Origin of the sequence: Microcoleus sp. w1-18aA5, assembly GCF_036701705.1 — a bacterium.
GTDB lineage: Bacteria > Cyanobacteriota > Cyanobacteriia > Cyanobacteriales > Microcoleaceae > Microcoleus.
Genome location: NZ_JAUPTE010000010.1, coordinates 1 through 57,671, shown reverse-complemented (window position 1 = coordinate 57,671; position 57,671 = coordinate 1). Strand labels below are relative to the sequence as shown.

The following is a 57,671-nucleotide window of genomic DNA, read 5'->3' as shown; positions in this document are numbered from 1 at the left end:
CACGCAAAATTTACTAAAGTTGATTCAGCTTTACCAGCAAACCTATCCAACTAATACCGAAATTCAGGAAAAAATTGAAGAGTTCGACCTGGACTACATTAGTGAAGATTTACCCAAAATGCTGAGTTCAATGAAAGTAGGAGCCGATCGCATTCGTCAAATTGTCCTGTCTCTAAGAAACTTCTCACGGCTGGATGAGGCAGACATGAAGCCTGTTGATATCCACGAGGGAATTGACAGCACATTGATGATTTTGCAAAATCGACTGAAGGCAAAACCGAATCATCCTGCTATTGAAATTGTCAAGGAGTACGGCGACTTACCGCTAGTAGAGTGCTATGCCGGACAGTTGAACCAAGTCTTTATGAATATTCTGGCAAATGCGATCGATGCTTTAGAAAACTACGACAATCAGCGTTCTCTAAAAGACATTCAAAAGAATCCCAGTTGCATCACTATTCGGACTAAGCTCATCACAAAGGAAGCTCAGCGCGGTTATTCTAAAAACGTGGTGATTCAAGTTCAAGACAATGGACCGGGGATGACGGAAACTGTTAGACAACAGGTGTTCAATCCCTTCTTCACCACCCAACCAATTGGTAAAGGAACTGGATTAGGGCTATCCATTAGCTATCAAATTGTAGTTGATAAGCACGGTGGCTTGCTCCAGTGCTTCTCTCAACCCCATCAAGGAGCAGAGTTCGTAATTGAAATTCCTGTGTTGCAAAGCGGTGCTGTAGCACTCGTGGGTAAATAATTGCGATCGCATTTATATATAGCGTTTCTGATGATAGACGCCTATGAAGCTAGCTACAAATCGCACTGGGATAGTTTATCGAACAGGTTTCGTGAAGGTTTTATGAACGGTCTTGTGGGTTTTAAGAGGGCTGTTATATCATTCCGGTGCAACGGGAATTGATATGAGTAACAATGGAGACGATCGCCGGAAAGTGGTTCAAGACCAGCCGATCGCCCCCAACCGCCTCAACACAGGCTTAATATCACCCGCTAATCAAACGATTTGCTCGCTAGAAGGTTCGCCACTAGCAGGAGGCTCTACCGTATCCCCAAAGGCAACCCGCAGAAAAGGCGGAGCCAAAAATGTTGTTAGAATCACCATGATAATAATCGAGACTTCTAAGGGTTTATCCAAAACCCCACTCGCGGAACCGATGCCGGCAAACACTAACCCGACTTCGCCCCGAGGAATCATCCCCACTCCGATCGCCAATCGATTGATTCCAGGCAGACCAAACACCACCCAACCAGTCACCAGCTTGCCCAAAATCGCAACCACAATCAAAAATACGGCAATCAAAAGACCAGCCCGATTATCCGGCACTGTTGGGTTCAAAACCCCCAAATCCGCCCGAGCTCCCACGGTTACAAAAAAGATGGGAACCAGGAAATCCGCGATGGGTTTCACCAGTTCATCCAACTCGTTGCGGGCATCGCTTTCATCCAACACCAAACCAGCCGCAAACGCACCCAAAATCGCTTCGAGATGAATTGCGTTGCCCAGAAAAGCCATGAAGAAAGCAAAGATAAATGCCGGGATGACTATATTGCCGCGAGTTTTGAGTTTTTCCACGACCGCAGTGAAGCTTTTGTTGAAGATGCCGCCCAATAGAATCGAACCGAGCAGAAAGGCAGTTGCACTGACAATCAAATAGATGACATTAACAACATCAATCTCACCAGTTTTGGCTAAACTGGCGACAACAGCTAGGACAATAATTCCTAGCACATCATCAATCACCGCTGCACCAACAATGATTTGACCTTCTTTAGATTTGAGTTGTCCTAATTCCGACAAAACTTTGGAGGTAATTCCGATGCTGGTTGCTGTCAAAGCAGCCCCCGCAAAAATCGCCGGAATCGCCGCCGTGTGGAAAATGATCATCAAACCCGCAGTACCGGCAGCAAAGGGAACTGCCACGCCCACACAAGCGACAACGACAGCTTGAGCCCCCACCTCCTTGAGTTGTCTGATATCCGACTCTAAGCCAATTTCAAACAGCAGAATAATTACGCCCAATTCAGCTAGCACTGAAATGACTTCACTCTGCGATTCAAACACACTGGTGAGGGCGGCAGGAGACAGATGATTAATCGATTGCACAACTGTCATAATCCCTGAGTCTGATGCTGACAGCCCTGCTTCGGGAAAAATGACCAGGTGTAAAGCAGATACGCCAACAATTACCCCTGCTACAAGTTCACCCAAAACCGGCGGCAAATCGAACTTTTTAGCCACTTCCGCGCCTAATTTACTGGCGACATAAATCACTACTAAAGTGAGCAAAACTCCGCTGAGGACGATCGGCGAATTTTCTGCCTCGACTGTTGCTAACAAAGGTATGGGAGCAACTAGGGATGCCATCCCAGAACTTAAAGCTGTAATTGTATGGTTCAAAAACATGGTTACGATGATGGTAAGAAATACGATTCTACGGTGACTGTTGATTGTTGACTGTTGACTGTTGACTAATGACTAATGACTAATGACTGTTGAGTGTGAGTCGGAAAATTGATAACTGTTACATATTGGGTAGCCAGTTAACTCGACATGATTATCAAGCAAAACTCGAAGAACCCAAATCTGGCGGTACATCCTGCCACCGCCCTTGTCCGACTGCTTGAATTGCTTCTTTTAGCAAGATATCGCCGGTATAAATTGCCCTACCGACGATCGCACTTTTGACACCAATTGGTTCCAAAGCCAGCAAACTCAACAAATCGGCGATCGAACTAACGCCACCGGAAGCAATCACCGGAATCGAAATAGCGTTAGCAATTTCGCGCAAAGATTCCAAATTCGGCCCTTCCATAGTACCGTCGCGGTGAATGTCGGTGTATATAATTTCAGCCGCCCCTAACTCGGCCATTTTTTGCGCCAATTCAGTTGCTAAAACTTCCGAAGTTTCTAGCCAGCCTCTAGTGGCAACTTTACCATTTCTGGCATCGATGCCAACCAGAATTTGATCGGGAAATTCGGTGCACAATTCGCCGACTAATTGCGGTTGTTCGACGGCGACAGTGCCGAGAATGACGCGGCGGACGCCTAAATTGAGGATAGCAGCAACAGAAGTGCGATCGCGCATTCCGCCACCTACTTGACAGGGAACGTCTACTGATCGGACGATCGCTTCAATGGCGGCTTGGTTGACTGGATGACCGGCTTTAGCGCCATCGAGGTCTACTAAATGCAGCATTGTCGCGCCTTCATTTACCCACTGTCTGGCGACTTCGACAGGGTTGTCGTTAAAAGTTTGAGACTTCGCGTAGTCTCCCTGATACAATCTGACGCATTTTCCATCCAATAAGTCGATCGCTGGAATTACGTTCATAATTTTTCCTCAAATTGCTAATTATACCAGCTAAAAAAAAGAATGCAACTTTAGGCAATATTCCCACCCATACATAATCATTCATTATAAATTTAACAACCTAAAGTAAAGAGAGTCTTACGATTGCCTACTACCATTTATTTGTGACATTCGCAACCGCTATTAAGATGAAACATAATCGCCGAAGAAAGCGTTGACCATAAAGGAGTATTGACCTCGGCTTTTTGCAAAGCTTCGGCCGTCCAGTCGTTGCAAGTTCTCAAAATATAGTAACTGCCTTTTGCTTCATAAAAACTGTCACTGTTACCGTAGCCGTAGCTAATTTTCATTTTCTTACCTGCTGCGTCTAATGGGAATGAATTTTTAATAAAATTTACCAGCATCAGATAATTTTTTCCACTGAGTTTAACACATTTGGTTTCTATATTTTGGGGGAGAACCCGATAACTTTGAACGTGTAGGGTAGACGGAGTAAGGAGAAATAGGGCTTTGAAAGCTGTAACTGGGTTGATACTTCCTGATGTGGGAGTTTCGAGCATAAAAGCTCGATCTCCCCAGCCCAAAGACAAATATTTATAATCATAATTGGCATCCCGCCCTATTTCTCTTAGCGGTAAAAATTGATTCCAGTCAAAATATTCATTTTTAACTGGAACGATGATTTCGGTGTGAATGCCTTGGTTGGAAATGTATAGAGAAATTGTGCAATCTGCTTGCGAGTAATTTCCCCACTTTCTGGGAGTGAAATAGCCAATTGTTAGGAAAGCGGTCAAAAATAAGATGACAATTCCTAAGCGCTGTATGCTTTTTCTCATTTTAACCCTGGGTTTCAAATTCTGGCTTCGGAGGGCGGGCGCTGCATCTTTGTGGGAAAGAATTCTTGCAAGGCATAATTGCGCTGTTCGGGGGTTTCGCTAGCCCAATTCGACAAACTTTCGTAGAAAAAGAACGACACGCCAGCGAAATCTCTTTTTCGCACTTCTTGCACTTGTTCTTGAATTTGTTTGAGGGGAACGGAATTATTTTTAAGGCCTGTCAAAATGCCGATCGCAGTTGGAATATTAAGTTTAGCCAATTTGACTTCTTCCCGTTCCAGTTCGGCACTAAAACGCTTGATATCGCTGCGATAAACCTGCAACACAATTTCTTGGATGTAGCCACGTCTTTCCCAGGTAAACCAGTCCTGCAAGTGGGCAGGTAAAGAAAAGTGAAAAGGGTTCGGAGATAAGCTGACAATACATTTTTCTTTGCGGGATTTGATGGCGCGGGAAACTCGCCCCACGAACTCGTTAATTTTGTCAGCCCGCCAGCGCACCCAGAAGGTTTCGCGGGGGTCGTCGGAGGGAGGGCTTTTGATTTGTTCCTGATACATTGACACTGTTAACGGCTCGTAGCCAAATTCTACTGGCAAGCCGAAATGATCGTCAAATTGAATGCCATCTATATCATAATTATCGACAATTTCTAGGATTAAATCTGAGATAAATTGCTGTACTTCGGGATGAAAGGGATTCAGCCAAACTCGATCATGTTTGCCTTCTTTCCAAATAGTTGAACCGTCGCGCCGCTGCGCCAGCCAGTCTGGGTGAAGTGTGGCTAATTCCGATTCGGCGGGAGCCATGAAACCAAACTCAAACCAGGGGATTACTGCTATACCTTTTTGGTGGGATTGTGCTATGATTTCTTTGAGGATGTCTCGGTCTTTCAATCCAGGCGAGGGGTCGATCGACTGTCCGAATACTCGTTCGGCTGCAGCGCTGGGATAAAGCGTATAGCCTCCTTGCCAAACCGTGGGATAGATGGTATTAAAATTGAGTTTATCGAGTCGATTTACAGCGTCAATGATGTTGTTGCGAGAGAAGATAACGTCGCTGTCAATGTTCGTCAGCCAGACGCCGCGCACTTCGGTTGTTGGGGTGGTGGGCGGGGTTTGAGCCAAGAGACGGGGGGATAAAATCGCGGAGGAGGTAAGGGCGATCGTAAAAACAACTATTAAAGCCAGTATCCGCTGCCATTTGTGCAATTTAATCATCAATTTGTCGCAAATAGGATTATTTTTAGATTGATATTTTACCGTATAATTAGCTTGCTAGGGTGCGCCAGCTAGGGTTATTTTATTAAAAGTCACTCAAACACTTCCTGATGCACCTACTATTTTTGATATTATTGGGGGTCAACGATGATACCCATAAATAATATTGTTCCTGTAGTATTGTCTCGAATAGCACAAAAGAATGGACGGTTTACATTCATTTGAAAAACCGGCATAGATCTCGTCATCTCAATTACAGTCACGGCTGCTGCTTCTGTACCTTCTTCGTTAACTTCGACAAATGTTTTGTGTTTTACCGATTCTACTGCTACTTGGCTATCAGTCATCGGGGAAAAGTCTGTTTTCAATCCACCGAAAAATGCTGCCATTCCCAAAGCTATAAGTGTGTCTTTCAGTTGAACCTCATACTCCATTTTGAAGCGCGGTATTTCAATCATTCCACTTTTAACTCTAAATTCTTGCATCCATTTATTCCAGTTTTCGGGTGTTAATTGCTGCGAGAAAGTTGCCAAATTGGTATTGGAGTTTGGCAAGAAAATATACATACTCAGAGCGCCTTTTTTGCCGTAAGGTAAACTGACTGCTTGAAAAGTTTCTGTTTCGTAGCACCGATAAGAGCCCATTTGGGACATCATTGGATGCTCTTTGGAACTGCTGTCTGTTAAATAAAAAGTTTTGTTGGCAGTTTGAGATTTATCAAAGGGCGTTTCCCAGTTTCCTTTGAAATAGATGGCGTTAATCAAAAATAAAAGGGTATTAGGGTTGATTTTAGTGACTATTTTATCAATTTTTCCGTGAGTTTTTTCGCTCACCCAGTTGTTAATGATGCTGAGAGCTTCTTGCGGACTTTCAAAGTCTATTTCGGTAATAATGGCTTGGTAGTATTGTTGATTTATTTGCAAAAATTCGGGTTTTAATGAGAAGCCTTGTCTGACAAAAAGCGCGTTGGCAATTGATACTTGAACCTTGGGGTCATCTTTTTGTAAACTCTTTTGCAAATTGTGATTGGCTGCGTTGATTGCTTTTGGACTCATTTTCGTTAATTCGAGAGCTTTTGTCATTTCTTCTTTGGTTTCTCCGCTGACTCCGTTGTATGTCATTGACAGTGCGAGGGCGACAGAAGTAGGGGAAATAAAGATATTTTGATTCGGCTGTTGTTTGGTGAGGGTGTTGAACAAGTTAAAACCAAATTTGGTATTAGCTGCAACAAGTCTGGCGTCTACATTTATCTGGTTGTTAGGGGGTGTCATGGCTATAGCTTCTGAGTGATTGGGATGTGGGAGGTAGATGGAGTTAATTTTTAGTGGCGGCGCTAATTATGTGATTCAACCGGACATGATATCCTATTCTCTTGGTTAATTTTTTAAGAATAACCTTGCAGGTTCATGACTTTTCGATAGTGGGCTTCTATTTCACTGACTGTTTGCGATTGACGCTTGCTCGTCCACTCGCTGCGATCGAATAATTCCCGCCTCAAAGCATCAACATCGATCGTTTTCACCTTACCTTCGGCGACAATTTGCTTGCCGTTTACCCAAACGCTATCTACCGCATTAGTCGGGCGCCCCAAAATCAGCAAGCCGATCGGATCGGTGCGCGGTAGCAATGATAAACTGGTTAAATCATACAGCACAAAATCTGCTTTTTTCCCGACTGTCAGCGAACCCATTTCATCGGCGACATTCAAGCCTTTTGCTCCTCCCAGGGATGCCATTTCTACAGACTGGCGCGGTGTAATCCATTGGCGGTAATCCAAATCCGTGATATTGTGCAAAATTGAACCAATTTTAATCGCTTCCAGCAAATCTTGAGAGTCATTGCTAGCAGCGCCGTCGCAGCCTAAAGATACGTTAACTCCAGCTTGGCGGTATTTCAAAATCGGTGCAATCCCGCTTCCCAAGCGCAAGTTGCTGAGGGGATTGTGTACGACTGTTGCTCCCGTTTCTGCCATAATCGCAATGTCGGAATCGTCCAGCCAAACGCAGTGCGCTAAAGAAGTTCTGGGACTCAAATAACCAATTTTTTGCAGGTGCTCGACAGCACTACAGCCGTATTTTTCGTGAGCTAACTGTTTTTGAGCGGCGGTTTCCAAGAGGTGGGCATGCCGACAAAGGTTGTAGCGATCGCTCAAATCGATGCAGCCTTCAAATAAAGCATCGGAACACAGTTGAATTCCCGTCGGCGCTAATAATATATTAACACCTTTTTCTGGATTGTGAAACTGTTTTATGGCTGTTTCCATTAATTCCAAAGTAGCCTTGGTCGATCGAATGTAAGCCGCGTGTTCGATGCCGCTATCGCCAGAAGGCATTCCCGCTGTCAGGGATTCATCTTGAATTAACGATCCGATAAAAGCGCGGATGCCGATTTCTTGATAAGCGCGAACTGCTGCGGCGATTGTTTCTAATTCTTGCCCCGGAATCAAAACTAAATGATCGACTACGCTTGTACCGCCCGACAGCAATGTTTCTACCGCAGTTCCCAGGGCGCTTAAATAAACTTGTTCGGGTTCCAGAGGCGTAAAATCGTATAATTCGGCAATCCACAACTCCAGCGGCAAAGGGGGAATAATGCCCCGTTGCCACATTTCTGAAGAGTGAGTGTGGGCGTTGACAAAACCGGGCAGCAGCAGCTTATTTTTGCCATCGATAACTGTTCCCGCAGGCTCTAAATTGAGGGCGATCGCACTTATGCAATTATGCACCACTTGCACATCTGCAGTTTCATAACCACTATCAACCGGAATTAAAGCATTTTCAATTGTAAAGCTCATAGATTTACCATTTTTGTAAATTTATATTAATTTTTATTGTATGATTCCACGGGGCTAACATTGGCGGTCGCCTGTAATAAAGTTAATAAATCATAAAAACTCTCAAATAGTTGCCGCTGATACTTAATTATAACCAAGATTTAAGATATGACAAGTTAGTGACAATCAAATAGTTATAAGATTGAAATTGTTTTTGAGTCAAAATCAATATGAATCCTGATTCTCTTCGCACCTTGGGCGTACCGCCGAATGCTTGGAAAGTTGATGCCAAAATTGCCGATATCACCCGATCGCCGATCGCGCCTCAACCTGTTACCCTGGAAACAGAAACTAAAACTCTGCGTTTGGACTTAGCAAAAGCAGCAATGTTGGTGATAGATATGCAAAACGATTTCTGTCATCCCGACGGTTGGCTAGCACATATTGGCGTAGATGTAACGCCCGCCAGAACTCCAATTAATCCTTTAACAAATTTACTGCCAAAATTGCGATCGCACGCAGTACCCATTATTTGGATCAACTGGGGAAACCGCCCCGATTTGCTCAATATTAGTGCAGCTTCCCGTCACGTTTACAATCCCACAGGCGACGGCGTAGGTTTGGGAGATCCGCTGCCAAAAAACAACGCACCTGTACTGATGGCAGGGAGTTGGGCGGCGCAGGTGGTCGATGAATTAAAACCCAAATCGGAGGATATTTGCGTTGATAAATATCGCATGAGCGGCTTTTGGGATACTCCTTTAGATAGTATCTTGCGGAACCTCGGCAGAACTACACTTTTCTTTGGAGGAGTAAACGCCGATCAGTGCGTCATGGCTACGCTGCAAGATGCTAATTTCCTCGGTTACGACTGTATTTTAGTCAAAGATTGTACAGCTACGACATCTCCCGATTATTGCTGGCAAGCTACTCTTTATAACGTTAAACAATGTTTTGGTTTTTTGTCGGATTCTCAGGCTATGTTAGAAGCAATTAAATAGCAGCCATCAGGGGAGTATCCCTCTGGAGTATAAAAGCGTTTTTTAGGAGTGCGAGAATCCCGCACAGCCAAGCCTATATCTCGCTTCCTGCTCTGACAGCGAACTCTCCTGTGAAATTAATAAACTTTGGAGGTTGAGCGGCGGACTAATGACTCTGGATTCTCACTAATGACAACAGAAACATAACCACTGACAACTAACAATAAAAAAAATGACAAACCAGTGCGTGATTCCTATTATAAAGTCTCCGAAAGACTACCAAGCATTTCGCATCAGTCCGGGCGATACTAATAGATTAGCGATCGTCTTCGATCCGGTAATAGCTAATGTTTCATTAACAGTTTGCGTGGAGATTTTTGATGTGGGGGGCAAAACTCCTCCCAACCGCCATCAATTCGCAGTAGAAATGTTTTTTGTACTCAAAGGAAAAGGGCAAGCAACCTGCGACGGCAAAACAGTTAGTATTCAACCGGGAGATAGTGTGTTAGTGCCTCCAACGGGTACTCACGTAATTGAAAATACGGGCAATGAACGTTTGTACGCTTTGTGCATCATGGTGCCGAATGAGGATTTTGTGGAACTAATTCGCAGCGGTACACCAGTCGAACTCGATGAGGAAGATATGAGAGTTCTTGGGCGATCGGATGTACTCGTACCATGTTAGGTTTGTAGTAAGGACTTGATTCCTAGGTTTGTAGTAAGGACTTGAGTCCTTAGAGAAAAAGCTCACGCCCTTACTACTGAGATGTTGCACCATTCTCACGGACAGGCAAGATGCCTGTTCCACAAGAGATGAATTTTATTGATGAACAGGCATCTTGCCTGTTCATCAAATGCTTATCGAGAATGGTGCAAGATGTCAGTTACTACAAACTTTTTTAGGTGATATTTTTTAGGATTTATGCTGAAACTTTGTCCGAAAGAAACAGCGTCAATGCTAACTAAAGATGGCGTGCGTTTAGATGCTGACATCTACCGCCCCGATGCGGAAGGCGAATTTCCAGTATTGTTAATGCGGCAACCTTACGGAAGGGCGATCGCCTCTACATTAGTATATTCCCATCCCGCATGGTACGCCAAACACGGCTACATTGTTGTCATCCAAGACGTGCGGGGACGCGGCACTTCCGAAGGCGAATTTAACCTATTTGTTAGCGAAACACAAGACGGTTTTGATAGCGTCAATTGGGCTGCTAATTTGCCGGGGGGTAACGGCCAAGTCGGAATGTACGGTTTTTCTTACCAAGGCATGACTCAACTCTACGCGGCGGGTGCTAAACCGAGCGCTTTAATCACAATTTGTCCGGCAATGGTAGGCGGCAATTTATACACAGATTGGGCCTATGAAGGCGGCGCGTTTTGTCTGCAATCAAATCTCGGCTGGGCAATTCAGCTAGCCGCAGAAACCGCTCGCTTAAAAGGCGATATTTCTGCCTATCAAGCCTTGTATGCAGCTTCGAGAAATCTCCCGCTATACGATACCGTGCCGGCGCGTCCTGAAATTATTAAAAAGCTTGCACTAGACTCATATTATCACGATTGGTTGGATAATTATCGAGCAAGCGAGTATTGGGAAAAGTTATCGCCAAACATCAAAGATGTAGACTTGCCAATGCTGCACGTTGGCGGTTGGTTTGATACTTATTTGCGGGGGACAATCCATCTTTACAAGGAAATGGCAAGCCGGAGTTCCTATCCGCAGCATTTGATAATTGGCCCTTGGGCGCATTTACCTTGGGGTCGAAAAGTGGGAGCGTTGGATTATGCTTTTGCAGCTTCAAATCCGGTGGATGAGTTGCAAATTCGCTGGTTCGATCAAATCCTGAAAGGAGTTGATACAGGAATATTAGACGAGCTGCCGATTTCGCTATTTGAGATGGGGAGGAATGATTGGCGGAAATTTGATAAATGGCCTAATAATAATCATAAATCTTATTTTTTAGCAAGTACCGGACTTGCCGCGATGAGAGAAGATGCGGGTATTTTAACAGATTTTTGCCCGGATGTTTGCACTGATGATATATTCGTACATGACCCTTGGCGGCCGGTGCCATCCTTGGGGGGTCACGCTGCATTTCCTGCAGGTGCGATCGAGCGATCGACTATTGACTGCCGCACCGATGTTTTAACATACACTTCGGCACCGCTAACAGCAGATTTGCACTTAGCTGGAGATATAATTCTCAAAGTATTTTGTACAGCAGATGCGCCGAGTTTTGATTTGTGTGCGATACTTTCTGAGGTCAAAGATAGCGGCAGCGTTTACAATTTCACTCAAGGTTACGTGCGGGTGAATTCAGGTGAAACACCTGTAAGAATTGTCCTGCAAGCAACTTGTATGCAAATTGCCAAAGGTAATGCGTTGCGTCTGAGTTTGAGTGCGGCTTGTTTTCCCGCTTACGACGTGAATCCGGGAACTGTTGCACCTCCAGGTGAAGCGCGGACGATCGATGCTAAGATTATCACGCTGACAGTAAGTTGTGGCGGGAATTGTCCCTCTCAAATTTTGCTGCCAATTGTCAATTAAACCTAAAACCTATCTAACTATGAGCGTTATTTTTCACATCACCCGCAGCCAACAGTGGGAAGAAGCAAAACAAGTTCAATCCTATCGCGGCGATACGCTAGATACTGAAGGATTTATCCATTGTTCGACTCTGCCACAAGTTCTTAGATCTGCTAATAAATTTTTTGTGGGACAAACAGGATTGCTGCTGCTTTGGATTGACTCGGACAAAGTAGAAGCTGAACTTAAGTATGAATTGGCGGCGGGTCAGAATTACCCGCACATTTACGGGCCGCTCAATGTTGATGCTGTGTTGAAAGTTGTTGAATTTGAACCGGGTGCCGATGGCAAGTTTGAATTACCGGAAGAACTAAAAAATGTTGTTTAATATTCTGATTTTTTAGCATTGTAAACTAACTTTTTAGGGCAGGCTAAAAACCCACCCCACGGGAAACTAGAATTTTGTGGAACGGGCATCTTGCCCGTTCTAATTTCTGAAATTTATCAATTTAAACTGACTGATTAACCAACTCTGCCGCCAATTTTAGCGCCTCTTCGCGAGTCGCAATTCTCCCCTCAACCCGCGCTAATTGAATCTCCATTAAAAATTGACCGATGCGCGGACTTCTGGGCAATTTAAAATATTCCATTAAATCATTGCCGCTAACTAATTGGGTAGGATGAGCAATAATATCATCAGCATCCAGATAGCGATTAATTAACAGTGAAATCTCATCAACCGCAACTCCCGCCGCCACCGCCAAAACCGCTAAAACTGGAAATACTATTCCCACATCCCGAAACAAAAAATACTGTTCTCGCAAAGACATTTCCGCGATAGGTTTTGCTTGCAACTTCGGCAAGTATTTCAAAAGCCCGATCGCACTTTTAATCTCTGCATTGCTGTACTTCAACCGCAGCAACTGGGTTTCAGCAATTGTCGGGTCGGAATCGGCCAAAATAGCCAACTTCGCAACCGCCAACAACGGCGTTTTAATCGTATCTCGAATCGATCGCGAAAATTCTCTCCCCAAATCTGGATAAATTGCCGCTAACTTGGCAGCAGACGCATCAATTTTTGTCAAAATATCAAAACGGTCGATCGCACTTTCAAACCAAATCGAAAACAAACCGTCTTCGCAACCGCGACAAATCCAAGGAACACCCTCTGGATTACTCAACAAATAACCTAATTCCGTCCGCACCCGTTCCACCGCTACCCGATTCAACAGCGGCGCCAATTCCCGAATCGCCGATTGAGTTTCAGTTTCGATCGCAAAACCCAACTGCGCCGCTTGGCGGTAAGCTCTTAATAACCTCAGCGGATCGTCCTCCAAATTTGACCGCGAAATCATCCGCAGCACACCCAACCGCAAATCAGTTTGACCATCCAAAGGATCGATGATTTCTCCTGTAAAAGGATTGCAGGCAATCGCATTTATCCGAAAATCTCGGCGCAGCAAATCCCCCTCCAGACTCCCCCCTTCCGCCTGCGCCAAATCCACCGTACCGCCCGCAAACACCACCCGCGCAATTTGCCGTTCCGCATCCAACAAAACAAATCCACCTTTCGTGCGATCGGCAATTTTTCGAGCAGTCTTCACGGCCCGTGTTAGCATAACGAAATCCAAATCAAAATAGTGCGATCGGCGGCCCAGCAACGCATCCCGCACCGCACCGCCCACCAAATAAGCAGGCGGTGTCAGCAGTTCCAAATCAAACGGCCAAGAATCAGGAGATAATGAAGAGGGCAAATTAATCGGCATCGCAACAAAAATCTACTTTCCTTACAAACAATTAAACTCTTGCTACGCTAGATTAACAGAAAGCTCAAATTTCACCAATCTTTTTGAAATGCACAGAGGATATCAAGAATGTGTATTTGTATTAACTGCCACTATGTAGACCGCTGCTTCACCTACCACGCCGTAGAAGAACAGCACGAACAGCTTCACCTCACCGACACACCCGATTTCGACCCCGTAGAACCCACCATCAACGTCAACATCCGTCCCCGCCAAGACGAAATTGAAATGGAATGGGATGTAGTCGGGTGTCAGAGTTTCAAGCAAGAGACCGGCAAATGGGCAAAATTGCGGCCAGGCGAACTCGTCCCGACTTAAGTCATTAGTCATTAGTCATTAGTCATTAGTCATTAGTTATTTGTTGGTTGTTGGTTGCTATTTGTTGTTTTTTATAGGTTTTTTGTGAGTGGTTGGCGATAACAACCAATAACCAATAACCAATAACCAATTCCCCATTCCCCATTCCCAATTCCCAATTACAAATCTAAAATCTAAAATCTAAAATCTAAAATCCAATGTGCTATTGCTTAAACCCAACTTGTCAGAATCCGCAAAACCCAGGGGATGCAGAATCGTGCCAAAGTTGCGGCTCCAATTTGTTGTTAACTATTGACGCAGAAACACCATCAGCATCTCGCTACCGAACCATAAAGCCGATCGGGCAAGGAGGCTTTGGCAGAACATTTTTAGCAGTTGATGAAACCAAACCCATAATTTTTTCGCAGTGCGTAATCAAGCAATTTTTGCAGCAAAATACCGCAGCCGAAAAAGCCGCTCAACTATTTCACCAAGAAGCAGCCCAGCTACAAACCTTGGGAAAACATCCCCAGATTCCCGAATTAATCGCGCATTTTGAACAAGACGGGAGACAGTATTTAGTACAAGAATTTATAGACGGCAAAAACCTAGCCAGAGAATTAGAACAAAAAGGAGCATTCACCGAAACTCAAATTCGGCAAATCCTCAACGATTTATTGCCCGTGCTCCACTTCGTCCACAAATCCAAAGTTATTCACCGCGATATCAAACCCGAAAATATCATTCGCCGCCGCCTATCTCCAACTCCTTTACCCGCCTTAGAAAGTTCATATCAACCCTCTCCTTTCCAAAAAGATATTGTTTTAGTAGACTTTGGTGCAGCTAAGAAAGTAACAGCAGCCGGGTTGCCGCAAACAGGTACAATCATCGGCAGTGCCGCTTATACAGCCCCAGAACAATTGATGGGTAAAGCAGTTTTTGCCAGCGATATCTACAGTTTGGGCGTTACTTGCATTCACTTGCTGACTGAAATTCCTCCCTTCGATTTGTTCGACAGTACAGAGGATTCTTGGGCTTGGCGAAATTATTTGAAGACTGCGGTTAGCGATGATTTCGGCCGCATCCTCGACACCATGCTTCAAAGTGCCACCAATCGGCGCTACAGTTCAGCATCAGCAGTCATCCGGCACTTGAACCCCAAACCTGTATATTTAGACACACCGCCTGTGCTAGACGCGCCGGAAACGCCCGCAGAACGGGTGCTTACACCTGCGCCCGGTGTGTCGCTTTTCACTCGCCAACAGCAAGCCGAAATTCAGCAAGCTTTGCAAGAGGATCTCGCCCCGTACAATGTTACAATCCAAGTCAGTCAAGCCAAGCAACAGCTCAATATCGTCATCAACAGAACCGAAGACAACCCCGTTTACTATCCGCACTTATCTCAAATAATTGCCACCAGACTCACCGATTTGCAGTTAAATAAAGTCGCAGCCGTGAAGCTGTTGGGAAGAGTCAACAATTCTCGCCGCCCGGAGTGGAAGCAAATATTGCAAATCGATCCCAAGATTCAATTGAGAAACAAACTCGTGCGGCTGCAGCACCATCAATTACTCAAGAAAATCGCCTCTGTTACTACCCAAGAATTTTGGCTGCCGAAGTTGAAAACTCAGGATTTTTGGATAGATGCGCTAATGTTTGCCTTAGTTTGGTTTATCTTTGGCTCTCAAATAGTCATTTTTAATTCTTGGTTTGCGCTAATAGTTACGTCGGGTTTTATGACGGTGAAGCATCAAGTTTCTCAGCACAAAGAATTTGCAAATAAAAATTTATTTGGAAGTTTAGTAGTGCTGTTTTTGGTGAGTGGGGGCATGGGTAATTCCAGGATTTTAAACACGGGAATATTTGGCATTCTTTTGGGTTGCTTAGTTGTGGCTTTGCCTCTGTTTTTTGTTAAGGAAAATTACCACTAATCGTGAATAGCAATCCCCAAGACGGAACATCTGTTAAAAAATACGGCTTAGCCCTGCACACAGCTAGTCGCGAACTCGGTTTAGCCATCAGCAATTTTGCCGGGGATTCTCGCTGCCAAACTTGGAATTTGGATCGCGATTTAGCCACTCATTTGCATCAGTATTTAGTGGAGTTTATTCAGCCGCAAAATTGGGGGGATTTGGCTTTTATTGCAGTGGCGAAGGGGCCCGGAGGTTTCACGGGGACTCGGATGGGTATGGTGACGGCGCGGACTTTGGCTCAACAGTTGGATATTCCGGTTTTTGCGGTTTCAACTTTGGCGGCTGTGGCTTGGGCGGAACCCCCCCTTACTAAGGGGCTTTTGGAATTAGAACCCCCCCAACCCCCCCTTGCTAAGGGGGGGCTTTTGAGAGAGGATATTGCGCTGCAAATGCCTGCACAGCGGGGACAATTGTTTGGGGCGGTTTATTCAGTTAACAAAGATTCTGGTTTAACTGAGTTGTTTCCTGAGACGGTGATGACTCCTGAATCTTGGCAAGAAAAGTTGGATAATTGGGGGAATTCTTATCAGTTAATTGAAGTTGGCAGCGAGTTGGGTTGGTCGGTTTCTAGCGTGTTGGAATTGGCTTATTTGGAGTGGAAAATGGGAAGTCGTCCTGATTGGTCGGAGGCTTTGCCTTTTTACGGGCAACATCCAGTTAAGGGACACTGAATATTGGGAATAGGGCATTGGTAATTGGGAATTGAGCATTATTTCGTTTCTGTTAAACTCACATCTTGCACCATTCTCAAGAACAGGCATCTTGCCTGTTCCACAAAGAGTAGATTTTCTTGTGGAACAGGCAAGATGCCTGTTCCTAAAAGGCTAATTGAGAATGGTGCAAGATATAAGTTAAATCAACTTGTAGATTGCGTTTTTTTCCGACCATGCCCGATGCCCGTAAATGATTTATAAGCAATTAAGCAGACTTGATATCCTTGTTTATTTCAGGGCGATACAAACTTCGAGGCAAAAAGTTAATGTTAGGGGGTCTGGGCTTTCGGTTCGCAATCGATCGATCTCAGCTCGATCGCAGCCGCGAGATTCCATAAAATCAAGCATCCAGTTCGTTATTGTAGCGAGATCGATGTATTTTGCTCCGAGACAAACAGGGCAAATTTCTGGGCTGAGGGTACCGGTGCCGCCGCATTCGGGGCAATCCCAGTGGGTTGTTACAGGATCGGGGGTAGTTAGGATGTTGTTCATGCTGGGAAAAAGTACGCGCGGCGTAGCGATCCCGTAGGGAATCGCACCTACTCGTTAACTCTAGCAAAAATGCCGATCGCCCTGACTTCTTCCAGTCTTTACACTAAGCGAGCTAGTGATTAAGATTGACAAAAATACAAAAGGGGTGGCTATGTTCGATCGCACTCAATGGTTTTTGGCTGGTATGTCGATCGCACTTTCGGTTCAGTTAAGTCAGCCAGTGGCAGCAGCCGTGTCAGTTGGTAAAACCGTACAAATAGCACAAACTAACAGTAGCGAGGCTGCTCAAAAAGTGCATTTTGAAGCAGAGGAACTCTACAAACAAGGAACGGCGGAAGCCAAAAGAAGTGCGATCGTCAAGTTTGAACAAGCATTAAAGCTGTATCGAGAAGCGGGCAATCGCTCTCGGGAAGCTGTCACCCTCAACAACATTGGTCAAGCCTACTCAGAATTGGGAGAAAAACAGAGAGCGCTAGAGTATTACCACCAATCCTTACCTCTGGGTCGAGCTATCGGTGAGCGCTTATTAGAAGCTAACACCCTCACTGGTATGGGCCTAGTCTATTCAGATTTGGGAGAAAAACAGAAAGCACTAGAGCATTACAACCAGGCGCTTTCCCTGTATCGAGCTCTCGGTGATCGCTCTGGGGAAGCTGGCACATTCAACAACATTGGTCTTGTCTACAATGCTTCGGGAGAAAAACAGAAAGCACTAGAGTATTACAGCCAATCGCTTCCCCTGTTTCGAGCAATAGGCAATCGCTTTGGAGAAGCTGCCACCCTCAACAATATAGGTCAAGTTTATGCAGATTTAGGAGAAAAACAGAAAGCACTAGAGTATTACAACCAGTCGCTTCCTCTTATTAGGGCTCTGGGCAATCGGTTTGTGGAAGCTATGATCATCGGCAACATCGGCGAGGCCTACTCACAATTGGGAGAAAAACAGAAAGCACTAGAGTATTACAGCCAGTCGCTTTCTCTGAGTAGGGTTCTGGGTAATCGGTTTGTGGAAGCTATGACCCTCAACAACAGCGGCAGGATCTATGCAGAATTGGGAGAAAAACAGAAAGCACTAGAGTATTACAGCCAGTCGCTTCCTCTGTTTCGAGCAGTAAGCCATCGCGGCGGGGAAGTTACTACCCTCAACAACATCGGCAATGTCTACTCCGAGTTAGGAGAAAAACAGAAAGCGCTAGATTATTACAGCCAAGCGCTTCCTCTAAGTCGCGCGGTAGGTGATCGCGTTCGAGAAGCTTCTACCCTTTACAACATAGCTGAGGTCAAACGCCACCAAAACAATCTTACCGAAGCCGTCAATGACATTGAATCCTCACTCAAAATCATCGAAAACCTCCGCGCCCAAATTACTAGCCCAGAACTTCGCACCTCATACTTGTCCCAACTACAAAATTATTACAAGTTCTACATAGACCTGTTAATGCAACTGCACCAAGCTAATCCTAACTCGGGTTATGATATCAAAGCATCAGAAGCCAGGAAACGCGCTATAAACCCCTAAAAAGCAACGCATCGCCGTAGAAAAATGATCGTTCGAGCATCTCGGTAACATCCCCTTCTTGCGTTGTGAGCGACACTCCGCCACTTGGCGGAATGTCAAAACATCCGATCGAGCAGTTCAGTGACCTCGAACTGCTCGCGTCCCCGGTTGTCGGCCCTGACTTCTTCCTGCCTTTACACTAAGCGAGCTAGTGAGTAAAATCGACAAAAATACAAAAAGGGTGGTTATGCTCGATCGCACTCAATGGTTTTTGGCTGGTATGTCGATCGCGCTTTCGGTTCAGCTAAGTCAGCCAGTTGCAGCAGCCGTGCCCGTTGGTAAAGTCGTACAAACAGCACAAACTAACAGTAGCGACGCTGCTGAAAAAGCTTTCAAAGAAGGAGTACAACTCTACAATCAAGGAACGGCCCAAGCAAAAAGAAGTGCGATCGTCAAATTTGAAATAGCATTAAAATTGTATCGGGAAGCGGGCGATCGCCGAGGGGAAGCTACCACCCTCACCGGCATCGGCAGAGTCTACTCAGAATTGGGAGAAAAACAAAAAGCGCTAGAGTATTACAGCCAGTCGCTTCCCCTGACACGGGCAACCGGCGATCACCGTGAGGAAGCTGTCACCCTCACCAACATTGGCAATGTCTACTCAGAATTGGGAGAAAAACAGAAAGCGCTAGAGTATTACAGTCAGTCACTTCCTTTATTTCGGGCTGTAGGCAATCGCCGTGGGGAAGCTCTCACCCTCAACAACATAGGCACTGTCTACTCAAATTTAGGAGAAAAACAGAAAGCGCTAGAGTATTACACCCAGTCACTTCCCCTATTTCGGGCAGTAGGGAATCGCGGGGAGGAAGCTCTCACCCTCAACAACATCGGCACTGTCTACGATGATTTGGGAGAAAAACAGAAAGCGCTAGAGTATTACACCCAGTCCCTGACACTGAGACGGGCAACAGGCGATCGCGATGGGGAAGCTGGCAGCCTCAACAACATCGGCGGTATTTACTCAGAATTGGGAGAAAAACAGAAAGCGCTAGAGTATTACAGCCAGTCGCTTCCCCTGACGCGGGCAGTAGGGAATCGCGGGGGGGAAGCTACCACCCTCAACAACATCGGCAATGTCTACGATGATTTGGGAGAAAAACAGAAAGCGCTAGAGTATTACACCCAGTCCCTGACACTGAGACGGGCAATAGGCGATCGCCGTGGGGAAGCTATCACCCTCAACAACATCGGCAGTGTCTACGCAGATTTGGGAGAGAAACAGAAAACGCTAGAGTATTTGGGTCAGTCGCTTCCCCTAATTCGGGCAGTAGGTGATCGCAGTGGGGAAGCTCGCACCCTCGGCAATATCGGCTTAGTCTACTCAGAATTGGGAGAAAAACAGAAAGCGCTAGAGTATTACAGCCAGTCGCTTCCCCTGAGTCGGGCAGTAGGCGATCGCAGTGGGGAAGCTCGCACCCTAAACAACATTGGCAATGTCTACTCAGAATTGGGAGAACAACAGAAAGCGCTAGAGTATTACAGCCAGTCGCTTCCCCTATTTCGGGCAGTAGGCGATCGCGGTGGGGAAGCTAACACCCTCGGCAATATCGGCGGTGTCTACTCAGATTTGGGAGAAAAACAGAAAGCGCTAGAGTATTACAGCCAGTCGCTTCCCCTGAGACGGGCCGTAGGTGATCGCGGTGGGGAAGCTCTCACCCTTTACAACATAGCTTCTGTCAAACGCGACCAAAATAATCTTACCGAAGGCCTCAATCACATTGAATCCTCTCTCAAAATTATCGAAAACCTCCGCACCAAAATAGCCAGCCCTGAACTCCGCAGCTCATACTTTGCCACAGTACAAAACTACTACGAACTCTACATCGATTTGTTAATGCAACTGCATAAAACTAATCCTAAATCCGGTTATGATACAAAAGCCTTAGAAGCCAGCGAACGTTCGAGGGCCCGCAGCCTCCTCGAACTTCTCCAAGAAAGTAACGCCAACATTCGGGAAGGCATTGACCCCAATTTACTGCAACAAGAAAAGAGCTTGCAACAGCAACTCGAAGCCATTGAAAAGCAGCGCATTGAAACAATCAGCCTCCCCAACCCCAATCAAACTAAAATCGCTGAAATCGACAAACAGCGCCTCGCACTTTTGGAACAATATCAACAAATTCAAACAAAGATTCGTAGCGCCAGCCCCCGCTACGCTGCCCTCACCCAACCCCAACCTTTAACACTCCCAGAAATTCAGCAACAGGTTCTCGATGAAAACACGATTTTATTGCAGTATTCCCTCGGCAAAAACCGCAGTTATTTGTGGGTTGTGACCTCAACAGGACTAACCAGCTATGAATTGCCAAAACAGGTTGACATTGAAACAGCAGCTAAAGACTTCCTAGAGACAATAACTAGCCCAATCCAGAGAGAAATTCCCCAACAAGTTGCCCAATCGAGTGCCAATCTGGGTCAAGTAATTTTACAGCCCGCAGCAGCCCAATTAGGAAACAAACGCTTATTAATTGTTCCCGACGGCGTTCTGCACTATACCCCTTTTCAAGCTTTAACCCTTGCCCAAACCGCCGGACAAAATACCAATGTTCCCTTAATAGTCGAACATGAAATTATCACTCTGCCTTCTGCCTCAAGTCTCGCTATTCTCAGGCAAAATTACGGAGATAGAAAACCGCCTGGCCGAACTTTAGCAATTTTAGCAGATCCTGTTTTCAGTCCAGATGATGAAAGAGTCAAAGGAAAAATCACCCAAGCAACAACAGAAAAATTAGAAGCAAATAACCTCGGTTTAAATCAATCGCTTCGTGCTTCTAATCGGCAATGGCCGCCCGAACGCCTCGCATTTACCCGCCAAGAAGCCCAAACAATATCCAGCTTATTCCCCTCAGCTTCTAGCAGTCAAATACTTGATTTTGATGCCAGTCGCACTACGGCTACCGACGGCAGTTTAGCTAATTATCAAATCGTTCACTTTGCCACCCACGGCCTTGCCAACAGCAAAAATCCCGAACTGTCAGGAATTGTGATGTCGATGGTAGATGACAAGGGCAATCTTGTCAATGGTTTTTTGCGCCTCACCGATATTTTTAACTTGAAACTGGCAGCAAATTTAGTGGTTTTAAGTGCTTGTCAATCGGGAATGGGACAGAATGTTAAAGGCGAAGGAATGGTGGGATTAACAAGGGGTTTTATGTATGCAGGGGCGCAGCGGGTGGCGGTGAGTTTGTGGAATGTGGATGATGAGGGAACTTCTGTGTTAATGCAAAAGTTTTATCAGAAAATGGTGCAACAAAAGTTAGCACCGGCGGCAGCTTTGAGGGCGGCGCAGATTGAAATGATGCAGCAGGAAAAATGGAAATCTCCCTACTATTGGGCGGCTTTTACCTTGCAAGGGGAGTGGAAATGATATAATAGTTAAAGGTTCTCAGAGGTAAACCCCATGAAAATTACTCTCAAGCCTGAGCAGCAAAAATTCATAGAAGCACAAGTTACAAGTGGCAGATATCCTTCGGCGGAGGAGGTAATCGCAGCGGCATTAGAACTTTTAGCGGACAACAGCGAGCCCAAAGAGAGCAACAGCTATCACAAATGGGTAGAAAAAACGCGACCAAAAGTATCAACAGGAATAGCTCAACTCGATCGCGGTGAAGGGATTGATGGAGAAATAGTCATAGCCAGATTACAGGAAAAATTTCGGAAAATGCGGGAGAACTAAAGATGAGTCGCTACATTGTTTCTCCAGAAGCGAGGATCGATTTAGATGAAATTTCGGATTAGTTGGCAGCTAGAAATATTGAATCTGGAGAACAGTTTGTCGAGGAGTTCAATCGAAAGTGTCGCAATTTAATTAACTTTCCTAATATGGGTCGTAGTTACGAGGAACTAGCTGCTTCTGTGCGGGGGCTTCCTCTCATGGATTACATTATTCTTTATCGGGCGATAGACAGTGGAATTGAAATTATCAGGGTGGTGAGGGGAGAACGGGATTTACCGTCGCTATTTTCTGATGAGGATGAGTGATCTCATTGGTGTCAACTTAACGTAAAACCTAGTCACAGACTGCTTTTGACTATTAAACTTAGATCCCCCCTAGCCCCCCTTAAAAAGGGGGGGACAAGATTCTTCTCAAAGTCCCCCTTCTTAAGGGGGATTTATACCAATTTTTTATGAGGTTGCATAGAATCCGATCCCCCCTAGCCCCCCTTAATAAGGGGGGGACAAGATTCTTCTCAAAGTCCCCCTTCTTAAGGGGGATTTAGGGGGATCTAGACTAAGCTAAAAGCGAGATTGATCAAGGGTTTGAGTCTTAAGTTGACACCTATGGGCACTGCCGTGTCCTCTATATCATTCCGATGCAACCGGAAACGATATGACTAACGGTTAAAGTGTTTGCCAAATGTAAGGTGCGCTTAGGAACGGGCATCTTGCCCGTTCCACAAAGAATGAGTTTTTTTGTGGGGTGGGCCGGAGAGCCCGCCCATAAAAGGGTTTATCGCCCGCTAGCTAAAGCCTCCCGCAATTTCCGGCCCCGCGATTTGTCCCGAAGTTCGGGAGTCGCCATCCGCAACACAAAATCCAGCAACCAAGGCGCAATTCGGTGACACCAAACTGCTAGATGACTTTGCCATCCTACCAAGATTTCCGGCGCATCTTTGTGCAATCCCGCGACAAGCGCTAGGGCAACTTTTTCGGGAGTTGTGGGCACTACCCACCGGAATTGCTCCAAGTCTCGCACCATGTCGGTATCTGTTAGAGATGGCAGCAAAGCTGTGACTCGAACATTGTACTGAGTTAACTCGCTGCGTAAAGCTTGCGTGAATCCCAAAATGGCAAATTTGGTAGCAGAATAAGTCGCCATTGTGGGAGCCGCTATTTTGCCCATTAAGCTGGAAACATTGACGATTGTTCCCTCTTTTTGAGTCGCCATTCGCCGAGCTATCAAGCGGGTAATTGTGTAGGTTCCGAGCAAGTTTAAGGCGATTTCTTCCTCGATTAATGGCAGCGGGGAACGCAAGAAAGATGCTTGGTGCGCGACGCCTGCACAGTTGACTAGCAGGTGAATCGGGCCGCAATCTCGCCAAGCTTGGGCGATCGCAATATTCACCGCAACTGACTGAGTTAAATCCAAAGCTAACGGCACTACTTCTGTGCCAAAAACATCGATTTCCTCTGCCAGTTCAATTAATTGCCTGCGGTTGCGCGCCACAATCAACAAACGTTTGACTCCTTGTCTCGCTAATTCCAGGGCGATCGATCGCCCAATTCCGCGCGAAGCTCCTGTAACAAGAGCTGTTTTTCCTTGAAGTTGCATAGATTAAACCTTTTGGTAGATGCTCACCGCGGCACGGAGTTATGAGTTGTGAGTTGTGAATTATTAGTTATGAGTTGAATGTTTTGGCGGTAACAACTCATAATTCATAATTGTTGAAAAGCCTATCTTGTTTCGATAGACCTCATTTACTTGTGGGGTTAACTCAAAACTAAAAACTTTTGAATCGCTAACGTGCGCGTGAGCTGAACTAAACTTTTGGTTTGCCAGAAATCAGTTAATTATCTGGTCTTTTAACCTCATGCCAGCAGACAAAGCTGAGATGGGCAAACCTAGTCAGAAATCCTTGCCAAGCGGGCTTTATTACCGCTTTTATTCAGTTCGCGGAGGCGGACTTAGCCTGTGTAGCCGCGAATAAACTGGCCGGGGATTGGTGATCCGCGAATTTGTCATTTACCGGGGTTGGAGAACCCCTCTTTCTTCAGTCCGTGAAGGCGGATTTTGCCTGTGTAGCGGCGAGTAAAGTGGCCGGGAATATTCGCCGGGATTGGTTATTCGCCAGGGCTTAATTACCCCTCTTTTTTTAGTCCGCAGAGGCAGACGATATCCTGTGCAACCGCGACTTACAATCGCCGGGGATTCGTGCGAATTGGCACAGGATAATTGAGCAATGCAGATTATCAATTCCACACCTCCTAGATATGAGAATTTCCTATCTACACACACCTTAACAACTTGACAGAGAAGCGGCAACAATTTTTAATAAATCTTCCGCAACACTTCTTTACAATTTTCTCAGACTGCCGATTTCCAAGTGCCGTGAAAGCCCAAAGGTATGACACCGGGCAATTCTAGCTTGCAAACAGGTTCGCGATCAAGCCCTTCGCTGTCAAATATCCAGACTTCGCTGCTGTCAGAATTGCCGTCATAAATAACTGTTACTATCCAACCTCTTTCCGAGGAAATATCTGGAACGTAGATGGGCTCAGCAGGATAGCGATTTTCGCCACAGTCGGCAATTGTGAGATTGCGGCTTTGCGTGTCGAAACTGGCGATCGCACCGTAACGTTCCGGTACAATATCAACGTCAGGCCGATACATTGCCAGATAGATATATCGTGAGTCTTGCCCTACTTCGGCAGCAGGTACGATCGGAAACTCACAAGGTTTATCCAACAATTCTTCTATTCCTGTCACTTTCGCCGTCAGAGGATTGAGATGCACTCGGCAAAGAGTACCCTCCGCATCGGTGCTAGTTTCACCAGTCGGTACTTCTTTCAGTCGCTGATTAGTTTGAAAGTCAGCGAAGCGCACAAAATCTACCGCCACCGAACCATCTTCCTTGACAAAACCGTTAGCAAAATGCCACTGGAACCAAGGTTCGGTTTCGCCGCGACTAACTAAAGAGAGAGTTTCAGAGTCAAAAACTAATATCTGAGTACCTAACTCCGGTTTCCACTTAAAGGACTCGCTATAACTGCTAATTCCCGTTAACAATGGCAAAAAATTGACTTGCACCGGCGGGATAAAAAATATCAGATACTTTTCCGCAAAAACAAAATCGTGGAGCGCGTAAATTCCATCTAAAGCAACTGTTGATTGTTGCACGATTTTTCCAGTAAAATCGCTTTTATACAGATTCAACTTTGTAGTCGCACCGTTGGTAATTCCAAAGTTGAAAATATTGCCAGTAATCGGGTCGCGCTTGCAGTGAGCAGAATAAACAAATTTACTATCTAAACTGCCTAAATCGTCCGTTCCCTGAGTTTCCAGAGTTTGCAAATCGAGGCGGTGAGGCGGGCCGCCTTCCCACAATGCCAAAAGGCGATCGGGCAAAGCTAAAACAGAAGTATTGGCAGCATTTTTAACAGTTTTAGTCCACCGCAACCACACAGGGCCCGGTGCTGTCATGCCATAATTACTGTAGAGAAATTTATCAGCTTTTTCTTCAGCTAGATATCCCGCTGTTTGCACGTAGCGATAAACAGCCGTAGCACCGGCCTCGGTAAAATGTACTGCCAAAATTGCACCGTCGCCATCAAACCAATGTCCCGCAGCAACACCGCCGCGTTCCAAACGTCCGGGCCCGTTGCGATAGAGAGTGCCGCGCAATCCTGCGGGAATTTTACCGCTTTTAACCAATAGCTGAGTCAGCGGAAACTCTGCAGCCGGACGCGCTAAAGCTTTGGCCCAAGATTTTTTAGCTGAGATTTTAGTGTCTATTTTCATTTTAAACTCGCAACTTTAAACTGATATGACAGAAATTTTGCTATACAATTATAGCAAAAATTACCTGACAGCTATGACTCTCCGCCGCCGCGCTCTGCTCACAACTTTTGGGCTGACTGCTATTGGTACTCAGCTTTTGCCGATCGCCCAAACCAATCTATCTCCCCAAAGTGCGATCGTTAAGCCGCGCCGCCTGCAAGTCGGCGATACAGTAGCTTTAATCAATCCTGCTGCTTTCAACTACAAAAAAGAAATCGAGGATTTTTTTAAAGTTATCGAAAAGCTGGGGTTAAAAGTTAAATTGGGAGAGCATTTTTACGACCGCTACGGCTATTTAGCAGGCAAGGATGCCGATCGCGCCGCCGATGTCAACGCAGCCTTTGCCGATGACTCAGTGCGAGCTATTTTTACCGGGATGGGCGGCTGGGGCTGCGGTCGGATATTGCCACTCCTGGATTACAATATTATCCGCAACAATCCCAAAATTATTATGGGATTCAGCGATATTACTGCGCTGTTATTGGCGATTTATGCTAAAACTAATAGAGTTACTTTTCACGGCCCTTTAGGTGCATCAACTTGGAGTCCCTTTACAGTAAATTACGTCAAAAAAGTTTTGTTTGACGGAGGTTCGGTGACGATGCAAAACTCCCAAAGCGTGCAAGTTCAAACAATCGGGCGGGGCACAGCTAGGGGAAAACTAATCGGTGGAAATTTATCAGTAATCGCAGCAATGGTGGGTTCTACATATTTACCGACCTGGGAAAACAGTATTTTGTTTGTTGAGGAAGTTGGTGAAGAAGTTTATCGCATCGATAGAATGTTGACGCAGCTCAAATTAGCGGGCATTCTCGATAAAATATCCGGTTTTATTTTCGGACAGTGTACCAAGTGCGAAGCTGAAAAACCCCAAGAGTCCCTAACCTTGCCTCAAGTCTTATCCGACCACATTCGCCCTTTAAATATTCCCGCGTGGTATGGTTCAATGGTGGGACACATCCGGGAACAGTTCACTTTGCCGATCGGCCAAGAAGTCGAAATCGACGCTGACTCTGGTACAATTAAATTGTTAGAATCCGCTGTCAGCTAAATCTTAAACTATTCTCGATATTCCCTCGGCTCTTCCTCTGCTCCTGCAAGACCGCGCAGAGCCTGGTAATGAAAAAATCAAACCTACAATTAGGACGATCGTGAAAAACCGACAATTCATCAAACCGCTAGCAGCAATTATCTTAGCAATAATTTGCCTGTTGCCGCTTAATGCCTGTGCAGCAGCAGAAGCAAGTAAAACCGCCAACAGCGACACCATTTATCAGCAGCGAACAGTCCACAATCCCGACGGAATTGGCAAATTTTACATGGATCGAGAAATTGCCCAAGTCATGGGATATCAAGGCGCTAGTTGGCTAGAAAGACCGTCTCGCGGCATGGAAGAAAAATCAGCTCGATTAGTCAACAATCTCGATTTAAAACCAACCGATATTGTAGCCGACATTGGAGCGGGAACGGGATATTTTAGCTTTCGCCTCGCTCCCTTAGTTCCAGAAGGAAAGGTTTTGGCAGTTGACGTGCAGCCGGAAATGATTAATTTTATTGAGTTGAATAAACAAGAAAAAAATATCGCTAACGTTGAGCCAGTTTTGGGCAGTATCGACAATCCGAATTTACCGGAAAACAGCGTAGATTTAGTTGTGATGGTGGATGCTTATCACGAGTTTGCATACCCCAGAGAAATGATGCAAGGAATTGTGAAAGCGCTCAAACCGGGAGGCCGCACGGTATCGATCGAGTATCGCGGCGAAAACCCGTTGATTCCCATTAAAGGTTTGCACAAAATGACGCAGAAGCAGGTGAAAAAAGAAATGGCCGCCGTCGGTTTAGTATGGAAAGAGACAAAAGATATGTTGCCCCAGCAGCATTTGATGGTGTTTGAGAAAAAATCTCAAATTTAGCAGCCAAATAGAGCGATTATCTACCATTTTTACTGAGTTTTGTCAAGGTACAAAAGACGTATTTTTGAGGCGCGCAGGCGCTTGGTCAAAAATTCTAAGCCTTAAGTAACCATTAAGAGAGACATTTTACTAAAAATACCATTTACAATTAAAAATTGATAACCCAGAGGCGCTTCCTTCATTTTTCAAGCGAAGAAGTGTCGCTATTAAGAAGTACCAGCGTGAACATTCCAAGTTCCATCCTCACCATGCTCGCCGGCATCGGAGTGACTCTGATCAGTCTCTGGTACGGGCAGAATCACGGTTTGATGCCGATCGCCGCCTCTGACGAAGCATCCGACATAGACGCACTTTTCAATACAATGATGACCATTTCCACTGGACTATTTATCATGGTCCAGGGAATTCTCATCGTTGCTGCAATTAAATATCGCCGCCGTCAAGGAGACAACACAGACGGGCCGCCTTGGCATGACAACTTTCCCTTAGAAATTCTTTGGACAGCCGTGCCAGCGGTGATTATTTTAGGAATCGGAGTCTACAGTTTTGAGATTTACAACTCAATGGGAGGCCTCGATCCGATGGGCAATCATGACCACGGCACGATGCAAGCGCACTCTAAAATGCGGGGAAGTGCGATCGCAGCCACACTCTCAGATACACCCCAAAACGCCCCTCAAATTCCGTCTAGAAAACTTGTTGCTCTAGGCGTCGGCGCTTCCCCAGAAAATGAAGACAAACCAGCAGACTTAGTTGTAAATGTCACAGGTTTGCAGTACGCCTGGATTTTTAGCTATCCAGAAAGCGGCGTTAGTTCTGGCGAACTGCATATGCCAGCAAACCGCGACGTACAGCTAAATATCTCAGCTCAAGACGTGCTGCACGCATTTTGGCTGCCGGAATTTCGCCTCAAACAAGATGCAATTCCCGGTCGGCCGAGCGAACTGAGATTTACACCAACTAAAACCGGCGAATACCGGGTTGTTTGTGCTGAATTGTGCGGCGCTTATCACGGAGCGATGAAAGCTGTAGCAGTCGTTCACACGCCCGAAGAATTTGACACTTGGCTGCAAAGCCAGCAAGTTGCTAGCAGTCAAAACTTAGAGCAAGCAGTTGCAGTCAATCCTGGGGAATTGTCAGACGGAGAATTTTTGGCTCCCTACGTCAGGGAAATAAAAATTAATTCCGAAGCCCTAGAACAACTTCACCCAACTCATCACTAAAAATAGTCATTAGTTCTGGCCACTGGGTATTTTATCCTGAGCTAATAACTAATGACTAATAACTAATGACTAATAACTATGACACAAGCACAGTTCCAAGAAAGTGCAAACACTGAGGCTCGCGGAACAGCGCCCGCCGATAGACATTGGCGCGACTACTTCACTTTTAATACCGACCACAAAGTCATCGGTATTCAATACCTGGTAACAACATTTATTTTCTATTTAATCGGCGGCGTGATGGCAACTTTGGTGCGAACAGAACTCGCCACCCCCGACTCCGATTTTGTCACCCCCGAACTCTACAACAGTTTATTTACTGTTCACGCGACGGTGATGATCTTCCTGTGGATCGTACCCGCCGGAGCCGGATTTGCTAACTTTTTGATCCCCTTAATGATTGGGGCAAAAGACATGGCATTTCCCAGGCTAAATGCCGTTGCCTTTTGGATGATTCCCGTAGGCGGCGTGTTGCTGTTGAGCAGTTTTTTGGTAGGAGCTCCGCAAGCGGGTTGGACATCCTATCCGCCTTTGAGCTTAGTTACTGCTCAAGCCGGAGAAGAAATTTGGATTCTCAGCGTTTTGATTCTGGGAACTTCTTCGATTTTGGGGGCGGTAAATTTTGCCATTACCATCTTTACGATGCGCGTTCCCAGCATGGGTCTCAATGATATGCCCTTGTTTTGCTGGGCGATGATTGCGACTTCAGCGTTGACTTTGATTGCTACTCCAGTCTTAGCCGCAGCTTTAATTTTGTTGTCGTTTGACTTGTTAGCAGGAACGGCATTTTTTAACCCGACCGGCAACGGCGATCCCATCGTCTACCAGCATTTATTCTGGTTTTATTCGCACCCGGCAGTTTACATTATGATTATGCCCTTTTTCGGGGTAATTTCAGAAGTTTTGCCGGTGCATTCCCGGAAGCCAATTTTTGGTTATTTGGCGATCGCCTATTCCAGTCTCGCCATCAGCTTTTTGGGCTTGATCGTGTGGGCGCACCATATGTTTACCAGCGGCACTCCCGGCTGGCTGCGGATGTTTTTTATGATCACCACTATGATCATCGCCGTACCAACAGGGATTAAAATATTTAGCTGGTTGGCAACTATTTGGGGAGGCAAACTCCGGCTTGTCAGCGCGATGCTATTTGGCATGGGTTTTATCTCAACATTTGTGCTCGGCGGCATCACCGGGATCATGGTAGCTTCCGTACCTTTCGACATTCACGTTCACGACACTTATTTTGTCGTCGCTCACCTACACTACGTGCTGTTTGGCGGCTCAGTGTTTGGCATTTACGCTGCTTTTTACCACTGGTTCCCCAAAATGACGGGGCGGATGATTAATGAATTTTGGGGTAGAGTTCACTTTGTTTTAACCTATGTTGGCTTTACTGTAACTTTCCTGCCGATGCACGCTTTGGGGATGCAAGGAATGCCCCGGCGCGTGGCAATGTACGACCCGAAATTTACCACAATTAATGTGATTTGTACTGTCGGTGCTTATATGCTGGCAGTGTCTACAATCCCGTTTATCATTAATGTGATTTGGAGCTGGAGGTACGGCCCGAAAGCAGGTGACAATCCTTGGCAAGCTTTGAGTTTGGAATGGATGACGACTTCGCCACCCCCGATCGAAAATTTTGAAGGAGTGCCGGTATTGGCAACGGGGCCTTACGATTACGGCATGGAAAAAATTCAGAATACAGGGGAACGTCTCAGGCTCAAGTTGAGGGAGAATGCCACCCGCAACGCCCAGAAAACAGGTATTCCTATTGCGGAGGCTCAAGCTTCAAATTTCTTTGGCGGTACTGCAACTTTGGTGGCTCCTGAATCAGAGAGGGATGTTGATTCTCCTGCTGATGAAAGTCAAGATGGCGAATAGTTATTAGTCATTGGGCATTAGTCATTGGGCATTGTTGACTGTTGACTGTTAACTAATGACTGATGACTAATGCCAACTGCCCACTGCCAACTGACAACTGACAACTGACAACTGACTTCTTCATTAACAATTTCTTATGCAAATTCCAGCGATCGATCCGGCAAAAACAGCCCTGAATTACCACCACGAGGGCGAAGTAGAAGCACATGGTGTCGAGCATCCCGACCACCGAATGTTAGGTGTAATTGTGTTCCTGTGCGCTGAAGGCATGATATTTTTCGGTATGTTTGCGGCCTATTTGATTTATCGGGCGATGGCTCCCGCGTGGCCTCCTGAAGGTACGCCGGGGCGAGAGTTATTGCTGCCGGGAATTAACACGGTAATTCTGATTGCTAGCAGTTTCGTGATTCACAATGCTGATACTGCAATCAAAAAGAATGATGCCACCGGAATGCGGAATTGGTTGCTCGTAACTATTGCTATGGGCGCAGTTTTCTTGGCAGGTCAGGTTTACGAGTACACTCATTTAGAGTTTGGCTTGACGACGAATTTGTATGCCAGTTGCTTTTACGTTTTGACTGCTTTTCACGGCTTGCACGTTACGTTTGGAGTGCTGCTGATGGCCGGTGTGGTGTGGCGATCGCGCGTGCAAGGTCACTATTCTAGCGAGCACCACTTCGGCATCGAAGCGACTGAAATTTACTGGCACTTTGTCGATGTGATTTGGATTGTTTTGTTTCTGTTACTGTATATTTTGTGATCCCAGAGGCTTTTGGGCTTCTGCCACAAGAGATTTGTATGACCCCCTATTGGGGGTTTTTTTATTGTTTGGAGAGTGCGATCGCCTTTCATTCACATCCTCAAAGCCGATCGCGCTAAACTAAAAGTAGCAATTCTCCTATCCAGCAGCATTGAGAAAATTATGCAGTGCGAATTGTGCGATCGACAAATGGAAGCATTAACCGCCCATCACCTCATCCCCAAACAAAACACCAAGCGGAAAAACGAAGATCCAAGCCCGACAATCGACATTTGCTCAGCCTGTCACCGCCAGATTCACTCTCTATTTGACAACAAACACCTCGCCCAAGAGCTCAATACCCTGGAAAAGCTCAAAAATAACCCAGAACTCCAGAAATTTGTCTCTTGGATTAAGAAACAAAAAACCGACAAACGCATTCAAGTACGCGGCAAAAAAGCTCGATCGTAGGGAGCGAGCTTAGATATATAGTCTTGGACGCAGTTACTGTCTGAAACCCGGTTATTCATAAATTTTTCGTTTTTCAAACCAAAATTTTACATAGCAACCCGGTTTGTTTGCGTAAATCCTAGTATAGTGATTTACTTATTGGTAACAAGCTGCCAACTATTATTATGAACCTCACCTCCCTCGAACTCGCAAAAGACCGAGCGCGCATCTTTAAAAACTACCTCCAAATGGAAATAGATGCCCAAGCTAACATAAACAAACTAGCTTTTTTAGACCGGGGCATTGAAAAATCCCTTTACCAACAAGAAATTAAAAACTATCCCGATTATCTCAAACAGAAACCCGACGGCTTAAAAGTAATTAGCTCTCTTCCCGGCCCCAATAATCCCCTCAAACCTACCCCGTTTCCCAGCCTGGGAGAACTACCTCAAATTAACTCTCAAGCTTTAAATTTTTTGCACGCAGATATTAAGGAAGCCTGCGTTTGTATTGGTACTTTTGTAGACGGCAAAATTCAGTCACAGTGGCTGGGAAAAAACGCGCTTACCAATGCTGAACAGTGGAGTGCCACTAAAATTATCGCACTCCTTAATATCGTCAGTCAAATAAATAGCAAATATCCCGACTGCGACATTGACAACTGCGTTGTTAGAGATGGCAACGGGCTAAGACACGATTTTTACTTTTACGATGTAGCAAAAGACATGATTAGCTATGCCTCAAATATAGCAAGTTCAAACTCCTTAGCTGCAATGTTCAAACGCTTCGATACTCGCATAGGATTAGAGCAATGGCTGAAGAGCGCTACTGGCAATAATGACCTAATTTTTCGCGGCGATTACGGCGAAAATCCTTATCACAACAACCCCAAAATCTTTGATCTCACCAAAAAACAAGTGCTGCTAAGTGCGGCATTAAACAGTACCAAACAAAGTAATACCGTATCTGCTTATGATTTAACCAGGCTGATTTCCATGTTAGGATGGCACTTCCACATCGAACAGCGATCGCGCATGAAAGCATCTCAGTGGAACAGCTTAGAAAGCATTGTCAGAGCAATGGGACATGACAGCGCTCGATATGTAGATGTAGCAATTAAAACTTTGGGGATGGATAGCCTGATCACTTCTCCAGTAATTATCTCAAAATTGGGTTACGGACTCAGCTCGATCAGGGGAACCCTAGAAACAGTTTATGTGGCTTTAGTGCGGTTTGTTGACGAACGGCCGAAGGCGGCGGGAAAGCCGGCCAAACTCAGAACTTTAGCCATGAGTTTGCGGGCAGAAAAACCTGTAGGCGGTTCTACCAGTGTCGATCGCTTGGCGATCGAACTCGACGCCAGATTTTGCGCCGAAGTCACGGAAATTCTCCGCCGATTGTTTGCGGAAGAATTTTAAACGAGGGCGATCGACTAATTAGAAAGTCGGTGAAACTTGCGGTAAAGCATCTTATCTAACGGCTTTCCTCCCCGCAAATGTTGCTCAGTTATTGCCGCAACTTCTTCAGGGCAAACGGCATTGTACCAAACCTCTTCTGGCAGCACCAACACCATCGGCCCGTTGCCGCACTGTCCCAAACAACTGCTAGCAACAACTTCAACTTCTGAGGGCGACAATTTCTGAAAAGCTGCCAGTACCTTTGCTGAATTTTGCTTGCGACAAGTGCGGTTTTGGCAAACAAGAACTTGCCTAGAAGATTCTTTGATTTTCATATTTTTTACTTGACACTCTGCTACATATATGCTATTTTTTTATCATGGGAATAGGTGCGCGCATATATGCCCAGATTTTATGCCCAGATTTTATATATGTCCAGATTTTAAGGTGCGCCGCAGCGCACCCTACGGTTAATCTGGTGACAAACCTTTGGAAGCCAACCATTGTCGATCGAACAAACGCGACTGATACCGAGCCCCGCCGTCGCAGAGTACCGTAACAATCGTATGTCCAGGCCCCATTTGCTTCGCCAAAGCCACAGCCGCCCCCACATTAATCCCCACAGAACCGCCCATAAACAGCCCTTCTTTCCTCAGCAGTTGGTAAATCACGCGGACAGCTTCAGTATCGTCAATTTGAATGGCGTCGTCTACCGGGGCATTCTCCATATTTGCAGTGACGCGAGTGGTGCCAATTCCCTCAGTAATCGAACTACCTTCAGTCTTAATTTCCCCAGTTTTGAAATAACTGTAAAGCCCGCTGCCCATCGGGTCTGCCAACACAATTCTCACAGCAGAATTTTTTTCTTTCAAAAACATTCCTACACCAGCAAAAGTGCCGCCGGTACCAGTAGCTGTTACCCAAGCATCAATTTTACCGTCTGTTTGTTCCCAAATTTCCGGGCCCGTTGTCTCGTAATGAGCTCGGCGATTGGCTAAATTATCAAACTGATTTGCCCAGACTGCATTCTCCATTTCCGCAGCCAATCTGCCCGACAATTTGACATAATTATTCGGGTCTTTGTAAGGAACCGCGGGAACAGTCCGAACTTCAGCGCCCAAGGTTTTCAAAGCATCGATTTTTTCTTGAGATTGGTTATCGGGAATCACAATCATACATTTGTAACCTTTAGCGTTGCAAATGTGAGCCAAACCGATGCCAGTATTGCCCGCAGTGCCTTCAACAACGGTGCCGCCCGGTTTCAGCAAGCCTTTTTCTTCTGCGTCTTTGATGATGTATAAAGCGGCCCTATCTTTAACGGAACCGCCGGGATTGAGAAACTCTGCTTTACCGAGAATTTCGCAGCCTGTTTCATCGCTGAAGCTGTTTAAGCGAATTAGTGGTGTGTTACCGATTGTGCCTACAAAGCCGTTTTTAATATCCATATTTTTTGCGTGTTTACATCCTATTATTAATTTTTACAAGAAGTTGATATTTATTGCTACCACTTTTACCAAATCTTGCTCATATTGAGTACGAATCCCGGCAAAACGGGGTCGCCGCTAACTGTAGCCGGATTCTCTAAACATTCCTCTGGTAAACCAGGACGGTAAATATAAACTCGGCGATTTTTGCGGTCAATTAACCAGCCTAACTGCACTCCTGGTTCTCTCATATATTCTTGCATTTTTTCTTGCAATGGCTTGAGATTGTCAGAAGCCGACCTGAGTTCTACTACAAAATCCGGGCAAATCGGGGCAAATTTTTGCTTTTGTTCTAGTGACAAAGCATTCCATCTTGCCAATTTTATCCAAGCAGCATCCGGCGACTTTTGGGCACCTGTTGACAGAGTAAATCCTGTACTCGAAGTAAACGCTAAACCAGTACCATTTTGTTCTGCCCAAACCCACAGTGGCCCAAATATATTACCTTCTCGGTTTCCCGTCTCCGAACCAGTAGGAGGCATAATTAGCAATTCTCCCGATTTGTTGCGTTCAATTCGTAACTCACTATTGATTTGACAGAACTCGAAAAACTGGTCATCTGTCATTTGCAATTCTGGTGGTATTCGCAACACGATTGTTGATGTCAACATAATTGATTTCCTCGATCGTTGCTCCTATACTAAGCTTACCAAATCTTGCTCATATTGAGTACAAATCCCGGCAAAACGGGGTCGCCGCTAACGGTAGCCGGATTCTCCAAACATTCCTCTGGCAAACCAGGACGGTAAATATAAACGCGGCGATTTTTGCGGTCAATTAACCAGCCTAACTGCACTCCGGGTTCTCTCATATATTCTTGCATTTTTTCTTGCAATGGCTTGAGATTGTCAGAAGCAGACCTGAGTTCTACTACAAAATCAGGGCAAATAGGTGGGAATTTATCTTGCTGTTCTGGTGACAAAGTATTCCACCGTTCCAGTTTAATCCACGAGGCATCTGGAGACCTGTCACCCATTGAAAGCTTAAATCCCGTACTGGAGTCAAAACACATACCTGTTCCATCTTGGCGAGCCCAAATATACAACTCTCCAAAAACGCTACCGCTGCGATTTCCTGTTGTTCCACCAGTAGGGGGCATAATTAGCAATTCTCCCGATTTGTTGCGTTCAATGCGTAATTCACTATTGATTTGACAGAACTCGAAAAACTCGTCTTCTGTCATTTGCAATTTGGGCGGTATTCGCAACACAATTGTTGATGACAGCATTTAGCCTTTCCTCCACTTTAAATTGTTCAGACAAAATTGCACAATTTCTTTGTTTGTAGTTAGGACTTTAGTCCTCAAAAATCCGGATTAAGGACTCAAGTCCTAACTATAAGCTGGTGTGGGATCAATTCCGGTTTATCGGAATGATTAAACCGCAGAGGGCACAGAGGACACAGAGAAAGAGAAGAGAGAGATAATAATTCCGAGGTCAACGGATTTGATATGACGCGCGAATTATAGAGGTAAGGTGCTCTGCGGGCACCCTACATAATTAGTTCTGCTTCCAGGAATGTTAAACCTATTTATTCGGCTGAGGAGTCATCCGCAAATAAGGCTTAATCGGCGTATAACCTTTAGGAAATTTCTCTTCCAACTCTTTCGGGTCGGTAATCGAAGGTACGATGACGCAATCGTCGCCGTCTTTCCAATCAACCGGAGTCGCAACGCTGTATTTGTCTGTAAGTTGCAAGGAATCAATTACTCGCAAAATTTCATTAAAATTCCGACCCGTGCTCGCCGGATAAGTAATGCTCAAACGCAATTTCTTTTCCGGATCAATCACAAAAACTGTGCGGATTGTTAAGTTGTTCAGCGAGTTGGGATGGATCATGTCGTAAATGTCGGATACTTTACGATCGCCATCTGCTAAAATCGGATAATTGAGGGTGACATTTTGAGTTTCCTCAATATCTTTAATCCAGCCCATGTGAGAATCCACATCATCGACGCTGAGGGCAATGGTTTTGACGCCCCGCTTTTCAAATTCAGACTTTAGACGGGCCACTGCACCGAGTTCTGTGGTGCACACTGGAGTATAGTCTTTCGGGTGGGAAAACAACACGACCCAGCTATCGCCAGCCCAGTCGTAGAAATTGATTTCCCCTTCAGACGAAGCTTGAGTAAAGTTGGGAACTGTATCGCCTAATCGCAGAGTCATAACTGATTTCCTCTAAATTTATTTAAGGACTGCTCCTTATCATGCCATAATTGCCCGGTTTCTCGATCGAGCTGTAAAGGATTCTAAACTTTTGGGTCGATCGATCGGCAATTCCACTACTGTAATGTATGTGTGGCTTATACCGCTAAATTTTCTTGCTATGCTTTACTTTTTGCTTAAGGCAATACAGCCTATTTTAGTCCCGCTGTGTTTTGTCTCCGCCTGGGGTTTAGTTTTTTTGCTCTTTTCGAGTATCGGGCGTACTGTCTCCGACTCCATGCGCCGAGCTCAGCGGATGCACCAAATCCCTTGTGCTAACTGCGTATTTTTCACCGGCGACTACCACCTCAAGTGTCCCGTTCAGCCTACTATAGCTTTATCTGAAGATGCGATCGACTGTCCTGATTATCGAGGGCATTCGGGAATTTACGGTTAAAAAATCCGGCCGCCGCTTTACATATTTCTTAACATCTCTGGCTCTTTCAATTAAACTTAAGTTGTGGTAAAGAGATTTTCAGGAGAGGGGAAAGAATGCTAATTCAAAAGCTAAATGCCTGCGACGAGTTTATTGCTGGCGACGGTACTCAACTGCGAGAATTGCTGCATCCAGACAAACAAGCTGTGGATTTGCGTTACAGTTTAGCGCACGCCACTTTGCCACCGGGACAAACTTCTATGCTGCACTCCCTGACAACTTCTGAAGTTTACTACATCCTCAGCGGCGTTGGAGAAATGCACATTGACGATGAAAATCAATTCGTAGAAGCCGGAGATGCAGTTTACATTCCGCCAAACGCCAAGCAGTTTATTTACAACTGTGGCACGAAGCCCCTAATATTTATTTGTATCGTCGATCCCGCATGGCGGAAGGAAGACGAGACAATTTTCCAGTAATTTTCTAGTTTTTCTCCTTTTATGCTCGTTACCAGGCTCTGCCCGGTAACGCATATCTAGAGGCTCTGCCTCTACTGAAAAAAACATCACAAACCAAAAATCTATTTTAACAACAACAGCACCCAGCCATATGTACCGAGTGATTTCCTCTTTTTTCAACTTCGATGTGGAGTTGCAATAATCCTCGGATTCAGTTGCATTGCTCCCCTCTCATTAGTTGAGGAAGTATCAGCTTTGTTGGTGGGTGCTGCTATTGGTTTTTGATGAGACAGATGTGAGATTAGACAGCGTTTTACTCCTTAGATTCTATTGTGAACTTCGCTGCGGTATCTAGATGTGGTATCTGTCAGAGAAGCTTTTTGTTCGCTTCATATTATTAATTTAGCACCTTCTTTTAGAAGCGCAAGTACCTGCAACTAAACTTTACATTTTTAGAAGTAACGGCGGAGAATGATGAAGTTAAATTAAGCATTGAGCTTTCTAGCTGCTCAGCTAAAATAGTAGAGTTCGGCTGTGCTTGCTGCTGCGAGAAACGGCATAATATTTGTATGAAAACAACCAAACTCATCAAACTGTGCGCCTTATCGCTTAGTATCTTTCTGCTGTGTAGCAGTGTAGTGACAGCGCAAACCACGGCGAACCCTCAACCTCAGCAGACTTACACTAACCAAGAGATTCTGCAACAGTTGGTAAAGGCAAAAGTCGTGTATCTGGGAGAAACCCACGATAGCGCGGAAGACCACCAAGCTCAACTAAAGATTATCCGAGAAATGCAGCGGCAAAATCGGAAAATTGCGATCGCGATGGAAATGTTTCAGCGTCCCTTTCAAAGCGCGATCGACAACTACTTAGCAGGTAAACTGACTGAACAGCAATTAGTCGAGCAAACAGAGTACGATCGCAGATGGCGCTTTCCCTGGGAATCTTACGCCCCCATTTTGCGGTTTGCCAAAGAAAATCAACTACCCGTCCTCGCCTTAAATACACCATCCGAAGTAACGAGAAAAGTTGCCACTCAAGGTTTAGAAAGCCTCACAGCCGAGGAAAAAAAGCACATTCCCCCAATATCCGAAATTCGCACCGACAACGCCGAATATCGGCAACTGCTGCTAGAAGTTTACCAGCAACACCAAAAGGCAGCACAGGGAAATAGTACGGCTTTTGAAAGATTTTTGCAAGCCCAAGTTTTGTGGGACGAAACTATGGCGGAAAAAATAGCTGAATTTGTCAAAGCCAACCCCGACTATCAAGTTGTGGTGTTGGCGGGGAAAGGACACATTATTTACGGTTACGGCATTCCCAGTCGCGTCGAGAGGCGTTTAGGAGTCGGGAATGTAAAAATGCGATCTGTTTTACTCAATTCCAGTGACAATCCTGTTTTGTCGGCAGATAGACCCATTGCTGACTTTGTTTGGAATCACTCGAAATAGTACAATTATACGCAAAAACAATAAGCAGGAAAAAAATCAATGACAAACCGACCAAAAATACTGGCATTTGCCGGGAGTACCCGCGAAGGATCATATAACAAACTGCTGGTAAAAGTTGCGGCGGCTGGGGCTAGTGCGGCGGGCGCAGAAGTTACTTATGTAGATTTGCGCGATTTGCCGCTGCCGCTATTTGACGAAGATTTAGAAGCAAAAGAGGGAATGCCAGAAAATGCTCGCCAATTGAAGGAATTGATGGTAGCGCATGACGGGTTTTTGATAGCTTCTCCGGAGTATAACAGTTCAATTACGCCTGTGTTGAAAAATGCGATCGATTGGGTATCGCGCCCAGCACCTGGTGAACCGGGATTGGTGGCATTTACTGGCAAAGTAGCGGTAATTATGAGTGCTTCCCCAGGCGGAATGGGCGGTTTGCGGGGATTGGTGCATTTGCGATCGATCCTGGGGAATATTAACGTATTGGTACTCCCCGATCAGAAAGCAATTCCCCAAGCTTTTGAAGCATTTAATACTGACGGTACGATGAAAGATCCCAAACAGCAGGACGCTGTTGAAAATCTCGGTGCTAAGTTGTCTAATGTGCTGTCGAAATTAATCGCCTGAAGCAATAAATTCATTTTGCAGTAGGGACACAGCAATGTTGTGTCCCTAATCCTAGTATCTGTTATTTTGCTGGCTGCATCAAGTGCGATTCATAGAATAAAAGCCTTGAAACGGCATTGTTAAAATGCCCAAAATCCGACTAATTTCATTAATAAAAAAGTCTCGCTTGTCAATGAAAATTGTACTGTTACTCAATTTAAGAAACTTCCAATCAGTACCCGTAGTAACAGCCCCATAAATGCTTTCAATTTGCTCTCCGCTGCGCTGATTAAATAATTGGGCGGCTACCATTTCTGCAATACACGGGCCTAAACCGGATTTAATACTTTCATTCTTAGCCTCTGTGAGAGTAATTACGGGGGCGCGAATTTCATAGGAATCCTTCGATGCAGTGAGAATATAATCGCAATACCCGTTTAAGCCCGCTTCTACATCTACATTGAATTCTGAACCAGAGAAAAAACCAACTTGAAAATTAAATTGCCGCCTGACTTCCAATAATATTGGAGCAATAATTAATTCAGCGCGAGCCTTTTCTGTATTAATTGCAGTAGCTAAAGACAGGTTTTCAGTTAAAGTAGTTTGCAAATAGGAACTTGGCTGTACCTCTGGGATATCACTAAACCAATCTAAAGGTTCTTCTACGGTTAAATTAAAAGATTCTCTAACTTTCGCTAAAGTTGTAAAGTCGCTGTATGCCACAGGTTAACCTCCTTGCTCGATTTTGGCGATCGCATTCTGAAATTGCTACAATTATAATTGATTGCCTGTTATTCTCACCCCTAAATTAACATGACATTCACCGGAGATCCCGACTCAGCACCTGCTTTGCCCACAGCAGCAGAAGCAGCGGTTGCCAAAACCAGTAGCCGCGCTTTAGAATCGCACTTGCAAAATCATCCGTCTGGCGAATCCCTCAAATTGATATTAAACGAAAAAGAGGGAAAGACAATTGACATACCTGCTGCAGCATTGCCACTGCTATTAGCGATTTTGCAACAGACAACCAGCGGCAATACTGTCAAGCTGATTCCAATTACTGAGGAACTGGATATCTGGCAGGTTGAGGCATTACTCAATGTCTCTCGCGAGTATGTGTGGAAGTTGCTAGATTCTGGCGAAATTCCTTACAAAATGGTAAGTACCTGTCGCCGAATACGTTATGAAGATGTAATGAAATATAAAAAGCAGGATTATGACAAAAGAAGTAAAATACTTGACGAACTTGTCGCAGAATCAGAAGCACTCGGTTTGTACGACTAACTCATGGAAATTGTAAAAGTTGTCTGCGATGCTAATGTTTTGTATTCAGCCGCACTCCGCGATTTTCTGATGGAATTAGCAGTTGGTGATGTGTTTGAGCCGAGGTGGACAGAAGAGATTCACGGCGAGTGGATGAGAAACGTGCTTCAAAACAATCTAAATCTCACCTTAGAACAGCTTGCCAGAACCAAAAATCTGATGAATGCAAGCATTAAAAATTGTGTGGTGACTGGCTACGAGCCAATTATACCAGAGTTGGAACTCCCAGATCCGGGCGATCGGCACGTTCTAGCAGCAGCAATTCATTCTCGCGCGGATTTTATCGTTACTTTCAATCTCAGGGATTTTCCTGTGGAGAATCTCAAACAATATAACATTGAACCGCTGCACCCAGATCAGTTAATCATGCGCTTTCTCAACTTAAAGTTTGAAGGTGTATGCAAAGCAGCCGAGAAACAAAGAATCAGGCTCAAGAATCCGCCAAAAACGCCTGACGAGTATTTACAAACGCTGGTAGAATTGGGACTGCCACTGTCAGCAAATCGGATGCGAGAATTGTGCTATCGAGATTAGTGCGATCGCAAACCACAGACTTTTCCGAGTTTCTTCCAAAGTTTATTCTTGTATCTTCCCACAGGCTAACTCTTCGACCTAGCCATACCACTCATCTACTTTTTCCAACACCGCAGTAAATATATTTACCCTTGTGCCTCTACTTGAAAACGGGTATAATTTTATTTCCTAGAGATAATAGCTCGTGGAAAACTTACCACAAATTGTACCAAAACCGCATCACCCGATCGACGTAAAACAAAACCACCCGATCGCAGATTGGCAGAAACAGACAAGAGTAGACATACTTAAACCATCGGTCATCGGTCGGTATATTTCTTCCAAACAGCACGGCAGGCGTGGGAGACTCCTCCGTCACGCCTGCCCTGCAGTTTTATTTGATAATTGAGCGATTTGTGCGATCGCCAATGATACCAGTTCGCAAAAAGAATGAAACTGTAGATTATATTCAAACCCTTTGGGAATTAGTAATTCCTTAATCGAAAATCTAAAATCGAAAATCTAAAATAGTATCACCCCATTTTTTTCTTCTTCCAAGCCTCCACAAACGGCAAAAACACCGACACCAACTCCTGCCGATTCATCACCAAAGTCGGATAAGAAATCCTGCCGTAATTCTTCCCCACTTCCAGCGGAAAAATCGCCTGGGATTCCAGCGGCAGCCAAACCGCACCCGCAGCCTTCACAATTACCCAACTCCCCGCAATATCCCAAATTTTCGGAGTCGCTTCCACCCCTCCCATAGCCACACCCGAAGCCACAGTCAAAAAATTGTAACTAGCCATGCCCAACATCCGAATTTTACTCGGAAGATGAGGCCCGATTCCCACACTCCGGGAACACAAATTAAAAATATGATTTCCGCTCATTTTATCAGCAGTCGGCCGAATTTGCTGCCCGTTTAAAAAAGCACCTTGAGGCATATTGTCAAACACGCCGCCCGCAAAATCAGGCGCATAAAAACCGTGAAAAGACTGATTAATTGGGGGCAAATGCACGTAGCCAAAAACCGGAGTTCCACGATACAACAACCCCAAAGAAATACCCCAAATCGGAATTCCCCTAGCAAAATTAGTTGTAGCATCCAAAGGATCAACAACCCAACACCATTCCGTATCTGGGAAAACGTGTTCTCCTTCCTCGCTCAAAATTCCGTGACTGGGAAAAGTAGATGCGATCGCAATTCTAATCTCCGCATCCGCCCAATTGTCAGATTGCGTAACCAAACTCCCATCATCCTTCTCATCCGCTTGTGCAGAACCGAAATCCTTCAAAAACTGCTGCCCGACTGTCTTGACAGTAGTCTGAGAAAAAGTTAAAATTGAATCCCAAAAATTAGTCATTAGTTATTGGTTATTGGTTCCTGATTCGTTATTCGTTATTGCAATAACAACTGACAACTAACAACTGCCAACTGCCAAGTGACAACTGCCAAGTGACAACTGCCAAGTGACAACTGCCAAAATATCAGTCTAATTCATTTTCAAGAATAGTGGCGATCGCACTTTTAGCATTATCCTGAAACTCACCAACATCCACCCTACCCAACAACCAAACAGCCAGAATCATACCCGCAGCCGGCACAGCAAAAACCAACCCGTAAGCCAACATCGGCACCCCAAACAAACTTCTGCCTAAATCCAAAATAGCACCGCCAGTAATCGTCGCCACACCCCGCGCCATCGCCTGCGACAAACCCCAAGCACCAATAAAAGTCCCAGCAGTTTCTGCAGCAGTCAAATCCAACATCAAACTCAATGCACCAGTCGTCGTAATTCCCGAAGCAAAACCAAAAAACATTAAAGCCGACTTAAACACAATTGGATTCCCAGTAAATCCAGATAAAATAATTAAGACAAAACAAGCCGCCACCGACAAACAGCCCAACCTAATCGTATTTTGCTTGCCAATGCGCGGCACAATTAAAAAACCAGTTGCGCTCAAACCGATCAGAGTACCAGTACCATAAATAGCATTCAACCGCGTAGTTTCCGAAATCGACATCTTAAAAATTTCCCCGCCGTAAGGTTCCAAAACCGCATCCTGCATAAACAAACAAATTGTCATAATCAGCAGGAAAGTAAAAAACAAACCGGTTTGGCGGCTAGCAGTCAAAATCCGCAGCGCACTTCCCAGAGTAATTTTATCTTCTCGATTCACTGCGGACGATCGCACCCCGTAGCGCGAATACTTTTTCTCAACCCCAAAAGTGGCAATCCCCACCAACAGCAAAACCAGCGCCGGCACCTTCACAAACAAACCATTAATCGAAGCCTGCAACACTTCCCGTGGCACATCACCATCAATTTGCTTCAGCAAACCGCTGCTAACAATCGCCCCGATAATAATACCAACCATCAGCATCGACCACACCACACCCACTAACTTCGATCGATCCTCCTCATCCGAAACATCCACCAACAAAGCAGCAAAAGGAGTCGAACTCGAACAAATAGCAATACCATAAAGCGCAAAAATCAAACCCAACAAACCCACCCAACCGTAAGTAGGAGTAGTCCACCCCACAGCCTCCAAACTGCTACCCAAGCGCCACATTACCTGCACCGCCAAAAAAGCAGAAATCACAAACAAAACGCTTCCTACCCACACATAACCCGTGCGGTGATGGCCAAACAAAGGCTTAGCATCAGACATTTGCCCAAACCACACCCTAGCCGGGGCGACAAACTGGTGCATAGCCAGCGTACCAGCCACCACAGTAGCCGGAATCGCCAACTCTTTAATCATGACGCGATTGAGTACCCCCAGCGTCAAAATCGACATCATGCCCAATCCCATCTGAAACAAACCCAACCGGAACATAGTCAGGAGGGTAACTCTCTTGATGGCAGGAGTCGCGGAATCTGTTAATCTTGAATCTGGCAAACGGTCGATCGACATAACTACTCAAATAAACACATCATTTGCACTTATAGTAACTGAGATATCGCCACCAGCCGCCATTCCTCCCCCGGCTAGAAGCTCGATCGGGATTATTCGTATAAATTCATATAAAAATAAAGAGAATCAATAACTGTGGATTTACCAACCGTGACAACCATTACCCTAGGACAAAACGGCCCAGCCGTCATTCCCCTGTGCGTCGGAACTTGGGCTTGGGGCGACAAACTATTTTGGAACTACGGCAGCAACTACGGCGCCGCCGAAGTCGAAGCAGCATTCAAAACATCCCTTGACAACGGAGTCAACTTTTTTGACACAGCCGAAGTCTACGGTAACGGCTTGTCAGAAGAATTACTGGGGCAGTTTATCAAAAAAACCACCCAACCCGTGCAAATAGCAACCAAATTCGGCCCCGTACCTTGGCGGATTACAGGAAAATCAGTTTCCGACGCTTTGAGTGCCAGCTTAAAACGCTTGCAAGTAGAACAAATAACCCTCTACCAAGTGCACTGGCCGTTCACTTTTTTACTCAGTCAAGAAACCTTGATGAACGCCTTAGCCGATGAAGTAAAACAAGGCAGAATTCAAGCAGTAGGAGTCAGCAACTATTCAGTAGAACAGATGCGCGAAGCCCATAAAATACTAGCAGCCAGAGGCGTTCCCCTAGCAACAAATCAAGTCCGGTACTCCTTGCTGTCGCGGCAAGTAGAAAAACAAGGAATTGTGAGTGCATCCCGCGAATTAGGAGTGACAATTTTAGCTTACAGCCCCTTAGCCCAAGGATTGCTCACCGACAAATACACAGCCCAAGAACAACCTACAGGAGCCCGCAAAATGGACTCCCGCTTCAGCAAAAGCGGCCTAGAAAAAATTGAATTAGTCATGTCCACGCTGCGGAAAATGGGCAGAAAGCGCGATCGCACGCCCGCCCAAGTTGCCCTAAACTGGTTGATATGCCAAAACGGAGTCATCCCCATTCCCGGCGCCAAAACCGCAAAACAAGCCCAAGAAAATGCAGGCGCATTAGGCTGGAATTTGAGCCAAGATGAAGTCAATCAATTAGAACTAATGACTCGTCCTTGGCGAGAATAAATTTGTTAATTGTTGACTGTTGAATGTTGACTGTTGACTGTTCGCTGTTCGCCGTAGGTTGGGTTTTACTTCACTCTACCCAACCTACAGTTCACTTTCTCATCCCCTCTTCCTTCTGCCCTCTCCCCTCTTCCCTCTTCCTTCTCCCTTCTTCCGACGGACATCGGACTGACATCCGTTACATCCGTTACAGAATCAGTTGCCGAACTTCCTTATTCCTTCAATTATGAAAATTTTAACAGACTGGGGTTTTACGCGCGAAGGCTGGCGCAATAACAGCCGAGGCGAATATTTAGTTTTGCTTCAAGGAGGATTGCTCACAGGATTTGCAATCTTACCAGTTTATCAACTGCCAGGATTAAAAATTCAATCAACTCAATTACTTGCTCTTACTTGGAGTGTAGCAAGTATTCTCGGCTTAGGCGGATTAATTTTAATCATCAAAGGATTGATAGACTTAGGAAAAAACCTCACACCTTTACCGTATCCCATAGAAAACGGAGAATTAGTCCAAACAGGCATTTACGGAATAGTCCGGCATCCATTATACAGCGGCTTAATTTTAGCAGCTTTCGCTTGGACAATTTTTCAACTTAGCCTATCGCACTTAATAGCTACTGCAATTTTACTGATATTTTTCGACATCAAAGCCAACCGAGAAGAAACCTGGTTAACCAAAAAATATCCAGACTATTCAGAGTACCGCCAGCGAGTAAAAAAAATAATTCCCGGAATCTATTAACAGTTCGATCTAAAAACCTCGCTGTCAACAGTCAACAGTCAACTGTCAACTGTTTAAAGACCATTACCAATCAGAATAAACGGTGCCCAGTAGTATGGATGATGCAAACGACTGGCCACTGACGGTTTCAAACCGCTGCGAGTTTGAGCTAAAATTGATAAATTGGCCGATCGACCCAACACTGAATCATTACCTGTAATTAAGGCTATTTGCGCTTTTTGCAAAGCTTCTGCCTTTTTATTTCCAGACAGCAACGCCGTATAAAAAGCAACCATCAAAGCTTGAGTGCCACCATCATCTACTTTCCATAAAGAAGCGATCGCAGCTTTTGCTCCTGTTTCCTGTATCTGGTAGCCAAAACCTAAAATTTCTTCTCCATTACCTAGTTTACCACCTATCCCAGTCTCGCAAGCACTCAATACTACCAAGTCTACATTCAGGAGATTTAAAGTTTGAATATCGGGCATGGTAATTGTATCCCCATCACCTAGCAAAATAAACGAATCTTCCGGTTGTCCGGTAACAAACATAGCATGAGTTGCCAAATGAATAATGTTATAATCTGGCAAGCGGGGAATCATAGTTGTACGATTGAATTCCCGATCGATTAATTTTGTAGTTCCCGGCACCATCGCAGCTAAATTTTCTACTTCCAGCCCCGCAAATTGCAAGCCAGGAAAAGCAAATGGAGTAGACCCCCGTTCAAAATTATAACGACCCGTAGCAAAAGCACCAGCTAAAATGTGAGGTTTAGCAGCAGTTTCTCCAGTGAATTTTGTGAGGCTCGTAGCAGTAATATTATTAATTGCAAACCGCTGCCCCAACCATTGTTTACCATCATATAAAGCTGCTAGAGGAATGTAGCGCAACTGTCCATCAGGAGCATAAATAATGCTTTTAGCTTGTGCTTCACTCAGATCGTCTTCTAGGGGTTTGATTAACCAATTATAAAGTTTCTTAGCTGGGATTGTGGCATCGTATTTGGGATTTCCCAAAGCCATGCGGAATTCCATAATTGCTTGATTGAGTTCTTGTTTTTTAACTGCTACAGTACGTCGGAATGGGGGAGAGTCAGCAGTTGTAATTACCAATTCTAAACGGTCTTCTAAAATTAAAGGCTGAATCAATACTGCCTTTTTTCCTAACCGCTGCAATAGGTCTCCCCGTATGGTATTGAGTTGAGCTAGATTCACAGTTTGTACTCTAGCATTAGGGCTGAGTAGTCGGACAATAGCAACAATTTCACGGGAGTTAATAAATTCATTGAATGTGCCGCGCATTTCCTGCTGCATTTGCCTGAGAGTGGCGATTTCTTGTTGCTGTTGGGAGGTGCGGTTAGCTACGGGAATTTTTTCTAATTCAGCAAGCTTTCTGCCTAGTTGAATTTCTCTATTTAAAATTTCATTGTGCCTGTTGCGAATTTGCTGTTCTTGAGGAGTTAAGGGAATGCCTTGTGCCGTTTGTTCGTTTCCCCGCACGGAATGCAGGTAATCTTCTATTTCTTGAATTTTGAGTAAATCGAGGACTTGTTGTGCTTCTAAAACTCGGTCTTGTTGCAGTAATAAATCGGCGAGGCGGCGATAGGTATCGGCGACAGTTGTTGTATAAGATCGCTGTTCTTCGGTGGGTAGGGAGCGTAATTGGCTGCGAATTGATTCGGTAACGTTGACAGATTCTTTATAGAAAATTATGGCTAATTCTGGTTGATTTTGTTTGGAGATTACGTCAGCAATGTTACTGAGAGTAATTCTTTCTCCAGGGCGATCGCCTACTTCTTTACGGATTGCTAAAGATTCCTGATATAATTGCAAAGCCTGGGAATATTGACCAATTCTTTGATGAACTGTACCTAAACTATCCAAAGTATCACCTAGATCCTTACGATTGCCAAGATTTTGGAAAATTGACAATGATTGTTTGAGGACATCTATGGCTTGAGAATACTGACCTAACTGCTGGTAAACTACGCCTAAATTGTTAAGGGTATTTCCAAATCCTGTAATATCGCCAATCTCTTTACTAATAATTAAAGCTTGCTGATAAGAGTTTAATGCTTCAGTATACTGACCCAGTTTAACATAGGCGAAACCAATGTTATGAAGAGTAGTTCCCATACCTACTTTATTATTTGTTGCTTGATAAGTAGCTAAAGCTTGTTGATATAAGTTTAGTGCTTGCCAGTATTGACCCAGTTCGCTATAGGTTGAACCAGTCCGATCGAGAATATGAGCTTTATCAGTAGGATTATTTAAAATTTCAAATATCGCTAACGCTTGCTGATAAAACTCTAAAGCACGAACATACTGCCCCAAATTTCCGTAAATTATTCCCAGATTGGTTAAGGCACGTCCTTCACCAGCTCGCTCTCTCTCTTCTCTACTAATAGTAAGAGCTTTTTGATAGAACTCTAAAGCACGATAATAATCCCCCATTTCTTGATAAACAGCACCAAGATGATTGAGAGTGTTACCAACTCCTGTTAGATCGTTAAACTCCTGACGAATAGCAAGAGCTTGCTGCAAAACTTCTAGGGCTGGTTGGTATTCGCCTAATAATCGATATACGTCTCCAAGATTGTGGAGAGTAGCTGCTTGCCCAGTACGATTGCCTAAATTTCGACGCACTTCTAATGCTTTTTGATAAAACTCTACTGCTTGATGATATTGACTGAGACGGTCGTAAACAACGCCTATTTTGTGAAGAACTTCCCCCTCACCTGGGCGATCGCCGATTTTTCTCCCAATCTCCAAAACTTGTTGGTAGGTTTCCAGTGCTTTTTGTAGGTCGCCGCTATTTAATTGCTCGTTCGCCTGTTGAAACAGTCTATCTGCTTCAGTTTTAGTATTTTGGGAATTTTGTGCTTGTTCTGGCACTTCCAGCGCTAAAGCATTCGATCTTTGTAACAGGGGGGAGCCGAGCAAAAGCAGGTAGCAAAAAATAAAAGTTGATATCAAAGATAATTCCCTCACTTTTAGCTAACCCTAAACAAGTTTACCTCAATAGGTCATTTGCCTTAAGAACAAGAAATTCCTAACCTGTACGATCGACTATATTACCGGGAGTGGGTGGTCTGACACTAGGAGGCTCTGTGATTGGTCGTTTGATCGGAGTGCTATCTGCTACATGAGAAATTAAAATAGTTTCTCCAGCACCAAGCCTCAACTCGTTTGTTACAGAAACTAATTCCTCAGCTACCTGACTGGCAGATTTTTCATTACTCATTTTCGTTCTTGCCTCTCACCTCATGATTTCCAATTTCATACTCCCTCTAAAAACTTTTTCCGGGAAAAATCAAAATTTTCTCTAAATTAACTCCCCAATCCTCCGGCAAAGCGTTGCGGTTTTGCCAAACTTGCCTTGAGTTTGGCAATCTGCGTTTCAATTTCCTTGACTCTTGGCGTATTTCCTAAAGCTTTGTGACTGTTTATGGCTTGCATCAACCAGCGAAGTGCTTCTTGCTTTTCCCCGATCGCCCCGTACAACTCCCCCAAAGCCTCCTCTAACTGCGCTTGCTCCCCGATGTCTTTGGCTGCACTAGCTAATTCCTGTGCTTTTAGATAATTGCTCTCTGCCAGCAATCTCACCCCTTCTTGCCAGTATAAATCGCCTAGCTTGCGATAGGCAATAGCTTCTCGAAAACCCTTTGCTACCAATGCTTCCAATGTCTCGATCGCCTCAGATTTCAAATCGGAACCGATGTAAAAATAAGCACGTTGCAAAGCTTTGGTTTTCTCGGCAATTTTTTGACTGTTAATTTGCTCGATCGCCCCTTTCACCAGTTGCTTTTGGGTCGTTGGTAGCATTCGGAAGCTTCGATCGGGCAGTTTTTCCTCGTCCGATGTCCTGCCGTTCTCAGCTTTTACCACCAGTAAATACACAAATCCCGGTTCCAGTTGTGGTGTTCCCGGATACACTACCTCATTTCCATTAACATTTGTTTCCCAAATTGTGCGATCGCCCTTCACTAAACTCACAGTATAATTATTAACACCGGGAACTTTATTCCAACGCAACTTCGGGCGATCGTTCAGCAATAAAGTGCGTCGGGGACTGATAATATAAGGAATTAAGACATCAAGAGGCCCGCGAGGATCGGCAGTATAATCCTCACAGTCGATCGCTAGCATTTCCGGTCGATCGATACCTGAAACTTGAGGATGCAATCCATTAATTACAGGATAAACATTTGACGCTGTGACGATCGGGATTAAAGGCGTCAGCCCAAAAATAGCAAAGTAAGTAAATGTTTTGCCTTTGAGATTGATTGGTGTCAGCTTGGATGGATGATTATTTTTCATGACCTAAATTATTTTTCATTGTTCGCGATAGCGAAGCGATCGCATAAACTTTGGAAATCTTCATTAGTCCTCTGAAGCGAGGACTTGTGCTTTGAGGCAGGGGTTTAAACCCCTGCCGGACTATCGGAGATACGCTATAACTTTAAATTTTGAAAATTTTTGCTAAATTCTTGCCGTATCCATCTCTGTTCTTCAGGCAATTCAGACGACAAATTATTATAGCATTTTTTCCAATTAAATCTAGATTTTTGTGGATTTCCTTGACGTTCTAAAAGAACAGCGTGCAAACAGTAAGCAACAGAGCGATCGCTAGAAATATTAATCGCTTTCGTCAGGTTATTGTTAGCCTCTTCATATCGCCCTAACTCCAACTGCGCCCAACCTAAATTTTTGTGTATAGTGTACGTTGTCTTAATATCTGTGGCAAGTGGTAAAGCTTTTTTTAACAGCGGTAGAGCTTTCGCATATTGTTTATCTAAAATTTCCAGTCGCGCCAAATTATTTAAAGCTTTATTAACACCTGCATTGATAGCAATTTGATATGCAGCGCGAGCCTTGTCATACTCTTGTTTGTCTTCATAAATTACGCCTAAGTTATAGTTAACTTTTCCATCATTTCCTTGAAAAAATAGAGCTGTTTTATAATATAATTCCGCATTATCTAAACGTTGATTTTTGTAATTGCTCAAACCTTCTTTGTTAAGATAAAATACTATCTGGGGTGAGAAAGTCCACAAACCGCCTAGCAAAAAAAAGCTAGCTAGAGCTAGTTTGCCTACCCAGTTAAAACGAATCCTATCAAAAATAGGATTCGTTTTACTGGGTTCAATGGATTGTTTAATTTCTGGCAACGGTTTCGCCAATCTTTCCAAGGGCGATCGCGCGTCTCCTCGTGCCAAAATCTGCAAGATTTCCTGGCAGTTTTGTGGTCGCTTGCCAAAAAAAGGAGCCATCATGCGGTCAATTAAATCTGCCAAATGTGGTAAAACTTGCGTTGCTTTATCTCGCCAGATCAATTCACCATTGTCAGGATTTTTAGGTAAATCGATCGGCACTTTTCCTGTCAGTAAATAAACAAAACTACGCCCCAAAGCAAAGAAATCCGATTGCGGTACTGCATGACCCTCTGCTTGTTCGCTTGGCGTATAGCCAGCGGAAATAATCGCAGTTCCCGTATAATTTTCTTTTTGTTGCCGCAAGTAAGTTTCTGTTACTTCTCGCACCGCACCAAAATCAACTAATACCAATTTCCCATCCGGCTTTAACATGATATTGGACGGTTTAATATCTCGGTGAAAATACTGCTGCTGGTGCAGTAAATTGAGAATTTGTGTGAGTTGTGTCAACCAGTCGATCGCAGTTTCTGTATTTATTGGTTGATTCGCTCTTGCTAACATCCACTTTTGTAAATTTTGCCCCGGTATTTTCTCCATTACCAAACATGGTAACGGTTTGCTACTACCTTCAGGCCAATTAAAATATCCGTCTTTTTCTACACGAGGAATGCCGGGGTGTCTTTGGCTCATTAAGAACTTTGCTTCTCGCTGAAATAAAATGGTGGCTTTTTGCTTAATATCTGGGTTATTAAAGTTATCTAAATTCAAAACTTTTAATACTTTGATAATGCCACCATCGTCTACTTCAAAAATATCGCCAAAGCCACCGCCACCAATGCGATCGATAACTTGGTAGCGACCTTGCAATATGAATCCTGGATGAATTAAGTTATTTGGAACCATAGAACCTCTTAAGAACCTGTAGGGGCGGGTTCGCCAACTAATTTAAAGCTTGCAGATCGGTTACATAAACCCGCCCTCCCCACTCTATATTTCAGTTTCTCCTAGCAGTTTGAGAATATTTTTCTCTGCATATTGAAGCTTTGGGGAAGGACACTCGCGCACTTTTGACAAAAGTTTTTTTAGCTGCATTTGATAATTATTTATTGGAGTTAAATCTAAGCGTTCTCGAACTTTGGTTAAGATCGGGTGTAGCTGAGTAATTTTAGTGTCCTTGAGTTCGGGCGATCGCTCGAAAGCATGACTTCCGATTAAACCTAGCTTGTCGGTGGATTGCGCTTCCATTGCTTCGAGAATATTTTGGCATATTTGTTCGATCGAATTATGGGTGAGATATTTCATCATCACGGGTTCGAGAGTGAATTTTGCTTCAGCACTAAAGGGAGAAAGCTCTTTTTCGATTAACGAACGCCTTACCAAGGATTCTAATACTGTTAGTAATTCTGAACTAGAAACGCCTGCTGATAATTTTGCTTTCAGTTGGTTCCAGGAAATCGGCTGCTGTTCGATCGCCAGCCAGTACATGACAGCTTTTCCTAAATCCGATAACCGCTGAAAATGTTCGTTAAGTAGATTGGCAAAAATATCGCCAATAACTAAGGAGCTTTGACCCATAAATTGACTGATATTGCCATTAAACAACTCTTGAATTGTGGTAGCAGTAATTTTCAGTGCAGCCGGATGACCTCGGTATACTTGTATTAGTTCGTCTAAGCCGTTTTCTGAGTCAGAAAAACCAATGGATGCCAACAGCATTTTTGCATCTGTTGGTTTTAAGCCTTTAACTTGTAATGCACGTACAGGTAAGGTTTCGCCTGCTAAAGATGCAACCTCTACAGGCTTTTCTCGCGATAAAAGTAGCAAGCAGCTTTGATGCCTTTCTTCTGAGATTCGCTGCAATAGTTGACCGTACCCTTCATAACCATCTCCGTAATACCCAGCTATATCTCCACTTTGCAAAATCATTTCCCAATCATCTAGGATCAGCAAACAACGGCGATCGCGCAAACTTTTGATTAGGGAAGAAATTTGCTCGCCTATAGTAGTTGGCAGTTGCGTTTCTGGGGAACTGCTGGCAAATGAGTTCAACTCAGTCAAGATTGTCAGCAAGGGAGGTGCATGACGGAGACTGCGCCAAATTAGATATTCAAATTCACCCTGAATTTGTTCTCCCAGTTTAGCAGTCAAAGCCGTTTTACCAATACCTCCCATACCCAACAGCGCCACCAAGCGACAGCGATCGCGGAGTACCCATTGACTGAGGGTATTTAATTCTGCGGCGCGGCCGAAAAAATTTGAGACTTCCGGCGCTTCACCCCAATCTTGGCATAAAGGAGTGCTTGTAACTCCTGAAACATCGCCAAAATCCTCGATGTTGACCAATTGTTCCGCTATTTCTGGTGCAATTGGCTGTGCGGCTATCTCTGACTGCAAGTGCGATCGCCTTTCCAATGCCGTTTGAAAGTTTCTTTTACTGACTCTTTCCCCTAAAGCTTCCGAAAGCAGCTTCCATAACTTGGGGCCAACATCTTGCATCAGGTATTCGGCAGCATATCCGTAAGCCTCTGCAATCTTATGATACTCATGACCTTCCCAAGATCCCCTCAGAATTATTACTTCTATATCTTTTAAGTGTCTGTTTGTTTTGGCAAATACGGCGGTATCTGCGAGTTTCAGCCCTTCTTCAAAATTCATAACGTTAAAAAATTTTCATTGGATCTTGAGTATAACCTGAAGTTTACTGAGGTTTACTTATTTAAACTGAGGTTGCCTCATTTTTTTTGTTTTTGGATTGAACTTTAACAACTTAGGTTATCTATATCGACCGTACAATAACAACTCGCTACTGTATAAATATCAGCTCAAATAAATGGTTTGAGGCTAAATCAATCCTTTACAACACTTACCTTGAGGTAAATTATGGCTGTCAATCATAACGTTCCGTATTTCAGTCAATATGATAACGAAATTGAACCCTGGCGCACTTGCGGTGCTACAAGTTCGGCAATGTGTCTGAAATACTTTCAAGTTGCAGATTTAGGCCCCTTTGCACAGTACGAAGATGATGTTAAAAAACGTTTCGATAGGCTGGGAATCGATCACGGTTCTCCCGATGGCATCAAAAGATTGTTAGAGGGTTTGGGGTTGAGAGATGATTTGACATTGAAAGGGAGTCTTTCAGACATCACTCGCTCTCTCGATTCTGGCGAGATATGTATATTGCACGGTTATTGGACTGTTCCGGGTCACATTCTAGTTATTCGCGGTTATAACGACAAGGGTGACTTTTTTGTGAACGATCCAGCCGGAGAGTGGTTCTACGCAGGCTATCGGAAAAATTCCCCATCTTCACCAGATAACAAGGGCGAAAACAAGTTATACAGTCGTAAATTGATATCCTCCGCTGGCAATGCTTTTAGTTTGCGTGAAGCTTTATCTTTTTATGACAATTGGGACAGTAGCAAAATTGACTCTACTGCAACAATGTGGCTGCATCGAATTTCCAAATAACTCTCAAATTTTACTGGTTGGCGATTGATATCGCCTCGGATGAATCGCCCATAAAAAAGGTTTGTAGTGAGGACTTTAGTCCGCATTTTTCCAAAATCTGTAAGAAAGGACGCTCAGTCCTTACTACAAACATCATTACTACTTGGAGCTGTGAATATGACGATTGAAAAAGTTGAGTTACAAATCAATGACGGGATTATCGATACCCCTCACCTGATTGATGATGTCGAAATCCTGCAAAGGCGCTTAAAAGATTGGGGATTATTACCAAAAGATGCCAAAATTGATGGACTTTTGGGTCTGTCACTAAGGCAGCAGTGGAACAATTTCAACGGATGCGTCCTGCTGATAAAAGCCAATTTGTCCCAGGCGGACTAAAGGTAACAGGTAAAGTCGATCGCAATACCTGGGCCGAATTGCTGAAGGTGAAGCCAGAAGAAATCGCAATAGTTACTCGCCAACCCAAGATTTGGGATATGCCAGGTGGTTTCCCTAGCGTCGATCGTATTTTAGATATCGCTCAATCCCCGTCGGCAATTCGTCCCTTTGCCAAGAAAAATTTGCCTCTTATCCTCAATCAATGTCAGGGTAATGGTGTCATCGATCGCGGGCAAATTGCCTATGTTTTTGCAACAGCCGAACATGAATCCCATTTTGGACGTTTGATGATGGAATTAGCTGATGGGTGGGATTATGAAGGCCGCGAAGATTTAGGGAACACTGAATCCGGTGATGGGCCTCGCTTCAAAGGCAGAGGTTTCGTCCAAATTACAGGGCGTCGCAACTATCAAATATGGAGTGAAAAACTCGGAATTAATTTGATAGATAATCCAGAAAAAGCCGCTCTCCCTGAAATCGCTGCCATGATTCTAGTTCGGGGAATGCGCGATGGTAGCTTTACGGGTGTAGGTTTGAGTGATTTCATTGTTGGCGATCAACGCGATTTCTCTAAGGCCAGAAAAATAGTGAATGGACGGGACAGGGCCGATCTCATCGCGCAGATTGCTGAGCATTACTTCAAAGCCATAGCCTAAACAGAAGTTGCCCCCTCCGTGGGGGAAATTCCACCTACAAATTAAACAATTCGGAGTCATTTTTTATGTCATTTACAGCAAAAGTTGTAACAGCAGCAGCGTGGGGAGCCAGACCGCCAAAATCTGGAACATTTCCTTTTCAAATGACTATTCCCCGCTATGTAATTGTCCATCATACAAACAACCAAAATCCTCCCAACGATGCCTCAAGAGGCACACTTGAAGGAGCGATTAAGTTGGCGCGAAACATTCAAAACTTTCACATGGATGATAATGATTGGTCGGACTCAGGACACAACTTCTTAAATACAACCGGAGGGTTGATTTTAGAAGGTCGGCACGGTTCCCTAGATGCTGTGAAAAAAGGGTTTTGCATTCAGTCAGCCCATGCAGGGCAAGATCCAGGAAAATTAGCCAACGGCAATCAATCTCCTGGTATTGAAAATGAAGGGAATTTCATGACTTTCCAAATGAGTGAAAAGCAATGGGAGAGCCTTGTAGAACTTTGTGTGTCATTATGCGATTCTTGCAATATTAGTCCGCTCAATATCAAGGGACACAGAGATTTCAGCAATACTGATTGTCCGGGTGATTTGCTGTACAGTCAACTTCCCAGTTTGAGAAAACAAGTTGCTGATAAGCTAGGTATGCAATTCACTCCCGAACAGCTAGAAAATGAGTCGCCATTTGTGACTCTACGCTTTGGTTCAACAGGTTCAGCCGTTATAAAACTCCAACAGCGATTGCGCGATCGGGGATTTAATCCAGGAGCAGTTGATGGTGTATTTGGTGAAAATACACAAACGGCTGTAAAAGCTTTCCAGCGTTCTGTTGGACTTGAAGATGATGGAATAGTTGGTAGCCACACTCGAACTAAGTTAGGACTTAGTTAAGCTTTAATCATTTAGGAGGTTAATCAAATGACACATTCTTCTATAGTTGAGACTCAACCAAATTCTTCAGAACATGGAAAAGAGCTTGCCGAATTATTTCAGGAAGATAATGGGAAATACTCGACAATGCGAGCCATGAGTTTTATTGCGCTGATTGCAGCGATTGTGTTTGGTGCAATAACAATAACTAGCAAAGATTCTGAGGGGAAATACATTACAACTGCTTTTTTAGTTGCTGCTTTCGCGCCAAAAGCTGTTCAAAGATTTGCAGAACGTGTGTAAGTAAAGTTGGTAAGCTGTTGTGCATTTAAAACGCATAGTGGTATAATATAACATAATGATATTCAGACAAAGTGAATGCCTGCTA

General features: G+C 44.7%; 56 protein-coding genes (1 of these 56 running past the window's edge). 32 read left to right on the top strand and 24 right to left on the bottom strand.

All coding sequences use genetic code 11. From position 1 onward, the window contains the following. Window positions 1-757 carry the 3' portion of a PAS domain S-box protein gene (locus Q5691_RS05585; RefSeq protein WP_333344121.1) on the top strand. 2,075 nt of this gene lie to the left of the window's left edge, so the window shows 757 of its 2,832 coding nt (coding positions 2,076-2,832); its start codon lies beyond the left edge, outside the window; the stop codon is at window positions 755-757. Window positions 758-1,012: 255 nt separating this feature from the next. Here Q5691_RS05585 and Q5691_RS05580 read toward each other — a convergent pair whose 3' ends face one another. From Q5691_RS05580 to Q5691_RS05555, 6 genes are all read right to left on the bottom strand, one after another. Further along, a complete protein-coding gene (locus Q5691_RS05580) occupies window positions 1,013-2,422 on the bottom strand; it encodes a cation:proton antiporter (RefSeq protein WP_333212595.1) in 1,410 nt (469 codons plus the stop codon). Window positions 2,423-2,576: 154 nt separating this feature from the next. After that, window positions 2,577-3,350: a 1-(5-phosphoribosyl)-5-[(5-phosphoribosylamino)methylideneamino]imidazole-4-carboxamide isomerase gene (hisA, locus tag Q5691_RS05575; protein ID WP_333228149.1), complete on the bottom strand. Its 774-nt coding sequence runs from the start codon at window positions 3,348-3,350 to the stop codon at window positions 2,577-2,579. A 137-nt stretch (window positions 3,351-3,487) separates the two neighbouring features. Continuing rightward, complete coding sequence (locus tag Q5691_RS05570; RefSeq protein ID WP_333344120.1) at window positions 3,488-4,165, bottom strand: TIGR02117 family protein; 678 nt, start codon at window positions 4,163-4,165, stop codon at window positions 3,488-3,490. Window positions 4,166-4,179: 14 nt separating this feature from the next. Beyond that, entirely contained in the window at window positions 4,180-5,382 is a 1,203-nt protein-coding gene (locus Q5691_RS05565) for a glycoside hydrolase family 10 protein (RefSeq protein WP_333212601.1), read from the bottom strand. Between the two features lie 131 nt (window positions 5,383-5,513). After that, entirely contained in the window at window positions 5,514-6,653 is a 1,140-nt protein-coding gene (locus Q5691_RS05560; protein WP_333344119.1) for a serpin family protein, read from the bottom strand. Between the two features lie 113 nt (window positions 6,654-6,766). Beyond that, window positions 6,767-8,176 carry an amidohydrolase gene (locus Q5691_RS05555; RefSeq protein WP_333344118.1) on the bottom strand — a complete coding sequence of 470 codons (1,410 nt, stop codon included), beginning with the start codon at window positions 8,174-8,176 and terminating at the stop codon, window positions 6,767-6,769. A 209-nt stretch (window positions 8,177-8,385) separates the two neighbouring features. Here Q5691_RS05555 and Q5691_RS05550 point away from each other — a divergent pair, with 209 nt between their 5' ends. The 4 genes from Q5691_RS05550 (at window position 8,386) to Q5691_RS05535 (ending at window position 12,050) form a co-directional block, all read left to right on the top strand. Continuing rightward, window positions 8,386-9,156, top strand: a complete 771-nt coding sequence (locus Q5691_RS05550; RefSeq protein ID WP_333212606.1) for a cysteine hydrolase family protein — start codon at window positions 8,386-8,388, stop codon at window positions 9,154-9,156. Between the two features lie 211 nt (window positions 9,157-9,367). Beyond that, a complete protein-coding gene (locus Q5691_RS05545) occupies window positions 9,368-9,820 on the top strand; it encodes a cupin domain-containing protein (RefSeq protein WP_333344117.1) in 453 nt (150 codons plus the stop codon). Window positions 9,821-10,090: 270 nt separating this feature from the next. Beyond that, a complete protein-coding gene (locus Q5691_RS05540; RefSeq protein ID WP_333344116.1) occupies window positions 10,091-11,683 on the top strand; it encodes a CocE/NonD family hydrolase in 1,593 nt (530 codons plus the stop codon). A gap of 19 nt (window positions 11,684-11,702) precedes the next feature. Continuing rightward, window positions 11,703-12,050: a DUF952 domain-containing protein gene (locus Q5691_RS05535; RefSeq protein WP_333212610.1), complete on the top strand. Its 348-nt coding sequence runs from the start codon at window positions 11,703-11,705 to the stop codon at window positions 12,048-12,050. Window positions 12,051-12,171: 121 nt separating this feature from the next. Here Q5691_RS05535 and Q5691_RS05530 read toward each other — a convergent pair whose 3' ends face one another. After that, window positions 12,172-13,428: a CCA tRNA nucleotidyltransferase gene (locus Q5691_RS05530; protein ID WP_333344115.1), complete on the bottom strand. Its 1,257-nt coding sequence runs from the start codon at window positions 13,426-13,428 to the stop codon at window positions 12,172-12,174. 108 nt (window positions 13,429-13,536) lie between these two features. Here Q5691_RS05530 and Q5691_RS05525 point away from each other — a divergent pair, with 108 nt between their 5' ends. The 3 genes from Q5691_RS05525 (at window position 13,537) to tsaB (ending at window position 16,408) form a co-directional block, all read left to right on the top strand. Further along, window positions 13,537-13,785, top strand: coding sequence for a Ycf34 family protein (locus Q5691_RS05525; protein ID WP_333212613.1), 249 nt, complete (start codon window positions 13,537-13,539; stop codon window positions 13,783-13,785). Between the two features lie 197 nt (window positions 13,786-13,982). Continuing rightward, window positions 13,983-15,695, top strand: coding sequence for a serine/threonine-protein kinase (locus Q5691_RS05520; RefSeq protein ID WP_333344114.1), 1,713 nt, complete (start codon window positions 13,983-13,985; stop codon window positions 15,693-15,695). 2 nt (window positions 15,696-15,697) lie between these two features. Continuing rightward, window positions 15,698-16,408, top strand: a complete 711-nt coding sequence (gene tsaB / locus Q5691_RS05515) for a tRNA (adenosine(37)-N6)-threonylcarbamoyltransferase complex dimerization subunit type 1 TsaB (protein WP_333212617.1) — start codon at window positions 15,698-15,700, stop codon at window positions 16,406-16,408. Window positions 16,409-16,678: 270 nt separating this feature from the next. Here the strand turns inward: tsaB and Q5691_RS05510 are convergent, their stop codons facing one another. After that, entirely contained in the window at window positions 16,679-16,942 is a 264-nt protein-coding gene (locus tag Q5691_RS05510) for a hypothetical protein (RefSeq protein ID WP_333028109.1), read from the bottom strand. 115 nt (window positions 16,943-17,057) lie between these two features. On the opposite strand from Q5691_RS05510, the gene Q5691_RS05505 reads away from it, so the two are divergent. The 4 genes from Q5691_RS05505 (at window position 17,058) to Q5691_RS05490 (ending at window position 22,481) form a co-directional block, all read left to right on the top strand. After that, entirely contained in the window at window positions 17,058-18,461 is a 1,404-nt protein-coding gene (locus Q5691_RS05505) for a tetratricopeptide repeat protein (protein WP_333215322.1), read from the top strand. Window positions 18,462-18,687: 226 nt separating this feature from the next. Then, entirely contained in the window at window positions 18,688-21,867 is a 3,180-nt protein-coding gene (locus Q5691_RS05500) for a tetratricopeptide repeat protein (protein ID WP_333344146.1), read from the top strand. A gap of 33 nt (window positions 21,868-21,900) precedes the next feature. Then, window positions 21,901-22,176, top strand: a complete 276-nt coding sequence (locus Q5691_RS05495; protein WP_333215320.1) for a type II toxin-antitoxin system ParD family antitoxin — start codon at window positions 21,901-21,903, stop codon at window positions 22,174-22,176. A gap of 62 nt (window positions 22,177-22,238) precedes the next feature. After that, entirely contained in the window at window positions 22,239-22,481 is a 243-nt protein-coding gene (locus Q5691_RS05490) for a type II toxin-antitoxin system RelE/ParE family toxin (RefSeq protein WP_333311153.1), read from the top strand. Window positions 22,482-22,950: 469 nt separating this feature from the next. Here the strand turns inward: Q5691_RS05490 and Q5691_RS05485 are convergent, their stop codons facing one another. Together Q5691_RS05485 and Q5691_RS05480 are read right to left on the bottom strand one after the other, a co-directional pair. After that, window positions 22,951-23,772 (bottom strand): SDR family NAD(P)-dependent oxidoreductase, encoded by an 822-nt coding sequence (locus Q5691_RS05485; RefSeq protein ID WP_333222947.1) that lies wholly within the window; start codon window positions 23,770-23,772, stop codon window positions 22,951-22,953. A gap of 753 nt (window positions 23,773-24,525) precedes the next feature. Next, window positions 24,526-25,959, bottom strand: a complete 1,434-nt coding sequence (locus Q5691_RS05480) for a carotenoid oxygenase family protein (protein ID WP_333344113.1) — start codon at window positions 25,957-25,959, stop codon at window positions 24,526-24,528. Window positions 25,960-26,032: 73 nt separating this feature from the next. On the opposite strand from Q5691_RS05480, the gene Q5691_RS05475 reads away from it, so the two are divergent. The 7 genes from Q5691_RS05475 to Q5691_RS05445 all read left to right on the top strand — a co-directional run bounded on the left by Q5691_RS05475 (window position 26,033) and on the right by Q5691_RS05445 (window position 33,625). Continuing rightward, complete coding sequence (locus tag Q5691_RS05475; protein ID WP_333344145.1) at window positions 26,033-27,049, top strand: LD-carboxypeptidase; 1,017 nt, start codon at window positions 26,033-26,035, stop codon at window positions 27,047-27,049. Window positions 27,050-27,146: 97 nt separating this feature from the next. Then, on the top strand, window positions 27,147-27,911 hold the full coding sequence (locus tag Q5691_RS05470) for a class I SAM-dependent methyltransferase (protein WP_333344143.1): 765 nt from the start codon (window positions 27,147-27,149) through the stop codon (window positions 27,909-27,911). A 221-nt stretch (window positions 27,912-28,132) separates the two neighbouring features. After that, the gene (locus tag Q5691_RS05465; RefSeq protein WP_333167591.1) at window positions 28,133-29,134 is read left to right on the top strand and encodes a cytochrome c oxidase subunit II; all 1,002 of its coding nucleotides are present in this window, start codon (window positions 28,133-28,135) and stop codon (window positions 29,132-29,134) included. Between the two features lie 78 nt (window positions 29,135-29,212). Further along, window positions 29,213-31,018 carry a cytochrome c oxidase subunit I gene (gene ctaD / locus Q5691_RS05460; protein ID WP_333344112.1) on the top strand — a complete coding sequence of 602 codons (1,806 nt, stop codon included), beginning with the start codon at window positions 29,213-29,215 and terminating at the stop codon, window positions 31,016-31,018. 136 nt (window positions 31,019-31,154) lie between these two features. Next, window positions 31,155-31,778, top strand: coding sequence for a heme-copper oxidase subunit III (locus Q5691_RS05455; RefSeq protein WP_333167587.1), 624 nt, complete (start codon window positions 31,155-31,157; stop codon window positions 31,776-31,778). A 75-nt stretch (window positions 31,779-31,853) separates the two neighbouring features. Continuing rightward, window positions 31,854-32,228, top strand: coding sequence for an HNH endonuclease (locus tag Q5691_RS05450; protein WP_333311151.1), 375 nt, complete (start codon window positions 31,854-31,856; stop codon window positions 32,226-32,228). A gap of 164 nt (window positions 32,229-32,392) precedes the next feature. After that, window positions 32,393-33,625: a hypothetical protein gene (locus Q5691_RS05445; protein WP_333167583.1), complete on the top strand. Its 1,233-nt coding sequence runs from the start codon at window positions 32,393-32,395 to the stop codon at window positions 33,623-33,625. Window positions 33,626-33,639: 14 nt separating this feature from the next. Here Q5691_RS05445 and Q5691_RS05440 read toward each other — a convergent pair whose 3' ends face one another. The 5 genes from Q5691_RS05440 to Q5691_RS05420 all read right to left on the bottom strand — a co-directional run bounded on the left by Q5691_RS05440 (window position 33,640) and on the right by Q5691_RS05420 (window position 37,253). Beyond that, the gene (locus Q5691_RS05440) at window positions 33,640-33,939 is read right to left on the bottom strand and encodes a (2Fe-2S) ferredoxin domain-containing protein (protein WP_333215303.1); all 300 of its coding nucleotides are present in this window, start codon (window positions 33,937-33,939) and stop codon (window positions 33,640-33,642) included. A 135-nt stretch (window positions 33,940-34,074) separates the two neighbouring features. Then, window positions 34,075-35,049 carry a cysteine synthase A gene (locus tag Q5691_RS05435; RefSeq protein ID WP_333215301.1) on the bottom strand — a complete coding sequence of 325 codons (975 nt, stop codon included), beginning with the start codon at window positions 35,047-35,049 and terminating at the stop codon, window positions 34,075-34,077. A 65-nt stretch (window positions 35,050-35,114) separates the two neighbouring features. Next, the gene (locus tag Q5691_RS05430; protein ID WP_333215299.1) at window positions 35,115-35,699 is read right to left on the bottom strand and encodes a Uma2 family endonuclease; all 585 of its coding nucleotides are present in this window, start codon (window positions 35,697-35,699) and stop codon (window positions 35,115-35,117) included. Between the two features lie 35 nt (window positions 35,700-35,734). Continuing rightward, the gene (locus tag Q5691_RS05425) at window positions 35,735-36,316 is read right to left on the bottom strand and encodes a Uma2 family endonuclease (protein WP_333206102.1); all 582 of its coding nucleotides are present in this window, start codon (window positions 36,314-36,316) and stop codon (window positions 35,735-35,737) included. 298 nt (window positions 36,317-36,614) lie between these two features. Then, window positions 36,615-37,253 carry a peroxiredoxin gene (locus Q5691_RS05420; RefSeq protein WP_006632618.1) on the bottom strand — a complete coding sequence of 213 codons (639 nt, stop codon included), beginning with the start codon at window positions 37,251-37,253 and terminating at the stop codon, window positions 36,615-36,617. A gap of 160 nt (window positions 37,254-37,413) precedes the next feature. Here Q5691_RS05420 and Q5691_RS05415 point away from each other — a divergent pair, with 160 nt between their 5' ends. From Q5691_RS05415 to Q5691_RS05400, 4 genes are all read left to right on the top strand, one after another. Continuing rightward, window positions 37,414-37,689 carry a hypothetical protein gene (locus tag Q5691_RS05415; RefSeq protein ID WP_333344110.1) on the top strand — a complete coding sequence of 92 codons (276 nt, stop codon included), beginning with the start codon at window positions 37,414-37,416 and terminating at the stop codon, window positions 37,687-37,689. 95 nt (window positions 37,690-37,784) lie between these two features. Next, on the top strand, window positions 37,785-38,147 hold the full coding sequence (locus Q5691_RS05410; RefSeq protein WP_333344109.1) for a cupin domain-containing protein: 363 nt from the start codon (window positions 37,785-37,787) through the stop codon (window positions 38,145-38,147). A 548-nt stretch (window positions 38,148-38,695) separates the two neighbouring features. Further along, window positions 38,696-39,577, top strand: coding sequence for a ChaN family lipoprotein (locus Q5691_RS05405; RefSeq protein ID WP_333344107.1), 882 nt, complete (start codon window positions 38,696-38,698; stop codon window positions 39,575-39,577). Window positions 39,578-39,616: 39 nt separating this feature from the next. Then, window positions 39,617-40,198, top strand: a complete 582-nt coding sequence (locus Q5691_RS05400; protein ID WP_333215291.1) for an NAD(P)H-dependent oxidoreductase — start codon at window positions 39,617-39,619, stop codon at window positions 40,196-40,198. Between the two features lie 78 nt (window positions 40,199-40,276). Here the strand turns inward: Q5691_RS05400 and Q5691_RS05395 are convergent, their stop codons facing one another. Further along, window positions 40,277-40,900 carry a hypothetical protein gene (locus Q5691_RS05395; protein WP_333344106.1) on the bottom strand — a complete coding sequence of 208 codons (624 nt, stop codon included), beginning with the start codon at window positions 40,898-40,900 and terminating at the stop codon, window positions 40,277-40,279. Window positions 40,901-40,990: 90 nt separating this feature from the next. Between Q5691_RS05395 and Q5691_RS05390 the strand changes: the two genes are divergently transcribed. Together Q5691_RS05390 and Q5691_RS05385 are read left to right on the top strand one after the other, a co-directional pair. Next, window positions 40,991-41,461 (top strand): excisionase family DNA-binding protein, encoded by a 471-nt coding sequence (locus Q5691_RS05390; RefSeq protein WP_333344105.1) that lies wholly within the window; start codon window positions 40,991-40,993, stop codon window positions 41,459-41,461. Window positions 41,462-41,464: 3 nt separating this feature from the next. Further along, on the top strand, window positions 41,465-42,034 hold the full coding sequence (locus tag Q5691_RS05385) for a PIN domain-containing protein (protein ID WP_333344104.1): 570 nt from the start codon (window positions 41,465-41,467) through the stop codon (window positions 42,032-42,034). Between the two features lie 193 nt (window positions 42,035-42,227). On the opposite strand, the gene Q5691_RS05380 is transcribed toward Q5691_RS05385, so the two are convergent. The 3 genes from Q5691_RS05380 to Q5691_RS05370 form a co-directional block, all read right to left on the bottom strand. Next, entirely contained in the window at window positions 42,228-42,392 is a 165-nt protein-coding gene (locus Q5691_RS05380) for a hypothetical protein (protein ID WP_333216390.1), read from the bottom strand. Window positions 42,393-42,546: 154 nt separating this feature from the next. Then, the gene (locus Q5691_RS05375; RefSeq protein ID WP_333344103.1) at window positions 42,547-43,377 is read right to left on the bottom strand and encodes an inositol monophosphatase family protein; all 831 of its coding nucleotides are present in this window, start codon (window positions 43,375-43,377) and stop codon (window positions 42,547-42,549) included. Between the two features lie 124 nt (window positions 43,378-43,501). Beyond that, the gene (locus tag Q5691_RS05370) at window positions 43,502-44,935 is read right to left on the bottom strand and encodes a BCD family MFS transporter (RefSeq protein WP_333344101.1); all 1,434 of its coding nucleotides are present in this window, start codon (window positions 44,933-44,935) and stop codon (window positions 43,502-43,504) included. A gap of 150 nt (window positions 44,936-45,085) precedes the next feature. On the opposite strand from Q5691_RS05370, the gene Q5691_RS05365 reads away from it, so the two are divergent. After that, window positions 45,086-46,030: an aldo/keto reductase gene (locus Q5691_RS05365; protein WP_333344141.1), complete on the top strand. Its 945-nt coding sequence runs from the start codon at window positions 45,086-45,088 to the stop codon at window positions 46,028-46,030. A 226-nt stretch (window positions 46,031-46,256) separates the two neighbouring features. Then, the gene (locus tag Q5691_RS05360) at window positions 46,257-46,772 is read left to right on the top strand and encodes an isoprenylcysteine carboxylmethyltransferase family protein (protein ID WP_333344100.1); all 516 of its coding nucleotides are present in this window, start codon (window positions 46,257-46,259) and stop codon (window positions 46,770-46,772) included. A 53-nt stretch (window positions 46,773-46,825) separates the two neighbouring features. Here Q5691_RS05360 and Q5691_RS05355 read toward each other — a convergent pair whose 3' ends face one another. The 5 genes from Q5691_RS05355 to Q5691_RS05335 form a co-directional block, all read right to left on the bottom strand. Beyond that, the gene (locus tag Q5691_RS05355) at window positions 46,826-49,726 is read right to left on the bottom strand and encodes a tetratricopeptide repeat protein (protein WP_333344099.1); all 2,901 of its coding nucleotides are present in this window, start codon (window positions 49,724-49,726) and stop codon (window positions 46,826-46,828) included. Window positions 49,727-49,802: 76 nt separating this feature from the next. Continuing rightward, the gene (locus Q5691_RS05350; protein ID WP_333344097.1) at window positions 49,803-49,994 is read right to left on the bottom strand and encodes a hypothetical protein; all 192 of its coding nucleotides are present in this window, start codon (window positions 49,992-49,994) and stop codon (window positions 49,803-49,805) included. 86 nt (window positions 49,995-50,080) lie between these two features. Further along, a complete protein-coding gene (locus tag Q5691_RS05345) occupies window positions 50,081-51,070 on the bottom strand; it encodes a tetratricopeptide repeat protein (RefSeq protein WP_333344096.1) in 990 nt (329 codons plus the stop codon). Between the two features lie 134 nt (window positions 51,071-51,204). Beyond that, on the bottom strand, window positions 51,205-52,809 hold the full coding sequence (locus tag Q5691_RS05340) for a serine/threonine-protein kinase (RefSeq protein ID WP_333344095.1): 1,605 nt from the start codon (window positions 52,807-52,809) through the stop codon (window positions 51,205-51,207). An 84-nt stretch (window positions 52,810-52,893) separates the two neighbouring features. Next, the gene (locus Q5691_RS05335; protein WP_333344094.1) at window positions 52,894-54,561 is read right to left on the bottom strand and encodes an NB-ARC domain-containing protein; all 1,668 of its coding nucleotides are present in this window, start codon (window positions 54,559-54,561) and stop codon (window positions 52,894-52,896) included. A 225-nt stretch (window positions 54,562-54,786) separates the two neighbouring features. On the opposite strand from Q5691_RS05335, the gene Q5691_RS05330 reads away from it, so the two are divergent. The 5 genes from Q5691_RS05330 to Q5691_RS05310 all read left to right on the top strand — a co-directional run bounded on the left by Q5691_RS05330 (window position 54,787) and on the right by Q5691_RS05310 (window position 57,586). After that, window positions 54,787-55,377, top strand: a complete 591-nt coding sequence (locus Q5691_RS05330; protein ID WP_333344093.1) for a C39 family peptidase — start codon at window positions 54,787-54,789, stop codon at window positions 55,375-55,377. Window positions 55,378-55,533: 156 nt separating this feature from the next. Beyond that, window positions 55,534-55,755, top strand: coding sequence for a hypothetical protein (locus Q5691_RS05325; protein WP_333344091.1), 222 nt, complete (start codon window positions 55,534-55,536; stop codon window positions 55,753-55,755). Next, window positions 55,695-56,411, top strand: coding sequence for a hypothetical protein (locus tag Q5691_RS05320; protein WP_333344090.1), 717 nt, complete (start codon window positions 55,695-55,697; stop codon window positions 56,409-56,411). The genes Q5691_RS05325 and Q5691_RS05320 overlap by 61 nt, the downstream gene beginning before the upstream one ends. A 65-nt stretch (window positions 56,412-56,476) precedes the next feature. Then, window positions 56,477-57,304, top strand: coding sequence for an N-acetylmuramoyl-L-alanine amidase (locus Q5691_RS05315; protein WP_333344089.1), 828 nt, complete (start codon window positions 56,477-56,479; stop codon window positions 57,302-57,304). A gap of 27 nt (window positions 57,305-57,331) precedes the next feature. Further along, window positions 57,332-57,586: a hypothetical protein gene (locus tag Q5691_RS05310; RefSeq protein ID WP_333055503.1), complete on the top strand. Its 255-nt coding sequence runs from the start codon at window positions 57,332-57,334 to the stop codon at window positions 57,584-57,586. Window positions 57,587-57,671 lie beyond the last annotated feature (85 nt).

What these genes read in the sequence shown, in the direction of transcription:
- Q5691_RS05580 (WP_333212595.1), bottom strand. Translation starts at nt 2,422, where the DNA reads ATGTTTTTGAACCATACAATTACAGCTTTAAGTTCTGGGATGGCATCC.
- hisA (WP_333228149.1), bottom strand. Translation starts at nt 3,350, where the DNA reads ATGAACGTAATTCCAGCGATCGACTTATTGGATGGAAAATGCGTCAGA.
- Q5691_RS05570 (WP_333344120.1), bottom strand. Translation starts at nt 4,165, where the DNA reads ATGAGAAAAAGCATACAGCGCTTAGGAATTGTCATCTTATTTTTGACC.
- Q5691_RS05565 (WP_333212601.1), bottom strand. Translation starts at nt 5,382, where the DNA reads ATGATTAAATTGCACAAATGGCAGCGGATACTGGCTTTAATAGTTGTT.
- Q5691_RS05560 (WP_333344119.1), bottom strand. Translation starts at nt 6,653, where the DNA reads ATGACACCCCCTAACAACCAGATAAATGTAGACGCCAGACTTGTTGCA.
- Q5691_RS05555 (WP_333344118.1), bottom strand. Translation starts at nt 8,176, where the DNA reads ATGAGCTTTACAATTGAAAATGCTTTAATTCCGGTTGATAGTGGTTAT.
- Q5691_RS05550 (WP_333212606.1), top strand. Translation starts at nt 8,386, where the DNA reads ATGAATCCTGATTCTCTTCGCACCTTGGGCGTACCGCCGAATGCTTGG.
- Q5691_RS05545 (WP_333344117.1), top strand. Translation starts at nt 9,368, where the DNA reads ATGACAAACCAGTGCGTGATTCCTATTATAAAGTCTCCGAAAGACTAC.
- Q5691_RS05540 (WP_333344116.1), top strand. Translation starts at nt 10,091, where the DNA reads ATGCTAACTAAAGATGGCGTGCGTTTAGATGCTGACATCTACCGCCCC.
- Q5691_RS05535 (WP_333212610.1), top strand. Translation starts at nt 11,703, where the DNA reads ATGAGCGTTATTTTTCACATCACCCGCAGCCAACAGTGGGAAGAAGCA.
- Q5691_RS05530 (WP_333344115.1), bottom strand. Translation starts at nt 13,428, where the DNA reads ATGCCGATTAATTTGCCCTCTTCATTATCTCCTGATTCTTGGCCGTTT.
- Q5691_RS05525 (WP_333212613.1), top strand. Translation starts at nt 13,537, where the DNA reads ATGTGTATTTGTATTAACTGCCACTATGTAGACCGCTGCTTCACCTAC.
- Q5691_RS05520 (WP_333344114.1), top strand. Translation starts at nt 13,983, where the DNA reads ATGTGCTATTGCTTAAACCCAACTTGTCAGAATCCGCAAAACCCAGGG.
- Q5691_RS05510 (WP_333028109.1), bottom strand. Translation starts at nt 16,942, where the DNA reads ATGAACAACATCCTAACTACCCCCGATCCTGTAACAACCCACTGGGAT.
- Q5691_RS05500 (WP_333344146.1), top strand. Translation starts at nt 18,688, where the DNA reads ATGCTCGATCGCACTCAATGGTTTTTGGCTGGTATGTCGATCGCGCTT.
- Q5691_RS05495 (WP_333215320.1), top strand. Translation starts at nt 21,901, where the DNA reads ATGAAAATTACTCTCAAGCCTGAGCAGCAAAAATTCATAGAAGCACAA.
- Q5691_RS05485 (WP_333222947.1), bottom strand. Translation starts at nt 23,772, where the DNA reads ATGCAACTTCAAGGAAAAACAGCTCTTGTTACAGGAGCTTCGCGCGGA.
- Q5691_RS05480 (WP_333344113.1), bottom strand. Translation starts at nt 25,959, where the DNA reads ATGAAAATAGACACTAAAATCTCAGCTAAAAAATCTTGGGCCAAAGCT.
- Q5691_RS05475 (WP_333344145.1), top strand. Translation starts at nt 26,033, where the DNA reads ATGACTCTCCGCCGCCGCGCTCTGCTCACAACTTTTGGGCTGACTGCT.
- ctaD (WP_333344112.1), top strand. Translation starts at nt 29,213, where the DNA reads ATGACACAAGCACAGTTCCAAGAAAGTGCAAACACTGAGGCTCGCGGA.
- Q5691_RS05455 (WP_333167587.1), top strand. Translation starts at nt 31,155, where the DNA reads ATGCAAATTCCAGCGATCGATCCGGCAAAAACAGCCCTGAATTACCAC.
- Q5691_RS05445 (WP_333167583.1), top strand. Translation starts at nt 32,393, where the DNA reads ATGAACCTCACCTCCCTCGAACTCGCAAAAGACCGAGCGCGCATCTTT.
- Q5691_RS05440 (WP_333215303.1), bottom strand. Translation starts at nt 33,939, where the DNA reads ATGAAAATCAAAGAATCTTCTAGGCAAGTTCTTGTTTGCCAAAACCGC.
- Q5691_RS05435 (WP_333215301.1), bottom strand. Translation starts at nt 35,049, where the DNA reads ATGGATATTAAAAACGGCTTTGTAGGCACAATCGGTAACACACCACTA.
- Q5691_RS05430 (WP_333215299.1), bottom strand. Translation starts at nt 35,699, where the DNA reads ATGTTGACATCAACAATCGTGTTGCGAATACCACCAGAATTGCAAATG.
- Q5691_RS05425 (WP_333206102.1), bottom strand. Translation starts at nt 36,316, where the DNA reads ATGCTGTCATCAACAATTGTGTTGCGAATACCGCCCAAATTGCAAATG.
- Q5691_RS05420 (WP_006632618.1), bottom strand. Translation starts at nt 37,253, where the DNA reads ATGACTCTGCGATTAGGCGATACAGTTCCCAACTTTACTCAAGCTTCG.
- Q5691_RS05415 (WP_333344110.1), top strand. Translation starts at nt 37,414, where the DNA reads ATGCTTTACTTTTTGCTTAAGGCAATACAGCCTATTTTAGTCCCGCTG.
- Q5691_RS05410 (WP_333344109.1), top strand. Translation starts at nt 37,785, where the DNA reads ATGCTAATTCAAAAGCTAAATGCCTGCGACGAGTTTATTGCTGGCGAC.
- Q5691_RS05405 (WP_333344107.1), top strand. Translation starts at nt 38,696, where the DNA reads ATGAAAACAACCAAACTCATCAAACTGTGCGCCTTATCGCTTAGTATC.
- Q5691_RS05400 (WP_333215291.1), top strand. Translation starts at nt 39,617, where the DNA reads ATGACAAACCGACCAAAAATACTGGCATTTGCCGGGAGTACCCGCGAA.
- Q5691_RS05390 (WP_333344105.1), top strand. Translation starts at nt 40,991, where the DNA reads ATGACATTCACCGGAGATCCCGACTCAGCACCTGCTTTGCCCACAGCA.
- Q5691_RS05385 (WP_333344104.1), top strand. Translation starts at nt 41,465, where the DNA reads ATGGAAATTGTAAAAGTTGTCTGCGATGCTAATGTTTTGTATTCAGCC.
- Q5691_RS05375 (WP_333344103.1), bottom strand. Translation starts at nt 43,377, where the DNA reads ATGACTAATTTTTGGGATTCAATTTTAACTTTTTCTCAGACTACTGTC.
- Q5691_RS05370 (WP_333344101.1), bottom strand. Translation starts at nt 44,935, where the DNA reads ATGTCGATCGACCGTTTGCCAGATTCAAGATTAACAGATTCCGCGACT.
- Q5691_RS05360 (WP_333344100.1), top strand. Translation starts at nt 46,257, where the DNA reads ATGAAAATTTTAACAGACTGGGGTTTTACGCGCGAAGGCTGGCGCAAT.
- Q5691_RS05350 (WP_333344097.1), bottom strand. Translation starts at nt 49,994, where the DNA reads ATGAGTAATGAAAAATCTGCCAGTCAGGTAGCTGAGGAATTAGTTTCT.
- Q5691_RS05345 (WP_333344096.1), bottom strand. Translation starts at nt 51,070, where the DNA reads ATGAAAAATAATCATCCATCCAAGCTGACACCAATCAATCTCAAAGGC.
- Q5691_RS05340 (WP_333344095.1), bottom strand. Translation starts at nt 52,809, where the DNA reads ATGGTTCCAAATAACTTAATTCATCCAGGATTCATATTGCAAGGTCGC.
- Q5691_RS05335 (WP_333344094.1), bottom strand. Translation starts at nt 54,561, where the DNA reads ATGAATTTTGAAGAAGGGCTGAAACTCGCAGATACCGCCGTATTTGCC.
- Q5691_RS05330 (WP_333344093.1), top strand. Translation starts at nt 54,787, where the DNA reads ATGGCTGTCAATCATAACGTTCCGTATTTCAGTCAATATGATAACGAA.
- Q5691_RS05325 (WP_333344091.1), top strand. Translation starts at nt 55,534, where the DNA reads ATGACGATTGAAAAAGTTGAGTTACAAATCAATGACGGGATTATCGAT.
- Q5691_RS05315 (WP_333344089.1), top strand. Translation starts at nt 56,477, where the DNA reads ATGTCATTTACAGCAAAAGTTGTAACAGCAGCAGCGTGGGGAGCCAGA.
- Q5691_RS05310 (WP_333055503.1), top strand. Translation starts at nt 57,332, where the DNA reads ATGACACATTCTTCTATAGTTGAGACTCAACCAAATTCTTCAGAACAT.